Below are 57,173 nucleotides of genomic sequence, written 5' to 3'. Positions count from 1 at the left end.
CTACTCCGGCTCCGACACCGACGTGGTCGTCCGCGATGTGCGCCTGCCCCGCACCCTGCTCGGCCTGATCGTCGGCGCCGCCCTCGGCCTGGCCGGCACGGTCATGCAGGCGCTGACCCGGAATCCCCTGGCCGACCCCGGGGTTCTGGGCATCAACGCCGGAGCCTCGGCCGCCGTCGTCTCCGCCATCAGCTTTCTCGGCGTCACCTCACTGACCGGCTATGTGTGGTTCGCGTTCGCCGGCGCCGCGCTGGTCTCCGTCGCGGTGTACGTCCTCGGCGGCACCCGCGGCGCCACACCCGTACGCCTCGCCCTCGCCGGCACCGCGCTGACCGCGGTCCTCACCGGCTACCTCAACGCGGTCAACCTGATGGACACCGCGGCGCTGGACAAGATGCGCTTCTGGACGGTGGGTTCGCTGGCCGCCGCCACCCTGCCCACCGTCACCCAGATCGCGCCGTTCCTCGCGGCCGGCGGCGTCCTGGCACTGCTGATCGCCCGGCCGCTGAACGCGATCGCGCTCGGCGACGACCAGGCGCGGGCGCTCGGCTCCCGGCTGACCCGCACCCGGGTGCTGGCGATGCTCGCCGTCACCCTGCTGTGCGGCGGGGCGACCGCCGCCTGTGGCCCGATCGTCTATGTCGGCCTGATGGTTCCGCATGTCGTACGGGCCATCACCGGGCCCGACATGCGCTGGATCCTGCCGTACTCCGCGGTGCTCTCACCGGTGCTGCTGCTCGGCGCGGACGTCCTCGGGCGCATCGTGGCCCGGCCCGGAGAGCTGCAGGTCGGCATCGTCACGGCCGTCGTCGGCGGCCCGGTCTTCATCTATCTCGTACGGCGTCGGAGGATGGCCCAGCTGTGAGTACGACCGTCAAGCCCGGGCAGGGCCCCGGCAGGGAAAGCGGGACCGGGGCGGTCCGGACGGTGCGGGCCGTGCGTACGCCGGGCGGGCTCTCGCTGCGCCTGGACGTGCGCGCCGTCGTCGTCGGACTGCTGCTGCTGGCCCTCGCGCTGGCCGCCGGCATCGCGCTGATCGGCTCCGGCGACTACCCGATGACGCCGGCCGAGGTGGTCGCCACGCTGGCCGGCGGCGGCGACGCCGGCCAGCAGTTCATCGTCCAGGACCTGCGGCTGCCGCGGGTGCTGGTGGGGCTGCTGGTCGGCGCCGCGTTCGGGGTCGCCGGGGCGGTCTTCCAGACCGTCACACGCAACCCGCTGGGCAGCCCGGACGTCCTCGGCTTCGCCCAGGGCTCGTCCGTCGGCGCGCTGACCGCCATCGTCTACTTCCAGGCCGGGACCTTCGCGGTCGCCGCCGGTGCGGTCGCCGGCGGGGTGGCCACCGGACTCGCCATCTTCCTGCTCGCCTGGAAGGGCGGCATCCACGGCTACCGCTTCGTGCTCGTCGGCATCGGAGCCAGCGCCATGCTCTACGCGATGGTGCTCTACCTCATGACCAAGGCGAACATCGTCGAGGCGACCCAGGCCACCACCTGGATGACCGGTTCCCTCAGCGGCCGCGACTGGGACCAGGTCTGGCCGCTGGCCGCCGTCTGCGCCGTCTGCCTGCCGCTGGTGCTGTGCTACGGGCGGCCGCTGCGGATGCTGGAGATGGGCGACGACGCCGCCTACGCGCTGGGCGTACGGGTCGACCGGGTCCGCGTCGTGGTGCTGATGGCCGCGGTCGTGCTCGTCGCCTCCGCCACCGCGGCGGCCGGGCCGATCTCCTTCGTCGCGCTCACCGCGCCCCAACTGGCGCGGCGGCTCACCCGCTCGCCCGGCCCCAACCTGGTGCCCGCCGCCCTGATGGGCGCCGTCCTGCTGGTCGCGGCGGACTGGTCGTCACAGCAGCTCTTCGGCGCCGACCAGCTGCCGGTGGGCGTGCTGACCGGCGTCCTCGGCGGCGGCTATCTGCTGTGGCTGCTGGCCACGGAGCGCCGGGCGGGGCGGATATGACACGCGGCGGGGCGGGCAGGGCGCGCCCGAGGCGGTGCCCGCGGGCCGGTGCGCGTCCACCGGCACCGGACCGGCGGCAGCCGGGCAGCAGCAGCGACACGACAACCCCAGGAGTTTCGAAGTGAGCCGTCTCACGGCCGAGAACGTCACCCTCGCCTACGACCAGCGGGTCATCGCCGAGAACCTCTCGGTCGCCATCCCCGACCAGTCCTTCACGGTCATCGTCGGCCCGAACGCCTGCGGCAAGTCCACGCTGCTGCGCGCCCTGTCGCGGATGCTCAAGCCGGCCGCCGGATCGGTGCTGCTGGACGGCTCCGCGATCTCCTCGCTCCCGGCCAAGAAGGTCGCACGGACACTGGGGCTGCTGCCGCAGTCCTCGATCGCCCCGGACGGCATCACGGTCGCGGACCTGGTGGCGCGCGGCCGCTACCCGCACCAGGGACTGCTGCGGCAGTGGTCCGCCGACGACGAGCGGATCGTCCGGGAGTCGATGGCGGCGACCGGCGTCGGCGCGCTGGCCGACCGCTATGTCGACGAGCTGTCCGGCGGGCAGCGCCAGCGGGTGTGGATCGCGATGGCGCTCGCCCAGCAGACGCCGCTGTTCCTGCTGGACGAACCGACGACATACCTGGACATCCAGCACCAGATCGAGGTGCTGGACCTGTGCGCGGAGCTGCACGAGGAGCAGGGGCGGACGCTGGTCGCGGTGCTGCACGACCTCAACCACGCCGCCCGCTACGCCACCCACCTCATCGCCATGAAGGACGGTGCGGTCATCGCCCAGGGCGCGCCGGCCGACATCGTCACGGCGGAGCTGGTGGAGCGGGTCTTCGGACTGACCTGCCAGGTCATCGACGATCCGGAGACCGGCACGCCGCTGGTGGTGCCGGCGGCGCGGAGGCCGCGCACACCGCGTACCGGCGTCGCGGCGGCGACCGGCAGGAGCGCGGCGACTACAGCAGCGTCCTGAGGCGCAGCAGGTCGCGCAGGCCGGCCTCCAGCTTGACGCGGCCGCTGCCCCAGGCCCTGGCGAAGTTCAGCTGCCCGTCGACCAGCGCGACCAGATCGTCGCCCGCCATCGTCAGGCGGATCTCGGCCTTGCTCGGCGGCGGGCCGGGGACGCAGGTCACGTCCTGGATGGTGCCGCCGGCCAGCCGCCCGAGGAACGTCACATCGAGGTCCGTGATGCGGCAGCTGAGCGAACGGTCGAGTGCGGCGGCGCTGCGGACGCTGCCGTCAGCCGAGGACAGGTTCTGGGCCAGCCGGTCGAGCGCGGCACGGCACTGGTCGAGAGTTGCCATCGTGACCGACGATACGCCAGGTCGCGGGCGGCTCGTTCGTCCGTGACCCCGCCCGTCGAGGTAGCGTCGGGGGCATGGAAGAGCCGACGTCCGGCCCGGAGCCGGAGGTCCCCGCGGGGGCCGTGGGGAGCGAGCCAGCCAAGCCCGTAACGCCTGGGCCGGCGGAGCCCGTGTCGCCCGGGGAGCCCGAGACCCCGGCCGCGCCCGACGGGCCGCAGCCGCTGGGGGTGGGGGTGGTGCCCACCGGGCAGGCCGCGGTCGACGCCGGGCTGCGCCGACTCGCCGACGCCGACCACCTCCCGTCGAGCGGGCACCTCCAGGTGTACGAGGATGTCCACCGTGGGCTGCGCGATGTGCTGGCCGGTCTCGACCAGCACCCCGGGCCGCCCGCCCCTTCCTCGACGACGTACGACAACAGGAGCTGAACCACAGGTGGCAGGAGTGGCACGACGCCGACTCGACGCGGAGCTGGTGCGCCGCAAGCTGGCCCGTTCGCGCGAGCACGCGAGCCAGCTGATCGCCGCGGGCCGGGTGACCGTCGGCGGCGCGACCGCGACCAAGCCGGCCACCCAGGTGGAGACCAGCGCGGCCGTGGTCGTGCGCGCGGACGAGAGCGACCCCGACTACGTCTCGCGCGGTGGCCACAAGCTCGCGGGGGCGTTCGCCGCCTTCGTGCCGCTCGGCCTGAAGATCGAGGGCCGGCGGGCGCTGGACGCGGGCGCCTCGACCGGTGGCTTCACCGATGTGCTGCTGCGGGCCGGCGCGGGTCATGTCGTCGCCGTGGACGTCGGATACGGACAGCTCGCCTGGTCGCTGCAGAGCGATGAGCGGGTCACCGTGAAGGACCGCACCAACGTACGCGAGTTGACGCTCGAACAGATCGACTCCCGGCCCGTCGACCTGATCGTCGGCGATCTCTCCTTCATCCCGCTGGGGCTCGTACTGCCCGCGCTGGTGGGCTGCGCGGCACCGGACGCGGACCTGGTGATGATGGTCAAGCCGCAGTTCGAGGTCGGCAAGGAGCGGCTGGGCAGCGGCGGAGTCGTGCGCAGCGCACAGCTGCGGGCGGAGGCGGTGCGAGCCGTCGCGAACCGGGCGGCCGAACTGGGACTTGGCGTACTTGGAGTAGTTGCCAGCCCGCTGCCTGGACCTTCGGGGAATGTCGAGTACTTTCTGTGGCTGCGCGCCGGGGCGCCTGCACTCGACCCGGCGGATGTCGACCGTGCAGTGGCGGAGGGGCCTCGTTGACCACAACCCAGGCAGTTGAAGGCAGCGCAGCACACGAGAACACCGGAGCCGAGCGGACGGTGTTCCTGCTCGCACACACCGGCCGCCCCGCGGCCATCCGCAGCGCCGAACTCGTCGTCCAAGGGCTGCTGCGCAGCGGGATCGGCGTACGGGTGCTGGCGGAGGAGGCCGCGGACCTGCCGTTGCCGCCGGAGGTCCAGCGCGTCGACTCCGAGCAGTGCGCCGCCGAGGGCTGCGAACTGCTGGTGGTCCTGGGCGGCGACGGCACGCTGCTGCGCGGCGCGGACTTCGCCAGGACGTCCGGGGTGCCGATGCTCGGCGTCAACCTCGGCCGGGTCGGCTTCCTCGCGGAGGCCGAACGCGATGACCTCGACAAGGTCGTCGACCGGGTCGTCACCCGTGCCTACGAGGTCGAGGAGCGGATGACGCTCGACGTCCTGGTCCGCAACAACGGCAGTGTCGTGCACACCGACTGGGCCCTCAACGAGGCGTCGGTGGAGAAGGCCGCGCGCGAGCGGATGCTGGAGGTGGTGACGGAGGTCGACGGGCGGCCCGTCTCGCGCTTCGGCGGTGACGGCGTGGTCTGCGCGACCCCGACCGGTTCGACCGCGTACGCCTTCTCGGCCGGCGGTCCCGTGGTCTGGCCCGAGGTCGAGGCCCTGCTGATGGTCCCGATCAGCGCGCACGCCCTCTTCGCCAAGCCGCTGGTCACCTCGCCCCGTTCCGTCCTCGCGGTCGAGGTGCAGCCCAAGACCCCGCACGGTGTGCTGTGGTGCGACGGCCGGCGCAGCGTCGAACTCCCCGCCGGTGCCCGCGTCGAGGTCCGCCGCGGCGCCGTCCCCGTACGTCTGGCGCGGCTGCATCATGCCTCCTTCACAGATCGTCTGGTCGCCAAGTTCGCCCTCCCGGTGGCGGGGTGGCGGGGAGCGCCTCACTAGGGCCTGACCATCGGACGGGCTCCTGGGGCACCGGGGCCCGTCCGGCGCGGACCCCGCACGGGGCGCCTCAGTGGCGGTCCCGTGGAGCCGGGTGCGCGAGGAGCTCCCTGGCGCGGGTGAGGGCGGAGTCCTGCCGGGCGGAGAGTTCCTCCTCGGTGAAGACCGGGGTGGGGACGGCCGGGGGTATGCCCACGCCGTCGAAGGTGCGGCCGTCGGGCGTCAGGAACTCCTCGTTGGGCAGGGCGAAGGTCCAGCCGTTCGGGAGCCTGCGGTCCAGAATGTCGGAGAAGACGCCCTGGGTGTTCTCGCCGATGCGCGTGGGGGCCGGGGAGCGGCCCATCAGGGACTGGGTGAAGGTCTCACCCGCGCTGATGGTCAGCCGGCCGGTGAGGACCGCTATCGGGCCGGTGTAGACCGGGCCGTGATACGGGCGGATGCGGGCCGGCTGGGGCGTGGTGAACCTGCCCGGGTCGCGCGGGTCGTTCCGGGCCCGCTTGCGGTAGGCGGGATAGGGGCGGTCGGTCAGCCGTGAGGCGATGCGCAGGCCGAGGGGGTCGGCTCCGCCGCCGTTGAGCCGTACGTCGACGATCAGCCCGCGCAGGGCCGCCGGGCCCGTTGTGCGGGCTCTGGTGAACACCGAGTTCAGGGCGCGGTTGAGCTCGGCCACATCGCCGGCATAGTCGCCCTTGCCGGTGTAGCCGGCGAACTGGGTGACACGGAAGTAGCCGATGCGGCCGGGGAGATCGGCGTAGGTCAGCCTGCCCTGGGCCCAGCGCCGCTGGACGGTGCCCGCGCCGAGGTTCGCGGCGATCGCCTTGTCGATACGGGCGGTGGATTCGGGAGTGGGCAGGACGGTCCCGGGGCGTTTGCCCGCGAACCACTGGTCGGGGCCCGCCACGACCCGGGTGTGCGCGTCGTGCAGCGGCTCGATCATCTTCCGGAACACCGCGAGGAGTTCGCCGTCGGTGGTCCTTGCGGTGATGCGGGGGCGGTAGCGGTCGCGGACCGTCGCCCAGTCGATCTTCTTCGCGCGGAAGAAGGGGTAGTTCTCGGCATAGGTCTGCCACAGGACGTCGAAGGCCGCCCGGGGGTCGCGCGACGGGCGCTGCGCGCAGCGGGCCGGCAGCGCGTCGATGCGGTGCAGCGACCGATGGCCGACGTTGTCCTCCACGGTCAGCCGGGCGCGGCCGGCGCCCGCCGGGACCACGGTGATCGGGGCCGAGTCCGGGATCGCGAAGCGGGTTCGGCCGGCCGCGTCCGGGGCGCCGGTGCGGGTGCCCTTGACGGCCCCGGGAAGGCAGCTCACCGCGGTGGTCTCGTACGTCCGCAGTCCACGGCCCTTGAGCGTGACGAGGGTGCCGTAGCCGTCCATCCGCCAGACGCCCTCCAGCGATCCGGCCGAGGTGCGGGCGGACCGCTCCGCGGCGGGGTCTTGTGGGGCGGCGCCGGCGTCCGTGCCGGAGCGGTCCGCGCGGGCCGGGCCGGCACAGGCCGCGGTGGCGGTCAGAGCGGCGGCGACGGCCACCGCGGCGAGCGGCAGCAGCGGCGAGCGGCGGGGGAGGCGCGGGCGGGCGGGCCCGGATCGGCGGTGGGGTGGGGCGTGCCCGCCGGGCCGTTTGTCCGTGCCGATTTGGTCGTTCATAGTGCTTCGGTCCTCATGCTGGAGCGGTGAGTGGTGAGCGGTGAGCGGTGCTGGATCGGTGGTTCAGTGCTGGATCGGACGTTCACGGGGACGTGCCTCGTGGTGGGGGCCGGTCGAGGCCGCGTGCGTGCCGGCCTCAGGCCGAGGCCAGGGTTTCCGTGGCGCGGCGGCGCAGGCCGATGTGGACGGGCAGACCGGTCGCGAGCAGTGCGAGCAGCAGGGTGCCGCCGGCTATCGCGCCGGCCGTCGTCCAGGGCAGATGGGGCAGCGCGTCGCCGAACGCCTTCTGCAGCATCGGAGCGAGGGTGAACAGCGCGATGGCCGTGCCGAGAACGAGGGCGGTGCCCGCGACGACGGCCGCTTCCCAGGCGGCCATCGCCCGCACCTGGCGCGGATGCGAGCCGACCAGCCGCAGCAGCGCCAGATCGCGGCGGCGCTCGGCGGTGATCATGGCCAGGGTGTTGGCCGCGGCGATGGCGGCGAAGCCCGCGTACAGACCCGTACCGATGTAGTCCAGCCACACCTCGCCGGCCGGGCCGGCGGATCCGGTCCGGTGCTGGGCGGTGGTGTGCACCGCGATCTTCGTCGTGCCGAACGCCACCACCAGGACCAGCGGGACGACGGCGGCGGAGAAGCGGCGGGATTGCGTCGTGACGTTCTGCATCGCCAGCTCGGCGGCGCTGCCGAACCGGCCGATCAGCCGGGACACCAGCCAGGCGGCCGGACCGATGAGGCGCGGCCCCAGCAGCCCCGCACCCTTCCGCCGGCCCGCCGCCGCCTCCTCGAGCGCCCGCGCGGGGCGCAGCGCCGCGAACCGGCTCGCCGCGAGCACTCCGGCGATCGCGGAGGTCACCACCGCCACCGCCAGGCACACCGGCAGCGCGGCCCAGCCGAATCGGAAGGGAACCCCATGGGGAACGAGGCCATGGGCGACCATGCCGTCGAACCACCAGCGCGCCAGTGCCGCGCCCAGTGCCCAGCCGGCGAGCGCCGAAGGGACGGCGGCAGCCACCGCCTGCGCGGCGGTCGCCCGCCGGATCTGCCAGGGGCGGGCGCCGATCGCGCGCAGCATCGCGAACTCGCGATGCTGCTGGGCGACGGTCGTGCCCATCGTCGAGGCGACCACGAAAATCGACATATAGACCGAGCCGAGGAGGAGGACGAGAGCCATGTCCCCGACGCCGTGGGCCGCCATCGCCCGTCGCGCGGCGGGCGGGACGTCCTCCGCGCCCGTCGCGGTCAGCATCGTCATCGAGGCGCCGACCACGGTCGCGGCGAACAGCGTCGCCACCGCCGTCCCCGTGAATGCGGGCCGGTGACCCCGCAGCGCCGCCCGCGCCAATCCGCTGGACATGAGCACACCTTTCGTTTCGCACTGTGATCAGCGTGATGGCTGAGCGTGATCACGCACCATGAGGAATCCACCCGTCTTTCGGTGGGGTTTTCCGCAGTACGGGGCGAAGGAGGAAGGGGGAGGCCGTCGCGGGGCGGCCCCCGGACCTCGTAAGGTCTTATCCGTGTTGGAGGAGATGCGGATCCGGTCCCTGGGCGTCATTGACGACGCCGTTGTCGAGCTGTCCCCGGGCTTCACGGCGGTGACCGGCGAGACGGGCGCGGGCAAGACCATGGTCGTCACCAGCCTCGGCCTGCTGCTCGGCGGCCGCGCCGACCCCGCCCTGGTGCGGATCGGCGCCAAATCGGCGGTGGTGGAGGGCAGGATCAGCGTCGGCGCCCAAGCCCCCGCCGCGGTACGGGCCGAGGAGGCCGGCGCCGAGCTGGACGACGGAGCGCTGCTGATCAGCCGTACGCTCTCCGCCGAGGGCCGTTCACGTGCCCATGTGGGTGGCCGCTCCGTACCTGTCGGGCTCCTGGGGGAGCTGGCCGACGACCTGGTCGCCGTGCACGGCCAGACCGACCAGCAGGGCCTGCTGCGGCCGGCCCGCCAGCGCCAGGCCCTGGACCGCTACGCCGGGGACGCGGTCGCCGTCCCGCTCGCCAAGTACACCGCCGCCCACCGCCGGCTGCGCGCCGTCGCCACCGAGCTGGAGGAGCTGACCACCCGGGCCCGGGAACGCTCCCAGGAAGCCGATCTGCTGCGCTTCGGTCTCGACGAGATCGCGGCGGCCGAGCCGCAGCCCGGTGAGGACACCGACCTGGCCGCCGAGGCCGAGCGGCTCGGGCACGCCGAGGCGCTGGCCTCCGCCGCGACTGCCGCGCACGCCGCGCTGGCCGGCAACCCCGAGGACCCCGAGGGCGTCGACGCCACCACCCTGGTCGCCGGTGCGCACCGCGCGCTGGAGGCCGTACGAAGCCACGACCAGGAGCTCGCCGCGCTCGCCGAGCGGCTCGGCGAGATCGGGATCCTGATGGCGGACGTGGCGGGCGAGCTGGCCAGTTACGCCGACGGCCTGGACGCCGACCCGTTGCGGCTCGCCGCGGTCGAGGAGCGCCGCGCCGCTCTGAACCACCTGACCCGCAAATACGGCGAGTACGGCGAGTACGGCAAGGACATCGCGGCGGTTCTGGCGTGGTCGGAGCAGAGCGCCGCCCGGCTGGCCGAACTGGACGGCGACGACGACCGGATCGGCGAGCTGACCGCCGAGCGCGATGCGCTCCGGGCCGAACTGGGTGAGCTGGCCCAGGCGTTGACCGACGCCAGGACGGCGTCGGCGGAGCGCTTCGCGGCCGCGGTCACCGCCGAACTCGCCGAACTCGCGATGCCGCACGCCCGTGTGACCGTCGAGATCCGCCAGACCGAGGTCGCCGAGGACGCCGACGGGATCGAGGTGGGCGGCCGCACCGTGGCCTACGGGCCGGCCGGTGCCGACGAGGTCGAACTGCTCCTCGCCCCGCACCCGGGCGCACCGCCCCGGCCGATCGCCAAGGGGGCGTCCGGCGGTGAGCTGTCCCGGGTGATGCTCGCCGTCGAGGTGGTCTTCGCCGGCTCCGACCCCGTACCGACGTACCTCTTCGACGAGGTCGACGCGGGCGTCGGCGGCAAGGCGGCCGTCGAGGTCGGCAGGCGGCTGGCCAGGCTCGCGAAGTCGGCGCAGGTCGTGGTCGTCACACACCTTCCGCAGGTCGCGGCGTTCGCGGACCGGCAGCTGCTGGTTGCCAAGACGAACGACGGGTCGGTCACCAGGAGCGGTGTCACGGTCCTGGAGGGCGAGGAGCGGGTCCGCGAACTCTCCCGGATGCTGGCCGGCCAGGAGGACTCCGAAACGGCCCGCGCACATGCGGAGGAGCTACTCGAAACGGCACGCAAGGGCAGCTAGCGGACACGCCCTAGGGTGGCGGCAGTTGAGCGCGGCACGGTGCCGGGCGAGGGGAGCGACATGGCGGCGACGGCAGGCGGCAGGGTGCTGGGGCGGATCTCGGCGCTGCTCGGGGCGGCGGGGGCGACGCGGGCCGCATACGCGGCGCTCAGGAGCCGTCCGCCCGGTGGCGCCGTCCTGTGGGAGCGCAAGAACTACGCCGGTCGGACCGTGCACCTGCATGCGGGGCTCGCGACGACCGCCGGCACCGCGCTCGCCGCCGCCACCGCGCCGGGCCTGCCCGCCCGCGCCCGGACCACGACGGCACTGGCCGTGCTGGCCGCCGGGGGCTGCGGGGCGTACGACGACGTCTTCGGTGCGGACGACCCCCGGCGGGGCTTTCGGGCGCACCTCTCGGCGCTGCGGGAACGCGAGGTCACCAGCGGGGCGGTGAAGCTGTTCGGGATCGGTGCCGCCGGGCTCGCGGCCGGGGCTCTGCTGAAGGAACGCCCGGCCGACAAGCTGCTGGCGGGCGTGGTGATCGCGGGCTCGGCCCATCTGGTGAACCTCCTGGACGTCCGGCCGGGCCGGGCGGCCGGCGCCGTACTGGCCATCGGGGCGCCCGGGCTGCTGCGGTGCGGGCCCGCGGGAGCGCTGTCCGCCGCTCCCATGGGCGCCGCGGCCGCCGTCGCCGGCGACGACCTGGGTGAGCGCACCATGCTCGGGGACGCCGGAGCGCACGCGCTCGGCGCGGCCCTCGGGCTCGCCGTCGTGACGTCGAACGGCCGTCGTGGACTGGCCGCACACGCCGCCGGACTGATCGCCGCCGCGGCAGCCGGGGACCGCGTCAGCCGGGCGGCCGCGGCGCTCTGACGCCTCGCGTCCCTCCACCGGACCGTCGAGGCCGTCGGCCCCCGACCGTCCATACGGACCGGGTTCGGGCGCGCCCCGGGGAACGGCGTGCGCGCCCCGTATCGCCCCGGCGGGCGCACTCCGGAGGGGCGGCTCACCCGAAGGGACCGTTGACCCGCGCGGGCGGTTTGTCGCCCATGTGGGTGATCCGGTGAGCGCTGGGGTGAGACTTCCCACCGGAACGGCGGGCGGACGGTGCCGAATTGACGGCGCCGGGCTGGCATCCTGGGGCGCGGTGCGCAGTTCCGCGTGCGTGCGCCGTGCCGCTGCCCGTCTGTCCGGGCGGGCCGGTGGTCGCCCGGCCGTGTGCCGGAGCGTCCCGCAGCAGGGGGCCGACCTGCCGGTACGGTCCCTCCCGTCCCCGACCCGACCCAGGAGCCCCGACCACGTGATCAGCACCCCGACCTCGACGCACGGGCTGTCGCCGCTGCGCACGGTCCAGGTGCTGGGGCACGGCAGCGCAGGCAGCGCGGCACATGTCCGCTCGCTGGCCGAAGGGCTGGTCGCGCGCGGCGTACGGGTGACCGTGTGCGCCACACCGGAAGCCGAGGCGGCCTACGACTTCACCGGCGCCGGGGCGCGGTTCGTGCACGTTCCCCCGCGGACGGATCCCGCGAGTGTGGCGTTGCTGCGCAGCGCGTGCTGGGATGCCGACCTGGTCCATGCGCACGGCCTGCGGGCCGGTCTGCGCGCCTCGATGGCACTGCGCGGACTGCGCAGCCCCAGGGGAGGGCGACGGGTTCCCCTGGTCATCACCTGGCACACCAAGGCGCACACCGAGGGCGCGCGGGCCGGGCTGGTGCATCTGATGGAACGGCGGGTGGCGCGGGCCGCCGCCGTGGTCCTGGGCGCCTGCTCCGATCTCGTGGACCGGGCGCGCGAGCGGGGCGCCCGCGACGCACGGCTCGCGCCGGTCGCGATTCCGCGCCCCCGGTCCGGTGACGCGCCGCCCGAACCGGAGGACCAGGACCGCACGCGCCACAAGGAGCGCGCCGAACTGGGCGCGGTGGACCGCCCGTTGCTGCTCGCGGTCGGCCGCCTCGACCGCAGCCAGGGCCATGACCTGCTGCTGGACGCGGCGCACGCGTGGTGCGCGCTCGATCCGCAGCCGCTGGTGGCCATCGCGGGGGAGGGCGACCAACGGGCCGCGCTGCAACGGCGGATCGACACCGAGCAGCTGCCGGTCCAGCTGCTGGGCCGCCGCGACGACGTGCCCGGACTGCTCGCCGCCGCCGACCTGGTGGTGCTGCCCAGCAGGTGGGAGGCGCGCTCGCTGATCGCCCAGGAGGCGCTGCGCGCCGGGGTGCCACTGGTCGCCACCGACACCGGCGGCACCCGTGAACTGGTCGGCCGGGCCGCGGAACTGGTCCGATACGGGGACGCCACCGCCATGGGCCACTCCGTTCTCGCGCTGCTCGGCGATCCCGCACGCCGGGACGCGCTCGCGGCCGCGGGCCGTCTCCAGGCGGCCGGCTGGCCGAGCGAGAACGACACCGTCGCCCAGGTACTCAGCGTCTACGACGAGTTGACGCAGCCGCCCCAGCCACTCTAGGTGCGCTTTCCAAGACGTCGGTGACAGGCCGGCGCACCTCGGTGGCCTCAGGCCTTGTCCGTATGGCGCCGGGCGCGCAGGGCCAGCCGCAGGCCCAGGACCGTCTGCGGGTCGTCCAGGTCGGTGCCCAGTAGTTGGGCGATGCGGGCCAGTCGGTCGTACAGGGTCTGGCGGTTGACGTTCAGGTCGCGGGCGGTCTCCGCCTTGCGGCCGGCGCTGGCCAGATAGGCCTCCAGCGTGGGCAGCAGCGGCTGGCGGGCACCGCGGTCGTGGGCGAGCAGGGGGCCGATGGCGCGCTCCACGAAGTCGGTGAGCACACCCTGTTCGCCTTGTTCGCGCATCCGCCACAGCAGCAGCTCGATGTCGAGCCGGCGCGCGTCGTACCAGGGCTGCTCCGGCAGTCCCTGGGCCGCGGCCGCGGCCTGTGCCGCATGACGCAGGCCGGGACCCGCCGCCGCCCAGTCGCCCGCCGTGCCGACGACGACCACCGGGCGGTGCGCGGTCGGCCGGTCCAGACCCGCGCGGACGACGCCGGCCCGCAGCGCCTCGGCGATCCGGTCGGCGAGCGCCTCGCGGTCCTGGCCGGCGCGCAGCGCCACGAGCACCGGGACCCTGCCCTCCACGGGGCGTACCCCGAGGAGCACCGGCGCCCCCGGGGCGGCGAGCTCCTCACGCAGGGCCTGGGCGAGCAGCGCCCAGCTGCCGGGAGTGGGCAGGCCGGCGGGCAGCCGCATGACGACCGGGAGGACGGGGTCCGAGCCGGGGCGGAAACCCAGCAGGCGGGCCTGCGCGGGCGCCTCGGCCGCGGAGATCCGGCCCTCCGCCAGGTCGGCGAGGAAGTCGCCGCGTCCCCGGGCGGCGAGCACCTCCTCCTGGCGGGACTGGAGCATGACGACGGCGAGCAGGTCGGCGGCGCGCTCGGCGGCGATCCGGTGCACCGGCGCCACGGGGGCGTTGACCGGCAGCAGGACGAGACGTGCGCGGACCGCGTCGGGGCCGTGGCCGCCGCCGGGCACATCGATGCGTACGCCGCGCTCGCGCAGCCCCTCCCAGGCCAGCAGGGGGTCGGCGTCCGCGGGCCCGCCGCCCTCGGCGCCGGTTTCCGGGCCCGCCGCGTACAGCGGGCTGCCGTCGGGGGCCTCCAGGCAGAGCGGGTTGCCGGTGAAGACGGCCAGCAACCGCAGCACCTCCGGGGCACCGCCCCCGCGCAGCAGGACGTCCGTACAGCGGCGCAGGATCTCGTCGGCGCGCCGCAGCAGCGCGTAGTGGCTGTTGATGATCTCGGTGTGGATCGCCTCGGTCACCGTGACGTACGGGACCTCGCGGTGCAGCTGGATCAGCGGCAGGCCGCAGTCCCGGGCGGCGTCGACCAGCGCCGAGGGCAGTGACTCGAAACGCGAGCCCAGCTCGACGACGAGAGCGGCGATCTCGCGGTCCGCGAGCTTGCGGATGAAGGCCCGCTGCTCGGAGGGCCGGGAACCCAGCCCCAGGCCGGTGGTCAGCAGCAGCTCGCCGCCCTTGAGCAGCGAGGCGATATGCGGGACCTCGCCCGCGTGCACCCATCGCACCGCGCGGTCCAGGCGGTCCCCGCCGGCCAGCACCTCCGGCAGCCCGCGCCGCAGTGCGGGCAGCTCCAGCGCCCTGCGTACCGTGATCTCGGCTTCGATCTGTGCTTCCGGCCCCATGGCGAGGAACGGTACCCGTAGTCCGCTATCCGGAGTCGCACGGTACGGCGCGTGGGCGGGCGCCCGGGGCGTTCGTCGACCCGGCCGGGGGTGATCCGGCCGCCGCGCCCCACCATTCACCTGCGCCCCATTCACCCCCGCCCCACCATTCACCCCCGCCCCGTCACGTCGACTCCCGCACCACCAGCCGCGCCTGCGTGATCACCGGCGCCAGCTCCGCCATGCCCGCCTCCTCGGCCCCACCCGCCCGGCGCGGATCCAGCAGCCGCAGCAGCAACCGGGCCATCAGCCGCCCCATCTCCTCCACGTCCTGGCGGACCGTGGTCAGCGGGGGATCCGCCCAGGCCGCCGGCTCAAGGTCGTCGTAGCCGACCACGGCCACATCGTCGGGGACCCGCCGCCCGCGCGCCCGCAGCGTGCGCAGGGCGCCGTTCGCCATCAGGTCGGAGCAGGCGAAGACGGCGTCCAGGTCCGGTGCCGCGTCGAGCAGCCGGGCCATGGCGCGTTCGCCGCCCTGCGCGGTGAAGGCGCCGTCCGCGATCAGCCGGGGGTCCGGCTCCGCCGCGCCCAGCGCCTCCCGGTAGCCGTCGAGCCGGTCCAGCGCCGAGGTCTGGTCGAGCGGTCCGGTGATCACCGCGATCCGGCGGCGGCCGCGGTCGAGCAGATGGCGTACGGCCTGGCGGGCCCCGTCGCGGTTGTCGGTGTCGACGTACAGCGGCCGTGGTGCCCGGTCGGCGCCCGCCCAGCCGGGCCGGCCGCCGTAGACGGTGGGCAGTCCGGCGCGCTCGGCCATGGCGGGCAGCGGGTCGTCGTGGTGCAGCGAGAACATCAGCGCGCCGTCGACATGGCCGGCCGACAGATAGCGCCCGATGCGGTCGTAGTCGGCGCGGTGCTCGACGAACATCAGCAGGAGCTGGGTGTCGGCGGCGGCCAGCGCGCGGCTGATGCCGCGAAGCTGGCGGCCGAAGAAGGGGTCGGTGAAGACCCGGGTCTCCGGCTCCGCGATGACCACGGCGACCGCTCCGGTGCGGCGGGTGACCAGCGTGCGGGCCGCGCTGTTCGGCACATAGCCCAGCTCGCGCACCGCCTGCTGGACCCGCTCCTGGACCACCGCCCGTACGCCCGCCCCGCCGTTGACGACGCGGGACACCGTCGCGCGGGAGACCCCGGCGCGCGCCGCGACCGCCTCCAGCGTCGGCCGTGGGCCGTTCGGCTCAGACACCATCGAACTCCTTTTTCCACGCGGTGACTTGACGGTGTGCCGTCGAGTCGGCAGGGTTCACAGCACACGATATGAGAGCGCTCTCACGCCGGGTACCCCCACGGAACTCCTCACGACCCCCCACTGTGCCGAGGAGAGAATGTCATGAGCATGAGAAAGCGGTCCGCCATACGGGCCGGATACCTCACCAGAGCGGTGCTCCTCACCGCGAGCGCCGCACTCGCCACCACCTGTGCCCTCACTCTCCCGACGGCCTCCGCGGCGTCGGACCTGCCGCCCCGAGCCGGGGCCGAGGGCGCCCCCGCCCGCTTCGAGGAAGTCTGGCGTACGGACTTCGACGGCGCCGCCGGATCGCGCCCCTCCGCCGACGACTGGATCACCGACACCGGTACCGGCTACCCGGGCGGCCCGGCCAACTGGGGCACCGGTGAGCGCCAGACCTACACCGACCGGCCCGAGAACCTTCAGCTCGACGGCGCCGGCCACCTCAAGATCACCGCGCTGAAGGACGGCGCCACCTGGACCTCGGGCCGTATCGAGTCCCGGCGCAGCGACTTCGCCGCCCCGGCCGGCGGCAAGCTGCGGATCGAGGCGAGCATCCGGATGCCCGACGTCTCCGGTGCCGACGCGCTCGGCTACTGGCCGGCCTTCTGGACGCTGGGCGCCGACTACCGGGGCAACTACTGGAACTGGCCGGGCATCGGCGAGTTCGACATCATGGAGAACGTCAACGGGATCAACAAGGTCTGGGGCGTGCTGCACTGCGGCGTCAACCCCGGCGGGCCGTGCGACGAGACCCAGGGCAAGGGCGACTCCCGTGCCTGCCCGGACAGCGCCTGCCAGGCCGGATTCCACACCTACGCGCTGGAGCTCGACCGCACCGACAGCGCCGCGGAGTCGCTGAACTGGTACGTCGACGGTCAGCGGTTCCACACCGTCGGCGCCTCCGAGCTGGACGCCGACACCTGGGCCAAGGCCACCCACCACGGCCACTTCCTGCTGCTCAACCTCGCGATGGGCGGGGCGTTCCCGGACGGCGTCGCCGGCTCCGCCACCCCCACCGACGCCACCCGGCCCGGCGGCTCGCTCCTCGTCGACCATGTCGCCGTCTCCGTACAGCCGCCCGCGAAGGCCCGTACGGGCGACGGGACCGCCGCCGCCCCCGCCCCCACCGACCGGCGCACCACCCCGCAAGGAGTCAGCTCGTGATCACTCGCCGCAGCCTGCTCGGCTCTCTCGCCGCCGGCGCCGCGACCGCCTCCGGATTCGCCCTGGCCGGCCGTGCGATCGGCGCCCCCGCCCCCACCGCGGCCCCGGCCCGCCGGTCCGCCGCCGCGATGCCGCTGCACATCGTCAACGACTCCGGTGAGTACGCCAATTCCTCGGTCTGGATCTATGTCGTGGGCAACGACGGGACCCAGCAGGTGCATGTCACCCCGGACGGCGAGCTCAAGCCCGTCGCGCTGGCCGACAACGGTCCGGACGGCTTCACCGACTACGCCATACCGCTCGCCGCCGGCGGCACCACGACCCTCCAGCTGCCCCAGATGTCCGGCCGGATCTACACCGCGCTCGGCGGCAAGCTGAAGTTCAAGGCCGTCGAGGACGGCAACGGCAAGGCCGCGCTCGCCTATCCGGCGGGCTGGGTCTTGGGCGACCCCAACTACGACGTGCTGCACGACTGCGCGGAGTTCACGTACAACGCCGGTGGGATGTACTGCAACACCACCATGGTCGACATGTTCAGCGTCCCGCTGGCGATCAAGCTCTCCGGAGCCAAGGAGCAGACCACCGGCACCCTCAAGGACGGCGCCCGCGCCAAGATCTTCGCCGACGTCCGGGCCGCCGAGGGCTTCGACCGCCTGGTCGTCGGCGACCGGCGGGTGATCGCCCCCGGCCACGGCCTGGACAGCGGGCTGTTCGCCGAGGACTACCTCGCCCCGGCCGTCGACGAGGCCTGGTCCGCCTACGCGACCAAGGACCTGACCGTCACCACGAACGCGGGCGCCTTCACCGGCCGGGTCAGCGGCGGCAGGCTCACCTTCAAGGTCCCCCAAGGCCTTGAGGGCCAGGGAGGTGCCCCCACCGGCACGGTCTCCTTCGACAAGCCGTCCACCCGCGACGTCCTCTTCTGCGACGGCACCCTCGCCGCCCCCAACGACGGCACCACCGGCCCGGTGGCCGCCGTCCTGGGCGCCGCCCTCAACCGCTCCACCCTGACCTCGCACGCCGGCCAGCCCACCACCGACCCGGCCGCCTTCTACCAGCAGCGGCTGACCAACCACTACGCCAAGGCCATGCACGCCGCGACCCGGGACGGCAAGGCCTACGGCTTCGCCTTCGACGACGTCGCCGGCTTCGCCTCGTACATCGAGGACGGCGCCCCGAAGGAGATCACCCTCACGCTGACCCCCTTCTGACCCACACGCCACGGCCGCCCCCGGAACCGGCCGGGGGCGGCCGCGAGGTGTCACATCGCCGGGCTACCCCCCGTAGGCCCCGCTGGCCGTCAGCCGCAGCGCGGTGTCGATCAGCGGAACGTGGCTGAACGCCTGCGGGAAGTTGCCCACCTGGCGCTTGGCCCTGGGGTCCCACTCCTCCGCCAGCAGGCCCAGGTCGTTGCGGAGCGAGAGCAGCTTCTCGAAGAGCTTGCGGGCCTCGTCCACCCGGCCGATCATCGCCAGGTCGTCGGCGAGCCAGAACGAGCAGGCCAGGAACGCCCCCTCGTCGCCCTCCAGGCCGTCCACGCCGACGCCCTCGCCGGCCGTCGGATAGCGCAGCACGAAGCCGTCCTCGGTTCCCAGCTCCCGCTGGATCGCCTCGATCGTGCCGATGACGCGCTTGTCGTCCGGGGGCAGGAAGCCCATCTGCGGGATCAGCAGCAGCGAGGCGTCCAGCTCCTGCGAGCCGTAGGACTGGGTGAAGGTGTTGCGCTCCTTGTCGTAACCCTTCTCGCAGACGTCCCGGTGGATCGTCTCGCGCAGGTCCTTCCAGCGCTCCAGCGGGCCGTCGACGTCCCCGGACTCGATCAGCTTGACCGTGCGGTCGACCGCGACCCAGGTCATGACCTTGGAGTGCACGAAGTGCCGGCGCGGGCCGCGGACCTCCCAGATGCCCTCGTCCGGCTCGTCCCAGTGCTTCTCCACCCACTGGATCAGCTTGATCTGGAGCAGCGAGGCGTAGTCGTTGCGCGCCAGACCCGTCATGTGTGCCAGGTGCAGCGCCTCGGTGACCTCGCCGTAGACATCGAGCTGGAGCTGGCCGGCGGCGCCGTTGCCGACCCGCACCGGACGTGAATTCTCGTACCCGGGAAGCCAGTTGAGCTCGTTCTCGCCCAACTCCCGCTCGCCGGCGATGCCGTACATGATCTGCAGGTTGTCCGGGTCGCCGGCCACCGCCCGCAGCAGCCACTCCCGCCAGGCCCGCGCCTCTTCGCGGTAGCCGGTGCGCAGCAGGGAGGACAGGGTGATCGCCGCGTCCCTCAGCCAGGTGAAGCGGTAGTCCCAGTTGCGGACGCCGCCCAGGCACTCCGGCAGCGAGGTCGTCGGCGCCGCCACGATCCCGCCGGTCGGCGCGTACGTCAGCGCCTTGAGCGTGATCAGCGAGCGCACCACCGCGTCACGGTAGGGACCGTGGTACGTGCAGTGCTCGACCCACTCGCGCCAGAACTCCTCGGTGGCCTCCAGCGACCCCTCGGGGTCCGCCACGGCCGGCTGCGGGTGGTGCGAGGGCTGCCAGCTGATCGTGAACGCGATCCGCTCGCCCGGCGAGACGGTGAAGTCGGAGAAGGTCGTCAGGTCCTTGCCGTAGGTCTCCGCCTCGGTGTCCAGCCACACCGAGTCCGGGCCGGCGACCGCGACCGTACGGCCGTCGACCTTGTGCACCCACGGCACCACCCAGCCGTACGCGAACCGCATCCGCAGCTCCGAGCGCATCGGGACGCGTCCGCTGACGCCCTCCACGATGCGGATCACCTGCGGTGCGCCGTCGCGCGGCGGCATGAAGTCGATCACCCGGACGGTACCGCGCGGAGTGTCCCACTCGGATTCCAGTACGAGTGAATCGCCGCGATAGCGCCGGCGGTCCGCCGGCCGCGGTTCGGCACCGTTGACCGGCCCGATCCGCCAGAAACCGTGCTCCTCTGTGCCCAGCAGTCCTGCGAAGACCGCCGGCGAGTCGAAGCGGGGCAGGCACAGCCAGTCGACCGTCCCGTCCCTGCACACTAGAGCGGCGGTCTGCATATCGCCGATAAGTGCGTAGTCCTCGATGCGCCCGGCCACGTGCATCTCCCGTCGAACTGGAGTCACGCCCCCCATGGGACGTTGTGAATCGGTCCGTCCTGCCCATGAAACGTCGCCGAGCAGCGGGACCGGAAATCGGGCGGGGGTGGTGCCTTCCCGGACGGCTCGTTGCGAGTGTCCGAGCAGGATACGACGCACGCGGGTGATCCGCGCGACGCTCGCGACGAGTGAGGTGCTCCGATCGGGTGGCCTCCGTCACGTGACACGGTCAAGTAGGCCCCGCGCACGATTGCCGCTGCGTGGCCGGGAGCGACCATGGCCGGTCGCTGATAGCCTGGTACCCCGTGGACCGGTGGGCACGAGAACCCCCGAACCGCAGCGACGGCACCCCTGAAAACTCCGGACGGCGCCGCCTCGCACCTCTCCACCTCGCGACCACGGGAGCTCCCTCTTGGCCATGCCGCCCAAATCCTCGACGACCAAGCACCTCTTCGTCACCGGGGGCGTCGCCTCCTCGCTGGGCAAGGGGCTCACGGCCTCCAGCCTGGGTGCCCTCCTGAAGGCGCGGGGCCTGCGGGTCACGATGCAGAAGCTCGACCCGTACCTCAACGTCGACCCCGGCACGATGAACCCGTTCCAGCACGGCGAGGTCTTCGTCACCAACGACGGGGCCGAGACCGACCTGGACATCGGCCACTACGAGCGGTTCCTCGACGTCGACCTCGACGGCTCGGCGAACGTGACCACCGGCCAGGTCTACAACACCGTGATCGCCAAGGAGCGCCGCGGTGAGTACCTCGGCGACACCGTGCAGGTCATCCCGCACATCACCAACGAGATCAAGCACCGCATCCGGCGGATGGCGACCGAGGACGTCGACGTCGTGATCACCGAGGTCGGCGGCACGGTCGGCGACATCGAGTCGCTGCCGTTCCTGGAGACCGTCCGCCAGGTCCGCCACGAGGTCGGCCGGGACAACGTCTTCGTCGTGCACATCTCGCTGCTCCCCTACATCGGCCCGTCCGGTGAGCTGAAGACCAAGCCGACCCAGCACTCGGTCGCGGCGCTGCGCAACATCGGTATCCAGCCCGACGCGATCGTGCTGCGCGCCGACCGCGAGGTGCCCACCGCCATCAAGCGCAAGATCTCGCTGATGTGCGACGTGGACGAGGCCGCGGTGGTCGCCGCCATCGACGCCCCGTCGATCTACGACATCCCCAAGGTGCTGCACGCCGAGGGACTGGACGCCTACGTCGTGCGCAAGCTGGACCTGCCGTTCCGCGATGTGGACTGGACCCAGTGGGCGGACCTGCTCGACCGCGTCCACAACCCCGACCACGAGGTCAAGGTCGCGCTGGTCGGCAAGTACATCGACCTGCCCGACGCCTACCTCTCGGTCACCGAGGCGCTGCGGGCCGGCGGCTTCGCGAACAAGGCCCGGGTCAAGGTCAAGTGGGTCGCCTCGGACGACTGCAAGACCCCGGGCGGCGCCGCGGCCCAGCTCTCCGACTGCGACGCGATCTGCATCCCCGGCGGCTTCGGCGACCGCGGTGTGGACGGCAAGGTCGGCGCGATCACCTACGCCCGTGAGAACCGCGTCCCGCTGCTGGGCCTGTGCCTGGGCCTGCAGTGCGTGGTCATCGAGGCGGCCCGCAACCTGGCCGGTATCGAGGGTGCCAACTCCACCGAGTTCGACCCGGCCGCCGCCCACCCGGTGATCTCCACGATGGCCGAGCAGATGGACATCGTCGCAGGTGAGGGCGATATGGGCGGCACGATGCGGCTCGGTATGTACCCGGCCAAGCTGGCCGAGGGCTCGATCGTCCGCGAGGTCTACGGCGACCAGCCGTACGTCGAGGAGCGCCACCGCCACCGCTACGAGGTCAACAACGCCTACCGCGGTGAGCTGGAGAAGAAGGCCGGGCTGCAGTTCTCCGGCACGTCGCCGGACAACAAGCTCGTCGAGTACGTCGAGTACCCGCGCGAGACGCACCCCTACCTCGTCGCCACCCAGGCGCACCCGGAGCTGCGCTCCCGCCCGACCCGCCCGCACCCGCTCTTCGCCGGGCTGGTGAAGGCCGCGGTCGCGCGGAAGACGGGCGCCGCGAAGTAAGCGGAACAGCGGCCGATACGGTTGCCGGGGTACGGCCTCCTTCTGGAGGTCGTGCCCCGGTTTCTGCGTTGGTCGAGCTTGTGCACATACAGAGAGGACGTCGCGCCATGGCGATCAAGGACACCCCGGAGGAGTGGACGGTCACCGCTACCACGACGCCGTTCACCGGGAACAAGACCAGCGTGCGCACCGACGAGGTGGTCATGCCGGACGGCACCACGGTCACCCGCGACTACCAGGTCCACCCCGGTTCCGTGGCCGTACTCGCCCTCGACGGCGAGGGCCGGGTGCTGGTGCTGCGCCAGTACCGCCACCCCGTACGCCACAGGCTCTGGGAGATCCCCGCCGGGCTGCTCGACGTTCCCGGTGAGAACCCGCTGCACGCCGCGCAGCGCGAGCTGTACGAGGAGGCGCACGTCAAGGCCGAGGACTGGCGGGTGCTGACCGACGTCTACACCACGCCCGGCGGCTGCGACGAGGCGGTGCGGATCTTCCTGGCCCGCGATCTGTCCGAGGCCGAGGGGGAGCGGTTCGAGGTCTCCGAGGAGGAGGCCGACATGGAGCTGGCGCGGGTGCCGCGCGAGGAGCTGGTGCGTGGCGTGCTCGCCGGTGAGCTGCACAACAACTGCCTCGTGGTGGGGGTGCTGGCGCTGATCGCCGCCGAGGGCGGTGCGGGGCTCGACGCGCTGCGGCCGGCCGACGCGCCGTGGCCGGCCCGTCCCTTCGAGGCCTGAGCGCCGGCCGCCCGACCCGGCCGCGTACCGGTCGGATGATCCGCCGATCCGATCGGGTGACCCAACCGACGTGCTCCGCACGGGACGTGACGGGGCGTGAACTACGCTCGACGGCGACCCCGTCCGCGCTCGCGGGCGGGCTCGTACGCGCAGGTGGACGGAGCGTGACCGGTGACGGATCAGGCGGTGGGCGGGGAGCACCTCCCGCCGGAGGCGGCGGGTGTGCCCTGCGCGGCGGTACCGGGCCGGCCGGATGCCGGGCCCCGTCGGAACGATGCCCCCGCCCGCCCCGCCGTCCCGGCACCGCTCCCCAAGCCCGCCACCCCCTTCGAGCAGGGCGGACCCGGGGCCGCGCGGCCGGCCACGGGGTTCGCAGGCCGCCGCCGTGAGCTCAAGGAGCTGCGCGCCGACATCGCCCGGGCCGGTCTGGACACCCTCTCCGGGCGCAAGGGCGCGCGCAGCCGGGTGCTGCTGATCGCCGGCCGCCCCGGCTCCGGCCGTACGGCGCTCGCCGAGGAACTGCTGCGCGAGCTGGCCGGCGGCTACCCCGACGGGGTGCTGCGGGCGACGCTGACCGGGCCGGGCGCGCGGCCGGCCGACACCGGGCGCACCGCCCGCGACCTGCTGACCGACCTCGGCGAGGACGCGCCGCCGGGCGCCGCGGACGACGAGCTGACCGAGCGGCTGCGCGGTGCGCTCGCCGGGCGCCGGGCACTGCTGTTCCTCGACGACGCCCCGGGCGCCGACGAGGTCGAGCCGTTGCTGCCGGACGCCCCGGACTGCCTGGTGCTGGTGGTCTCGCAGGGGCCGCTGACCGGCATTCCGGACGTCCGGCCGTGCGCCCTGGGGGGCCTGGACAGCGCGGCCTGCGTCGAGGTCCTCGCCCGCTACGCCGGACCGACCCGGATCACCGTCGACCCGCGGACCGCCGAGAGCGTCGCCGAGTTGTGCGGGGGCCAGCCCGCCGCGCTGGTCCTGGCCGGTGCCTGGCTCGCCGCCCGCCCCAAGTCCTCGGTCGCCGATCTGCGGCAGGCGCTGGACGCCGTCCCGCTGCCCGCGGACCTGCCCAGCGGCGGCCGCCCGCTGTTCCGCGCCTTCCACCTCGCCCACGCGGCGCTGTCGCCGACCGCCGCGCGGATACTGCGGCTGATCACCCTGGCACCGGACGGCCTCGTGGACGCGCAGATCGCCTCCGCGCTGGCCGGCTGCTCGGTGGCCGCGGCGGCCACGGCGCTGGGCGACTTCGCCGCGCTCGGCCTGCTGCGGCCGGTCGCCGCCGGGGACGACGCGGACCCCGGCACCCGTACGCCTGACGCCGCGCTGCTCCCGCGGTACCGCCTCCCCGGCTGCCTCGACGCGCTGGTGCGCGAACTGCTCCGGGAGCACGAACGGCCGGCCGAGGTCCAGCTGGCCCGTGCCCGGATGCTGGAGCGGACCGTACGGCTGCTGCAGTCGTGCCGGGCGATGGGCGAGCCGGACGGTTCCCCCGCCCGCCAGCAGGTCGCCGGGCTGCCCCGCTCGCTCCGCTTCAGCTCCCCGGGCGCCGCCGCGCAGTGGCTGCGCAGCCGCCGCGGCGCGCTGCTCGAAGCCGCCCGGATCGCCGCCGCGGACGGTGAACTGGACACCCTGGACCGGCGGTTGATGGCCGCGCTGACCCGGACGCTGCTCGCGCACCGGGGGGCGAAGGCCGCGGCGCCCGACCTCTATGTGCTGCACGGGCTCGTCCTGCAGGTCGCCGAGCGGCGCGGGCTGGCGCGCGAGAAGGCCGCCGCGCTGCTGAACCTCGCCGATCTGGACGGCCAGGCGGGCCGGACCGCTCAGGCGGCCGCCCGCTACCGGAGCGCGCTGGAGGCGGCCCGTTCGGTGAAGGACCCGGTGGCCACCGTGCGGGCGCTGGAGTCGCTGGGGGAGACGTACACCGAACTGGGCGACTGGCAGCGGGCCGCCGACTGGTTCGGGCGGGCGCTGGAGCTGCGGCTCGCCCGCGGCGAGGCTGGTGCGGCGGCGCGGCTGCACGGCCGGATCGGCGGGGTGTACGTCTCCGCGGGGCGGTGGGGCGAGGCGCTCAAGGAGTGGCGGGCGGCCGCCAGGACGCATCGCCGGCTCGGCGAGACGGCCGGCCAGGCGCGGGCGATGGGGGAGGTGGCCCGGGTCCAGGAGTGCGCGGGACGGCCCGAGGAGGCGTTGCGGACCTGCCAGGAGGCCCTCGAAACCGCCCGGAAAGCGGACGACGGACGGCTTCAGGCGACGCTCCAGCTACGGATTGCGGACACCCTCGAACGGCTCGGCGACCCGGCAGCGGCAGGGGTCCATCGCGCCGTGGGGGAGCGTCTCCTCGAAGATCACCCGGAGTGACCTGCGAAATCGGTAGTGCCTCTGGCAGAAATTAATGCTTTGCAAGGCTAGACAAGAGCAGGTCCTTCAATAGACTGGCTGGGCCGCGTACGGCGCGGTCAGTTCCGTCATGCATCGCATGAGGGGATAATTCCTCCTGCACCCTCTCATTCAAGGACCGTGATCGACGTGAAGGTCGGCATCCCCCGCGAGGTTAAGAACAACGAGTTCCGCGTGGCCATCACGCCCGCCGGAGTCAACGAACTCGTCCGCCACGGCCACCAGGTCTTCATCGAGAAGGACGCCGGCCTCGGCTCGTCCATCACGAATGAGGAGTACGTCTCCGCCGGTGCCACCATCCTCGGCACCGCCGACGAGGTCTGGGGCACCGCCGACCTGCTGCTGAAGGTCAAGGAGCCGATCGCGGAGGAGTACCACCGCCTCCGCAAGGACCAGACGCTCTTCACCTACCTGCACCTGGCCGCGTCCAAGGAGTGCACGGACGCGCTGCTGGAGTCCGGCACCACCGCCATCGCCTACGAGACCGTCGAGACGGCCGGCCGCGCGCTGCCGCTGCTCGCCCCGATGTCCGAGGTCGCGGGCCGGATCGCCCCGCAGGTCGGCGCGTACCACCTGATGCGCCAGGCCGGCGGCCGCGGTGTGCTGCCCGGTGGTGTGCCCGGTGTCGCCGCCGGCAAGGCCGTCGTCATCGGCGGTGGCGTCTCCGGCTGGAACGCGGTGCAGATCGCCGTGGGTCTCGGCTTCCACGTCACCCTGCTCGACAAGGACATCAACAAGCTCCGCGAGGCCGACAAGATCTTCGGCACCAAGGTGCAGACGATCGTCTCCAACGCCTACGAGCTGGAGAAGGCCGTCGTCGAGGCCGACCTCGTCGTCGGTGCCGTCCTGATCCCCGGCGCCAAGGCCCCCAAGCTGGTCACCAACGAGCTCGTCGCCAAGATGAAGCCCGGAAGTGTCCTTGTCGACATCGCGATCGACCAGGGCGGTTGCTTCGAGGACTCGCGTCCCACCACGCACGCCGAGCCGACCTTCGAGGTCCACAACTCGGTCTTCTACTGCGTCGCCAACATGCCCGGCGCGGTGCCGAACACCTCCACCTACGCCCTCACCAACGCCACGCTGCCCTACATCGTGGAGCTGGCGAACCGCGGCTGGGTCGAGGCGCTGCGCCGTGACCCGGCGCTGGCCAAGGGCCTGAACACGCACGACGGCAAGGTGGTCTACCAGTCCGTCGCCGAGGCCCACGGTCTCGAGCACGTCGAGCTGCGCACCCTCCTCGGCTGAGGTCGCGTCAACGAAGCGTGTCAACGCTGCACATCCGGCCGGGCCTTGGCGACAGGGCCCGGCCGGTCGCATGTGCGCCGCGCGAGGTGCGCCGTTCCGGAACGTCGTCTCTCAACTCGCCGCGAACGTAACCCTTTAACCGATTCGCGTACCCCCGAAACATCGGTCCGATACTGCTTGCGCCCTTGACATCGGGGGGTCCGGTTACCGACACATCGTGCCGGGTCCGGTGGATTGTGTTGCTGCGGACGCCCGACACGCCATAGAGTCGCCAACCGTCGGCATGGTGCCACGCTGACCTATCGATAAAGTTTCCTGGTCACGTCCAAGGAGGTAAGACGACTTGTGAATGAGTCGACATTTACTCCCGGAGGTGGTCACCCAGGAGCGGTTGCACGGGGCCAGGGTCCCTCGGGGCTCGAGGCTGTCGGCTCCGTAGCGGTCCACACCTTCGCAACGCACCAGAGCATTTCCACGACAGCCCACCAGAGTATGGACGGCCATCACGTGAACGCCATGGCCGGCGACCGGGGCAGTGGAGAACCCGCCCGTCTCGCCGACTACGACGACCTGCCCGAGGGGCACTTCTACGATCCGGACGCGGAGTACGAGCCGGACCCCGAATACGCCGCGACGCTTGCGCCGGACGCCGCGCGCCAGCGCCGTGAACGCGTCGGCCCGACCGGACGCCCGCTCCCCTACTTCCCCATCCCCGGCCCGCTCTCGGAGCACGGCCCGGCGAAAATCATCGCGATGTGCAACCAGAAGGGCGGGGTCGGCAAGACCACCTCGACCATCAACCTGGGTGCCGCACTCGCCGAATACGGACGACGGGTGCTGCTCGTCGACTTCGACCCGCAGGGTGCCCTGTCGGTCGGACTCGGCGTCAACCCGATGGAGCTCGACCTGACGGTCTACAACCTGCTCATGGAGCGGGGCATGTCGGCCGACGAGGTGCTCCTGAAGACCGCGGTCCCCAACATGGACCTGCTGCCCAGCAATATCGATTTGTCAGCGGCAGAGGTGCAGTTGGTCAGCGAGGTCGCCCGCGAGTCGACCCTGCAGCGCGCCCTGAAGCCGCTGCTGGCCGACTACGACTACATCGTGATCGACTGTCAGCCCTCCCTCGGCCTGCTCACCGTCAACGCGCTGACGGCGGCTCACAAGGTCATCGTGCCGCTGGAGTGCGAGTTCTTCGCGCTGCGCGGTGTCGCGCTGCTCACCGAGACGATCGAGAAGGTCCAGGAGCGGCTCAACCCCGACCTGGAGTTGGACGGCATCCTGGCGACGATGTACGACTCCCGTACGGTGCACAGCCGCGAGGTGCTGGCGCGCGTCGTCGAGGCCTTCGACGACCACGTCTACCACACCGTCATCGGCCGTACGGTCCGCTTCCCCGAGACCACGGTCGCGGGCGAGCCGATCACCACGTACGCCTCCAACTCCGTCGGTGCCGCCGCCTATCGCCAGCTCGCCAGGGAGGTGCTCGCCCGGTGTCACGCCGAGTGAGTTTGCCGGGAGCCGACGAACTGTTCCGTACCACCGGGGGAGTGGGGCTGCAGCCCTCCAGCCCCCGTCGCACCACGAACGGTCCGGCGGCCGCGGCCAACGGCGAGGCGACCCGCGTGCCCGCGCCGGCCGGCGAGCCCGAACCGGCGTCGGAGACGCCGGAGGCGGCCACCGCCGTCCGGCAGCGGCGCTCCGGCAGCGGCGGCCAGGACACCCCGGCGACGGCCGGCGACGGCGGACCGGCCACCCCGCCCCGGGTGCCCGCGGTCGCGCCCCCGGCCGAGCACAGCGGCCGCGAGGCGGACGGTGACGGCGCCAAGGGCCACCGGGCCCAGGCGGGCCAGTCCGGCCCGTCGGGTCCGGACGCCGCCGCGGCCGCCGTGCAGGCCGGTGGCCAGGGCCGCCGTCGCGGAGGCGGCCGCGGCGCCAACCGCCGCCCCAGCGGCCGGGAACGGCACGACGAGAAGATCACCGTCTATGTCTCCGCCGAGGAGCTCATGGACCTGGAACACGCCCGCCTGGTGCTGCGCGGCGAGCACGGCCTGGCCGTCGACCGCGGCCGGATCGTCCGCGAGGCGGTCGCCGTCGTCCTCGCCGACCTGGAGTCGCGGGGCGACGCCAGCATCCTGGTACGGCGGCTCCGCGGCCGCTGAGGCGCCACCCGGGCGGTGCCGCCGCGGTGCAAAAACGTCTCGTCGGGTGGGGCTCGGCCGCGTCGGGGCCGGTCGACGGCCCCCGCGCGGGCGACGCGGGATAGCCTGCCTTCTTCGCGGGTCATCCCGCGCGTGACCAGCCCGTCGCCCCCGGCACGGGACCGCAGCACCATGGACCGCGATGCCGACGACCAACGACGACACCCCCGCGCCCCGCGCCCGCAGACCTCTCGGGCGCGGGCCGGGTGCGGGGCCGGTGGCGGACGAAGCGCCTGTCGTCCACGAGGCGCCGGTTGCGGACGAGGCGCCCGTGGCGCCGGAGGCATCGGAGCCGGCGGCTGCGCCGGAGCCGGTGGACGAGACCGAGGCCGGGCGTGAGCCCCCGGTGGCGGCCGCTTCCGAGGAGGCTCCCCCCGAGGGCGGCGACACGACCTTCACCCTGCGTCTCGACAACTTCGAGGGCCCCTTCGATCTCCTGCTGCAGCTGATCTCCCGGCACAAGCTGGATGTCACCGAGGTCGCGCTGTCCAAGGTGACCGACGAATTCATGGCGCACATCCGGGCCATGGGGCCGGACTGGGACCTGGACCAGACCACCGAGTTCCTCGTCGTCGCGGCGACGCTGCTGGATCTCAAGGCCGCCCGGCTGCTGCCCGCGGCCGAGGTGGAGGACGAGGCGGACCTCGCGCTCCTGGAGGCCCGTGATCTGCTCTTCGCCCGGCTGCTGCAGTACCGCGCCTACAAGCGGATCGCGGACATCTTCAGCGGCCGGCTGGCGGACGAGGCGCGCCGCCACCCCCGTACGGTCGGACTGGAGCCGCACCACGCCGAGCTGCTGCCCGAGGTCGTCATCAGCATCGGGGCCGAGGGCTTCGCCGGGCTCGCGGTCAAGGCGATGCAGCCCAAGGCCAAGCCACAGGTCTACGTCGATCACATCCACGCCCCGTTGGTGAGCGTGCGCGAGCAGGCCGAGGTGGTGACGGCGCGGCTGCGGGAGGCGGGCGAGACCACCTTCCAGGAGCTGGTCGCGGACGCGCCGGACACCCTGACCGTCGTGGCGCGCTTCCTGGCCCTGCTGGAGCTCTACCGGGAGCGGGTGGTGGTGCTGGACCAGGAGGAGGCCCTGGGGGCGCTGACGGTGCGCTGGACGGGCGCGGAGGGGGCCGAGCCGGTGGTCACCGACGAGTTCGACCAGGAACCGTCGCAGCGCGCCCTGGAGGCGGAGCGGGGCGGGCAAAGAGCGGAAGAGGAGCGGGCATGAGCGGCACGGCCGGTGGCGAGGCGTACGACATCACCGAGGCCGGTGCGGACGGCGGCGGCCGCGAGACGGACTCCGAGGCGCCGGCGGGGGCGCTGGGCGTCGCCGAGCTGGCGCTGAAGCCCGCCCTGGAGGCCGTCTTGATGGTCGTCGACGAGCCGGCGACCGAGGAGCACCTGGCCAGGGTGCTGCAGCGGACCCGGCGCGCGGTCGCGGTCGCGCTGCGCGAGCTGTCCGACGACTACGCCCGCGAGGGCCGCGGATTCGACCTCCGCCTGGTGGCCGGCGGTTGGCGCTTCTACTCCCGTGCCGAGTACGCGGACGCGGTGGAGAGCTTCGTCCTGGACGGCCAGCAGGCCCGGCTCACGCAGGCCGCATTGGAGACTCTGGCCGTGGTCGCGTACCGTCAGCCGGTCAGCCGTTCCCGTGTCTCGGCCGTTCGCGGGGTCAACTGTGACGGTGTGATGCGCACGCTCCTCCAGCGCGGCCTGGTGGAGGAGGCGGGGACGGAACCTGAAACAGGTGCGATCCTGTACAGGACGACGAATTACTTTCTGGAGCGGATGGGCCTGCGCGGCCTGGACGAGCTCCCTGAGCTCGCACCGTTCCTCCCGGAGGCGGACGCGGTCGAGGGTGACTCCGCGGAAGGTATCCCGTCGTTCGACGTAGACGACAGCGGCGACTCTCAGACGGATCATTGATGCGAAGCAGCGGCAGGAACAACAGGGACAGCGGGCGCGGCAACTACCGCGGCGCGGGCAACAAGAAGGACGAGAAGCAGCAGCGCTCCGGCCGCCCCCGCCCTGAGGAGCGCCGCTACGACGTGGGCGGCACCGGTGGCACCGGCGGGGCCGGCGGCTCCTCGGAGCGGAAGGACGAGCGCCGGGGCGGCGGCAGCCGGGGCGCGGCGGCCCGCGGCGGCGCCAAGGGCGGCCCCCGTACGGGCGCCGCCTCCAAGGGAGCCCGTCCGGGCGGCAAGGGCGGCGGTCCCCAGCGCGGCCGCGGCCAGGCGCCCGCGCGTCCGCGCGAGTACGACGCCCAGGTCGAGGAGCGCAACCGCGCCCGGCACAACAAGCCGCAGGTCAAGACCCCCAAGACCTTCGGGGACCAGGAGGGCGAGCGGCTGCAGAAGGTGCTGGCCAGGGCCGGTATGGGCTCGCGGCGGGCCTGCGAGGAGCTGATCGATCAGGCGCGGGTCGAGGTCAACGGCCGCATCGTCACGGAGCAGGGCGTCCGGGTCGACCCGGAGAAGGACGAGATCAAGGTCGACGGCCTGACGGTCGCCACCCAGTCGTACCTCTTCTTCGCGCTGAACAAGCCGGCCGGTGTCGTCTCCACGATGGAGGACCCGGACGGCCGCCAGTGCCTGGGCGACTACGTCACCAACCGCGAGACGCGGCTGTTCCACGTCGGCCGGCTGGACACCGAGACCGAGGGCATCATCCTGCTCACCAACCACGGTGAGCTGGCGCACCGCCTGACGCACCCGCGCTACGGCGTCAAGAAGACCTACCTGGCCGCCATCCAGGGCCCGCTCCCGCGCGACCTGGGCAAGCAGCTCAAGGACGGCATCCAGCTGGAGGACGGCTACGCCCGCGCCGACCACTTCCGCGTCGTGGAGAACACCGGCAAGAACTACCTCGTCGAGGTGAGCCTCCACGAGGGACGCAAGCACATCGTGCGCCGGATGCTCGCCGAGGCCGGCTTCCCCGTCGACAAGCTGGTGCGGACGGCCTTCGGCCCGATCGCGCTGGGCGACCAGAAGTCGGGCTGGCTGCGCCGGATGACCAACACCGAGGTCGGCATGCTGATGCGCGAGGTGGAGCTGTAGGGGTCTTTCGCCGCCGGGGTCCGCCATCGGGCCCCGCGGGCGACTCCCGGCGTGCCGGGGCCGCCCTTGCGCCTCCGCCCCACCACCCCTTAACGTCACCATGACGATTAAGGGGTGGTTTTTCATGCGGTACACGGGGGCGGCCCGGTCCACGGGCGGCGCGGGGTCCAAGTCGGCGGCGACCGGCACGCTGATCGGGCTGGCGCTCGGTGACGCGCTCGGCTTTCCCACCGAGTTCAACGACGTGCCGGCCATCCTGGCCAAGTGCGGACCGTGGCGGCGGATGGCGCTGCCCGACCCCGCGTTCGTCACCGACGACACCCAGATGACGCTGGCGCTGGGGCGCGGGCTGCGTACGGCCATGGCGGGCGGCGAGCCGGCTGCGGAGCGCCTCGTACGCCCGGTGCGCGAGGAGTACGTCGCCTGGTGGCGCTCGCCCGACAACAACCGGGCGCCGGGCGGCACCTGCCTGCGCGCCTGCGAGCTGCTCAGCGACCCGGACCGGCCATGGGCCGAGGCCAGCCAGATCGGGTCGAAGGGCTGCGGCGCCAACATGCGGGTCGCGCCCGTCGCCCTCGCGCCGGGGCTGACCCCGCAGCAGCGCTCCGGCGCCGCCCAACTGCAGTCCGCGCTGACCCACGGCCACCCCACCGCGCTGGCCGCGAGCGATCTGACCGCCCGCGCGGTGCGCGCCCTCGCGGACGGCGCCCGGCCCGCCGAGCTGCCCGGCCTGCTGCGCGCGTACGCCCACGGGCGGCGCACCGTCTACCGGGAGGACTGGCTCGGCGATCTGTGGCGGCGCGGCCAGGACCCGTCGCCCACCGCGTTCACCGCCCGCGGCTGGGACGAGTGCCTGGGCGTCCTGGACCGGCTGGAGGCGGCGCTCGCCGCACCGGACACCGAGGCCGATCCCTGCCTGGCCACCGGCGCCGGCTGGATCGCGGAGGAGGCGCTGGCCACCGGACTGCTGTGCTTCCTGCTCTTCCCCGACGAGCCGCTCACCGCGCTGCGCCGGGCCGCCTGCACCTCCGGCGACTCCGATTCGATCGCCTGCCTCACCGGGGCCTTCGCCGGTGCCCACCTCGGTGCCGGCGCCTGGCCCGAGGAGTGGGCCGCCCGTATCGAGTACCGCGACGAGCTGCTGGCACTCGGGGCGGCCTGGGACGCCTGAGACCCCGGGCCCGTCAGGCGGCCCCGGACGCCGAGGACCCCCCTTGGCCAAGGGCCGAGGCCCGCCGGGCCCGGAACAGGAAATCCGCGACCCGGGCCCGGTCCGGCTCGGCCGGCAGCGGTGAGCCGGACACCGCCGCCTCGGCCTCCTCGGACAGCCGCGCCATCCGCCGCTCGACCACGTCCCAGGCCACCTCGCCGCGCCGGACCGCCAGCAGCTCCTCCCGGTCGCCGCCGACGTCCAGCGTCAGCGACCCCGTACGGAGCAGATCCCGCGAGCAGGCCAGCAGACGCAGCAGGTGCATGGCGGGCTTCCAGCGGGGCGCGCCGTGCCGTCGCAGATCGGCCCGCAGCTGTTTGAGCTGCCCGGTGGCGTAGCCGGCGAAGGTGCGGTGGACCTGGCGGGACAGGAACGCCCCGCGCAGCGCGAGCAGCTCCCGTCCGGTGCCGTCGAGGCGCTCCACGAGGGGGGAGTGCAGGCACTCCAGGACGGTGGGGTTGGCGTGCAGCGCCAGCTGGCAGAAGCGTTCCAGCTCCCAGGAGAACTCCTCCTCGCGGGGCCCCTCCACATGGGTCGGCGGCTTCTCGAAGCCCCAGAAGAGCCTGGTCGGGGCGAGGTACACCCCGCGCCGGTCGGTGTCGCTGCTCGCGGTGGCCAGCCCGAAGGCGCGCGAGCCCATCACGCACGCGTAGATGGTGTGCTCGGCGACCAGTGAGTGGCCCGATTGGCCGGTGGCTGCGGACATGGCGGCGATTGTGACCGGGGGAGGGGCGATGTGTCACCAGGTTTGCGCGCCGGGTGCGGGGCCGGTGCCCCGACCGGCCACCGCCGGTGCACGGACGGTCGCCGCACTCGTGCACCGCCCTCCCGGCCCGCTGTACGGTCACCCGTCGTGTACGGAATGTCAGTGCGGCTGGTTACGCTGATCAGTGCGTGCACAGGTGCGTGAACGCGGCACACGACGCAAGGGGAGCAGTGACGTGGCGGTACGAGCGGTCCGCGGGGCCGTCCAGCTGGAGCGGGACGACGCCGAGCATATGCAGGAGCAGGTCGGCGAGCTGCTCACCGCCATTCTGGAGCGCAACGGGCTGCTCGCGGACGACCTGATCAGCGTGTGGTTCACCGCCACCCCGGATCTGCGCAGCGACTTCCCGGCGGCCGCCGCGCGCGCCCTGGGCATCACCGACGTCCCGCTGATCTGCGCCCAGGAGCTGGCCGTCACCGGCGCCATGGAGCGGGTGGTGCGGGTGCTCGCCCATGTCGAGACCGACCTGTCCAAGGCCGGGATCGCCCACGTCTACCTCGGCGCGGCCAGGGCGCTGCGAAAGGACGTCGCGCAGTGAGGACCGCACTCGTCATCGGAACGGGCCTGATCGGCACGTCGGCCGCCCTCGCGCTCAACGCACGGGGCGTGCAGGTCTTCCTGGAGGACCACGACCAGGCCCAGGCCCTGACGGCCGCCGCGCTCGGCGCGGGCGTCGCCGAGGCGCCCCCGGGGCCGGTCGACCTGGCCATCGTGGCCGTGCCGCCGGCCCATGTCGCGGCGGCGCTGGCCGACGCCATACGGCGCGGCGTGGCCCGCGCGTACATCGACGTCGCCAGCGTCAAGGGCGGCCCGCGCCGCGACCTGGAGTCGATGGGCTGCGATCTGACCGGCTACCTCGGCACGCACCCCATGGCCGGAAAGGAGCGCTCCGGCCCGCTGGCCGCCACCGCCGACCTCTTCGAGGGCCGCCCCTGGGTGCTCACCCCCACCCGCGACGGCGACACCGAGGTGCTCAACCTCGGCCTGGAGCTGGTCGCGCTGTGCCGGGCCGTCCCCGTGGTGATGGACGCGGACGCCCACGACCGCGCCGTGGCCCTGGTCTCGCACACCCCGCAGCTGCTGTCCAGCCTCGTCGCCGCCCGCCTCAAGGGCGCCGACGAGACCGCCGTCCGGCTGTGCGGCCAGGGCATCCGGGATGTGACGAGGATCGCGGCCTCCGATCCGGCGATGTGGATCGACATCCTGTCCGCCAACCCCGGCCCGGTCGCCGACGTGCTCGCCGAGATCGCCGCCGATCTGGACGAGACCGTACGGTCCCTGCGTGCCCTGGAGTCCGCCGACGAGGACAAGCGCGGCAGCGGTGCCGGCGGTATCGAGGACGTGCTGCGGCGCGGCAACGCCGGGCGCGAGCGGGTCCCCGGCAAGCACGGCGCCGCCCCGGCCGCGTACGAGATCGTCGCGGTCTACATCGGCGACCAGCCCGGCGAGCTGGCCCGGATCTTCGCCGATGCCGGCCGCGCCGGGGTCAACATCGAGGACGTCCGCATCGAGCACGCCACCGGTCAGCAGGCGGGCTTCATCCAGCTCATGGTCGAGCCGCAGGCGGTGCCGGGGCTGACCGCGGAGCTGCGGGAGCGGGGCTGGTCCATCCGGCAATGAGACCGTGGACGGCGCCGTGCGGGTGAGCCAGTAACCTTGTGCGAGGCCCTCATGGCCTTGGACCCCCGCCCCGTGTAACAAGAAAGGTGTTCGTCACCGTGGAAACCGCCGCTCGGACCGCCCCGGCTGCAGTGATTGTCGCCATCGACGGCCCCGCAGGCACGGGCAAGTCCAGCACGTCCAAGGCCGTCGCCGCCAAGCTGGGATTCGGCTACCTCGACACCGGTGCCCAGTACCGCGCGATCACCTGGTGGATGCTGAGCAACGGCATCGACGTCCAGGACGCGACCGCGGTGGCCGACGCCGCCGCCAAGCCCGTGATCGTCTCCGGCACCGACCCGGCCGCCCCGACCATCACGGTCGACGGTCTGGACGCGGCGGGCCCGATCCGCACCCAGGAGGTCACCGCCGCGGTCAGCGCCGTCAGCGCGGTCCCCGAGGTGCGGGCCCTGATCACCGACCTGCAGCGCTCCATCGCCGCCGCGGCGCCGCGCGGCATCGTCGTCGAGGGCCGGGACATCGGCATCACGGTCCTGCCGGACGCCGACCTCAAGATCTTCCTGACCGCCTCCCCGGAGGCCCGGGCGGCCCGCCGCAGCGGCGAGCTCAAGGGCAAGGAGGCCACCGACCTGGCCGCCACCCGCGAGGCGCTGATCAAGCGGGACGCCGCCGACTCCTCCCGCAAGACCTCCCCGCTGGCGAAGGCCGACGACGCGGTCGAGGTGGACACCACCGAGCTGACGCTGGAGCAGGTCATCGAGTGCGTGGTCACCCTCATCGAGGGCGTCAGCGCCGAAAAGGCGGGACTCGCGCGGTGACCGACCGGGGCGGGGCGCCGAGCGCGGCCGGCGCCGGGGCCGGGCAGCGGTCCGGCATCCCGAGCGCCGCGGGTGCCGCGGTCGGCCGGCGGATCGGCATCGGCCTGATGTACGGCCTGTGGCGACCGCGGGTGCTGGGCGCCTGGCGGGTGCCGTCGTCCGGCCCGGTGATCCTCGCCGTCAACCACTCGCACGGCATCGACGGCCCGATGCTGATGGGCACCGCGCCCCGGCCGGTGCACTTCCTGATCAAGAAGGAAGCCTTCGTCGGCCCGCTGGACCCGTTCCTGCGGGGCATCGGGCAGCTGAAGGTGGACCGCTCCGCCGCCGACCGCAAGGCGATCACCGACGCGCTCGGGGTGCTGGAGCGCGGCGGGGTGCTGGGGATCTTCCCGGAGGGCACTCGCGGCGAGGGCGACTTCGCCTCCCTGCGGGCGGGCCTGGCGTACTTCGCGGTGCGCTCCGGGGCGCCGGTGGTGCCGGTGGCGGTGCTCGGCGGCAAGGACCGCCACAGCCGGCTGACGTCGGCCGTGCCGCCGCTGCGGGCCCGTGTCGACGTCGTCTTCGGCGATGCCTTCGAAGCGGGCGACGGCACGGGGCGGCGCACCCGCAAGGCACTCGACGAGGCGACGGTGCGCATCCAGGAGCGGCTCACCGCCCACCTGGCCGAGGCACGGCGCCTGACCGGGCGCTGACCCACACTTGAGTAGTGGACCGCGGACGAGCGGCCCACTACTCACGAAGACCACGCGGCGGCAGCCGCACATTGAATGCGTGAGGAACGGACTTCATGAACGACCAGATCCCCACCGGCGACGAGCACGGTGCGCTTGGCGACGCCGAGTACGCGGAGTTCATGGAGCTCGCCGCGCAGGAGGGCTTCGACCTCGAGGAGGTCGAGGGCGACATCGCCGCGGCCGGCCACGGCCCGCTGCCCGTCCTCGCCGTCATCGGCCGCCCCAACGTCGGCAAGTCGACACTGGTGAACCGCATCATCGGCCGCCGCGAGGCGGTCGTCGAGGACAAGCCGGGCGTCACCCGCGACCGCGTCACCTACGAGGCCGACTGGAACGGCCGCCGCTTCAAGGTCGTCGACACCGGTGGCTGGGAGCAGGACGTGCTCGGCATCGACGCATCGGTCGCGCTGCAGGCCGAGTTCGCCATCGAGGCCGCGGACGCGGTGGTCTTCGTCGTCGACGCCAAGGTCGGTGCCACCGACACCGACGAGGCCGTCGTCAAGCTGCTGCGCCGCGCCGGCAAGCCGGTGGTCCTGGTCGCCAACAAGGTCGACGGCCCGTCCGGCGAGGCCGACGCCGCCATGCTGTGGTCGCTGGGCCTCGGCGAGCCGCACCCGATCTCGGCGCTGCACGGCCGGGGCACCGGCGACATGCTCGACGCCGCGCTGGAGGCGCTGCCCGAGGCGCCCGCGCAGACCTTCGGCGCCACCGTCGGCGGCCCCCGCCGGATCGCGCTCATCGGCCGTCCGAACGTCGGCAAGTCCTCGCTGCTGAACAAGGTCGCCGGTGAGGAGCGGGTGGTCGTCAACGAGCTGGCCGGCACCACCCGCGACCCGGTCGACGAGATGATCGAACTGGGCGGCAAGACCTGGAAGTTCGTGGACACCGCCGGTATCCGCCGCCGGGTGCACCTCCAGGAGGGCGCCGACTACTACGCCTCGCTGCGCACCGCGGCGGCCGTGGAGAAGGCCGAGGTCGCGGTCGTCCTGATCGACGCGGGGGAGTCCATCAGCGTCCAGGACCAGCGGATCATCACCATGGCCGTGGAGGCCGGACGCGCCCTGGTCATCGCCTACAACAAGTGGGACACCCTCGACGAGGAGCGCCGCTTCTACCTGGAGCGCGAGATCGAGCGGGACCTCGTCCAGGTCCCGTGGGCGATGCGGGTGAACGTCTCCGCGCGCACCGGCCGCCACATGGAGAAGCTGGTCCCGGCGATCGAGACCGCGCTGGCCGGATGGGAGACCCGCATCCCCACCGGGCGGCTGAACGCCTTCCTCGGCGAGATCGTGGCCTCCCACCCGCACCCGATCCGCGGCGGCAAGCAGCCCCGCATCCTCTTCGGCACCCAGGCCGGCACCAAGCCCCCGCGCTTCGTCCTGTTCGCCTCCGGCTTCCTGGAGGCCGGCTACCGCCGCTTCATCGAGCGCCGCCTGCGCGAGGAGTTCGGTTTCGACGGGACGCCGATCCACATCTCGGTGCGGGTGCGCGAGAAGCGCACCAAGAAGAAGTAGCGAGCGGGGCGTCCCGGCCGACCGGGACGCCCCGGGCGCCGGAGCGGCCGCCTGGCGGGACGCCGGCCCGGGAGGGGCTCAGCGGCCGTGCTGGCGGCCGTCGCGCTGTCCGGGGGGCAGCGCCGGGACGTGCCCGCGCGGGGGGTGGTACGGCTGTCGGCCCACGACCTCCCAGTGGCCCGTGGAGGCCGTCGTACGGCCCCAGTTTCCCGTGCCGCGCAGCGTCTCCGAGGTCTCCGGCTCGTCCGAACGGTCCCCGGGCAGGGCCCGGAAGGAGCGGCGGTACTCGGCGTACAGCGCGTCATAGATCGGCGTGGCCGAGCCGCGGTCAGTCGTGTGCGTCGGCCCGTGGTCGTGCGACGGGCGCATGCCGGGGATCTGGTGGGAGTACGGGGCGCGGGAGGAGGGGTCGTATGCGTGCACGTATGTGCCAACGACCCCGATGGCCGCGGGATGCGGCTTTCCTGTGGAAATGGCTGATCGCGAGGGCGGACCGGCCGAATCGGCGGTCCTGCCCCCGCGATCGGGTGGCACGGGAAGGTCAGGTGCCCGCCAGCGGCATCGCCGCGGCGACCAGGGCGTCCTGCGCGGCGGCCTCCTCCAGCGCCTGCCGCATCAGGTCCTCACGGGGCTGATGGCCGATGGTGCCCGCCGGTGCGGCGTACATCAGGACCGTCCGGGCCTTGTTGGCGGCGGTGCGCCAGCCGTCGGAGACCGCCAGCGGCTGATGGGCCTGCCACCAGGCGGCCTGGCTGCCGGCGCTGCCGGGCTGCAGGACGGCGTGCAGCTTGCCCATGGCCAGCAGCGCGGACCAGCCAGGGTTGAGGGTGGGGAGCCGGTTCATGTCCTTCACCGGCTGGAAGCCCTGCTCCATCAGGAGCGGAAGGAAGTCGTCGCTCAGGCCGGCGGATCCGGGGCGGGCGATCGGGCCGTCCGGCTCGACCACCAGGGCGGGGCGCAGATCGTTCTCGATCAGCACCAGACCGCAGGTGATCCCGAGGGTCGCCTGGCGCTCGTTGGTGGGGGCCGGTCCGGTCGGCGCGGTGTCCGGTCCGGGGGTACGGGGGGCGGGGTCCTCGCCGGTGATGGAGCGCACGGCCCCCTGGAGCTGCTCCTCCGACACCGGGACGACCTGCGAGGGGATGCATGTGGCGTGGGCGAACGCGAGCACCGCGGTCTCCTCGCCCACGAACAGGACGGTGCTGGTGCGCTCCTGCTCGCTGTCGCCCGGGGTGCGGCAGGAGGTGCAGTCGTAGCTGCCGGGGGCGTCGCCACCGGCCAGCAGGCGGTCGGCTTCTTCGTCGCCGATCTCGGCGCGAACGTCGTCGCTGACGTCGAGCATGCGCGGCACGGGTGGCTCCTCGATCTCTGTGCGTCTGCCGGGCGGTCTCCCGGCTCGTACAAGGACAACGGGTGACCTGCGGCAGGAGTCACGCGACGACGGGAACAGAATCGAACCAATCCCCGCACAGCGGAAAACCAAGGAAAGGCGCCCAGGAACCGGTCACTTACCGCCAGCTTTCGTGTAGAACGTGGCGCAGTTGGCGGCGTTTTGTACACCGGAGCGGGTGGGACCGGGGCGTGGAGGGCGCGGCGCGACGGTCGGCGGCGGACGGCTGCTTAGCGTCACCGGCTATGTCGGACAACTCTTCGGCGCCGCGGCGCCGCATGGGATCCGCGGGGCTGCTCACCGCGGTGGCCGCGGCCGTGCTCCTGTGCCTCCCAGGTGGCGCCGTCGCCGGCGCGGGGCCGGACGGCGGTGGCGGTGGCGACGGTGGCGGCGGTGGCGGCGCGAAGAAACGTCACGCCTGCGCCGACGACCAGTGGCCCTGGGGCTGCCTCGCCGAGTGCGAGAGCAGCGGCGACTGGCGCACCAACACCGGCAACGGCTACTACGGCGGCCTGCAGTTCTGGCAGCCCACCTGGGAGGCGTTCGGCGGACTGCGCTACGCGCGGCGGGCCGACCTCGCCACCCGCGACGAGCAGATCCACATCGCCAAGAAGGTGCAGGCCGCCCAGGGCTGGGGCGCCTGGCCCGTGTGCGCCAGGCGCTACGGCCTGCTCGCCAAGGCCCGTACCTACGTCGTGCGGCGCGGGGACACGCTCGGCGAGATCGCCCGCACCCACCACGTCAAGGGCGGCTGGCGGGCGCTCTACAAGGCCAACAGGGCGCTCGTGGGCGGCAACCCGAACCGGCTGCGGGTCGGCACCAGGCTGGTGCTTCCCGGACCGGCCGCCCACGGGCACAAGGGGCAGCACCAGCATGCGGCCTCGGAGGAGGGATGGGAATTGTGGCCCGAAGGTTCCCTGCTGTCGCTACCGATGCCCTAACTCTTTTGGAACATCTTGGCGAAAGCCCCCAACCTGGAACCCCGTTTCGCGGTCTTCCTCTGCAGTGAACAGGACGCGTCGTGCCATCGGGAGGGGAGTGCGACGTCGTCCGCGGGCAGCGCGGGAACGACCGGAAGACCAGGGGACGCGGGGACGGATGCACATCTCATTCCTGATTCACAACGCATACGGGATAGGGGGGACGATCCGCACGACGTTCAATCTGGCCCGCACGCTCGCCGAGCGGCACGACGTCGAGATCGTCTCCGTGCTGCGCCACCGCGACGCCCCGGTCTTCGACCTCGGTCCCCGCGTCGCGCTGCGGCACCTCGTGGACGTCCGGGAGTCCGGCCCGGACGGCGCAGACCCCGCGCACGCCCGTCCCGCCAGGGTCTTCCCCGCCGCCGAGGGCCGCTTCGCCCAGTACAGCGAGCTCACCGACCGCCGGATCGCCCAGCATCTGCGGCGCACCGAGGCGGACGTGGTGGTCGGGACCCGGCCCGGACTCAATGTGCACATCGCCCGGCAGACGCGCCGCGGGCCGGTCCGCATCGGCCAGGAGCACCTGACCCTGGACACCCACAGCCGGGCGCTCAAGCTGGCGCTGCGCGGTGCCTATCCGCGCCTGGACGCGGTCACCACCGTCACCGAGGCCGACGCCCGGGCCTACCGCGGCGGGCTGCGACTGCCCGGAGTGCGCATCGAGGCGGTGCCCAACAGCGTGCCCGCGCCCGCCCTCGCGCCCTGCGACGGCAGCGGCAAGTGGGTGGTCGCGGCCGGCCGGCTCGCCCGGGTCAAGCGCTACGACGTCCTCATCCGGGCCTTCGCGCAGGTCGCCGCGGAGCGCCCCGACTGGCGGCTGCGGATATACGGCGGCGGGGCCGAGAAGGCCGCGCTGCGGGCTCTGATAGACGAACTCGGCCTGTACAACCACGTCTTCCTGATGGGCCCGGCCAACCCTTTGGAGCCCGAGTGGGCCAAGGGCTCGATCGCCGCGGTCTCCTCCAGCCTGGAGTCCTTCGGGATGACGATCGTCGAGGCGATGCGGTGCGGTCTGCCGGTCGTGGCCACGGACTGCCCGCACGGGCCCGGCGAGATCATCGCCGACGGGGTGGACGGCAGGCTGGTGCCGGTCGGCGACCCGCAGGCGATGGCCGGCTCGCTGCTCTCGCTGATCAACGACGACGACGCCCGCAAGCGCATGGGCCGCGCCGCGCTGGCCGCGTCCGCCCGTTTCGACCCCGACCGGGTCGCCGGGCGCTATGAGGCCCTCTTCGACGAGCTGCTGGCGCGCCGACGGGCCAACCGGCTGCGTGGCGGGCTGCATCGCGCCCGGGGCGCGCTGCTCAGCGGTGCCTACGCCACCAAGGACGCGGCCCGCACCGTGCTGGGAGGGGTGCGGACGGCATGACCGGGTCGAGCCAGTTGACCGCGACCGGAGACGAGACGAAGGAGTCGGCCGCCATCGATCAGGAACCCACGGCCGCGGGCGCGGGCGGCGACGGCGGCGAGCGGCGGTCCGCCGCGCCGCGGGGACGGGCCGGCGGGGCGAGTGCGCCCGGCGAACTGCGGGCGGACTGCATCGCCGACTCCGCGGGCGGTCTCACCTTCGATCTGACCGCCCCCGAGGGCACTCCGACCGCCTGGAGCGCGGCGCTGGTGCTGCGGCTGCGCGGCGGCGACGGCGCGGACGACGAGGTGCGGCTGCCGCTCGGCCCGAACGGCGCCGGCCGGCTGCGCGCCGTGCTGCCCAGTACCGTCGCGCTCGCCGAGGGCCGCTGGAACGCCTACGCGGACCTTGGCGACGGCCAGGACCCCCGGCGCCTGCTGCCGGGCGTCAACGATCTGCGCTCGCTGGTGGACCGCCGTCCGCTCGCGGGTATCGGACGGCTCGGCGTACGGATCCCGTACGCGACCAAGTTCGGCAATCTCGCGCTGCGCAGCTGGCTGCGCGGACCGCACGCCGAGGCCGGTGACATCCTCGTGGGGCCCGACGGCATGACGGTCTCCGGCCGGCTCTACGGTGCCGTCCCGGCCGCCGGCGCCCGGGCCGAGGCCCGCGCCCGGCGCATACCCGGGCGGACGGGCGACGTCCCGGCCGCCGTCACCGTCCCGCTGACCGTGGACGGCCCGGAGTTCGGCTTCACGCTGCCCTACGCGGAACTGGCCGCCCACTGGGAGCGGGGCAGCGAACCCTGGGACCTGTGGCTGCGCCCCGCCGACGGTGCCCGGCCGGTCCGGATCGCCCGCCTGCTGGACGACGTCGCGGACAAGAAGCAGGTCTTCAGCTACCCGGCGCTGCCGGTGCCGTGCGCGGCCGGCCAGGTCAGGGTCGGCCCGTACTACACACTCGACAACGACCTGGCCGTACGGGTCGCCGGACCGGACGGGAGCTGACGGGGCGTCCGCTGCGGGGCCCCGGACCGGACGGTCCCCGCAGCGGCATCGCGGACCGCGGCTGTCCGCGAACACTGCGAGACTCCGGGCATGTTGGAGACCTCGGCACGTCTGCTCCGCCTGCTCTCGCTGCTGCAGGCCCACCGGGAGTGGTCCGGCCCCGACCTCGCCGCCCGGCTCGACGTCACCCCGCGCACGGTGCGCCGGGACATCGACCGGCTGCGCGAGCTGGGCTACCCCGTCCACTCCGCGCCCGGTACGGCCGGCGGCTACCGGCTCGGCGCCGGCGCCGAACTCCCCCCGCTGCTGCTGGACGACGAGGAGGCGGTGGCGGTCGCCGTCGGGCTGCGCACGGCGGCCGCCGGCGGCGTCGAGGGCATCGAGGAGACCTCCGTACGGGCGCTGGCGAAGCTGGAACAGGTACTGCCGCACCGGCTGCGGCGCCGGGTCGGCGCGCTGAACGCCTTCACCGTCCCGATGCTCGGCGGCCGCGGCCCCCGGGTGGACCCGGGCCTCCTCACCGAGCTCGCACACGCCTGCCGCGACTCCCAGTGCCTGCACTTCGCGTACGAGGCGCACGACGGCACGGTCACCCGCCGCACCGTCGAACCGCACCGCCTGGTCTGCGCCCAGCGCCGCTGGTACCTCGTCGCCTGGGACGCCGACCGCGCGGACTGGCGCACCTACCGTGCCGACCGGATCACCCTCACGCCGCCGCACGGCCCTCGTGTGCCGCCCCGCACCCCACCGGCCGAGGACCTGGCCGGGTATGTCTCGCAGGGCGTCTCCACCCGCGTGTACGCCGAGCGGGCCACCGTGCTGCTGCATGCCCCGGCCGAGGAGGCCGCGGCGCGCATCAGCCCGTCCGCCGGGGTGCTGGAGGCGGTCGACGAGCAGCACTGCCTGCTGCGCACCGGCGCGCACAGCCTCGAGGCGATGGTGGTCCACCTCGTGCTGACCGGCTTCGACTTCGAGGTCCGTGAGCCGCCGGAGCTGCTGGCCGGCATCCGGGAGATCAGGGACCGGCTCTCCCGGGCGCTGTCGCCGGCGCCGCCCGCCGCCCGGCCGCGGGGCGGCGCGGATCCGGAGCCCGAGGGCCGGTAGCCGGAGGGGTGGGCCGACGGACGGACGCCGGGGGAGGGGCGGTGCGCGGCGCCCTGGGCGATGTGCGGGAAATGTGTGCGGAGTGTGTCTCGTTGGCCAATTTTCGTCCGGTCGATAAACGGCGTCCGGTAAAGGGAATCCGTCGTTGCCGGCGGGTTGATTTCCGAACCGGTGTGCGTCGCGTCGCCCGGTGCGGAGGCGCTCGTTCCGTATTTGATCAAGGCGGAATTGGGGCGGTTTTATATTCCACCCGGTTGCCCCATCGCACGGCGCGTACGGGTGACGGAAGTTCCGGCAAACGCCCGAACGTATGCTGTGACACAAGTGTGACCATCGGCGGACCGGAAAGACACCGAGGTGTGCGACCGACGGGCCTTCCGCGGGCCGGAACGGGCGCCTACGGTGGCTGACATGTCTGATGTACCGAACCTTCCGAACAACCCGCAGGACGACATCGGGGCGTATGTCGGCCTCGACCGGCAGGACGCCGAGGAGCGGGCCAGGGCGCGCGGCTGGACCACCGTCCGCTCGTTGCCGCCGGGCGCGATCATCACCATGGAGTACCTCGCCGGCCGGCTCAACTTCGAGGTCGAGGACGGTGCGGTGCACCGCAGCTGGCAGGGCTGAGCGCCCCGCGCGGACGACCAAGGCCCCGGCCGCTCCAGAGGGGAGCGGCCGGGGCCTTGGCTTGCGGGGTGGGGGTGTGCGTACCGGCCCCGCGGTCGGGGGGGGCGGTCAGCCGCCTGAGTTGCGGCCGCGCCCGGACGTCGGGCTCAGCGGCGTGGTGCGCGGGACGCGGTCCGCGTGCGGCGGCCGCCGGCTGCCGCCCGCCGGGGTGACCGGGGTGCGCTCCGAGCGGATGGTGTACGGGCGCGACGGGTGGTGCGGCCAGCTCTCCGGGGCGTGGCCGGCGGAGCGGCCGCCGGTGCCGGCGCCGATCGTCTCGCGTACGAGCACCTCGCCGTCGGGGGCGATGCGCTGGCGGGAGACCCCCGGGGCCAGCGAACCGGCCGGCAGCGGGCCGCGCAGCGAATCGGGGCGCAACCGCAGCCACAGCCGCAGCAGGATGCCCATGAGGCGGTCCTCCACCCAGGTGACGCCGGGCTCCAGCCAGGGCATCGCCAGCAGCACCAGCAGCCCCGCGGCCCAGCCCAGCAGCACATCGCTGACCCAGTGCGTACCGAGGTAGACGGTCGTCATGCCGACGCCCAGCGCGCCCAGCGCGGCGATCACCGACAGCGTGCGGCGGCGCAGCGGGGTGGTCGCCAGATAGGCGAGCACGCCCCAGGTGACCACGGCGTTCGCGGTGTGGCCCGAGGGGAATATGTCGCCGCCCAGCCACATCTCGTTGGCGCCGACGGTCGTCGCGTAGTGCGGGCCGAGCCGGCTCATGCCGAGCTTGGCGGCTCCCACGGTGATGTTGAGCAGCAGCAGCGAGGCGCCGAGCACCAGCAGGGGGTGGAGGTTGCGCTGGCGCCAGCAGCGCCAGCCGAGCCAGGCCGCCACCGCCACCGCGGTCGGGCCGCGCTGGCCCAGCACCACGAAGTAGTCGAGGAAGGCATGGATCTCCGGCCACTGCTTGTACGGCCGGAAGAACATGACTTGCCAGTCGAAGGCGACCAGCCACGAAGTGGTCAGCACTCCGACCACGATCGCCGCGTACACCGCCAGCGTGCCGCCGAACAGCCATTGGCGGGTCCGGGTCATCTGCGGTGGCCGGGCGCGATCGGTCGGGCGCTCCTCCATCTGGTCGAGCTTCTCATCGGTACGCACTCAATCGACGTTACCGCGTGTGATGTAGGTGCTTGGTCAAACTGTGCGCTTTGTAATGACGATGTGATGTGGAATGCGTCTCAAACGAGGCTTCGTCTCAGGGATTTGGATGTGAATTCACAGCGATACTCAATCCCTTCCGGACACTCTCGTGTCGGCGCGCTCAGCGCCTTATCTGCTTTTCTCCCGCGGAGTTTATCCGTCATTTGCCCGGGCGCCGTGTGATGTTTCCCCCGGGGCGCGGACCACGGAGCGGGATCTTCCGCTCGGCGTGACCGGAAGATGATCACGGGGGTCCCGATCCGTTCAGCCAGAACGCCCCGTAGACCGCGGAGCCCGCGGCCACCAGCCCGATGAGCAGCCGGCGCGGCCCCGGGCGCCAGTCCGCGAGCCCCGCCGCCAGCGGCAGCAGCAGCGGATAGGCCGGCATCATCAGCCGCGGCTTGGAGCCGAAGTAGCCCTTGGCGGTCAGCGCGAGCAGCAGTACCAGCCCGCCGTAGACCGCCAGCGGCAGCGGCTGGCCCCGTCGTACGCCGCGCACATACAGCCAGACCACCAGGCCGACGCCGGCGAGCAGGGCGAGGCCGGCCGCGAGGGCGGGGCCCGACAGCAGGTCCGCCACGAAGGCGCCGAACGCGACACCGCCGTCGAAGCCGTTGCCCCAGCCGCCCTGGACGTCCAGATAGCCGGTGGGCGAGCCCTGCCGCACGCCCACCCACAGGAAGTAGCCGCACCAGCCGAGCGGCGCCAGCAGCACGCCCGTCAGCATTCCCCGGTGCCGGCGCAGTGCCGTGCGCAGCCGCATACCGCCGGCCCGCTCCTGGCGCAGGATGACCACCGCGGTGATCCACACGGCCGCCACCACGGCCGCACCCACCGGCCGGGTCAGCCCGGCCAGCGACGTCAGCACCCCCGCGCTCACCCAGCGCCCGGTCAGTACGCAGTACAGGCTCCAGGCGGCGAGCGCGGTGAACAGCGACTCGGAGTACGCCATCGACTGCACGACGCCGACCGGCAGCGCGGCCCACAGCGCCGCCAGCGCGACCCCGGCCCGCGGCCCGTGCAGCCGTTCACCGGTCGCGTACAGCGCCCAGGCCGCGCCCAGCGACGCCAGCCAGGCCACCGCCATCCCGGCGTCGGCCGGCGACAGCGGCGAGATCGCCGACAGGCCCCGCTCCAGCCACGGCAGCAGCGGGAAGAACGCCAGGTTGGAGTGGACGTCGCCGCCGGGCAGCTGGACGGCGTAGCCGTAGCCCTGCTCGGCGACGCGGGTGTACCAGAGGGAGTCCCAGCGGGCGGTCAGCAGGGTGTGCCAGTTCTTGCCGTCGGCGGCCGACCAGAGGGCGAGCACGGCCAGGCCGAGCAGCCGGATCGCCGCGTAGGCGGCCAGCGCGGGCGCGGCTCGGCGCAGCGCGGCCCGTACGGCGGGGCCCTCGCGCAGTATCCGGCCGGGAACCCCGACCGAGGCAAGGTCGTTCATCCGGACGATTATCCAGGTGGCCGAAGAACGTACACCGACCGCGGGTGGGGGAACGGACGGCGCTGCGATGAGCGTCTCATCGTGAGGTGAGCCACGCGGCACGTTCGGTGACTCGCGTAGTCTGACGTCTCAACTCGCCCGTGCCGCCGGTTCCACCGGGGCGTTTTTCGCGCCCTGATCCATGGCCGCGAGAGCATGACTGGAGGTGCTATGTCCGGGACGACCGCGTCCGGCAGTGGACGGACGGCTGGTGTTCCCCGGCTTTCAGGCGGCGGTGTGAACCGCTGGACCGTGCTGATCGTGCTGTGCGTCAGCCTGCTCTTCGTCGCACTGGACACCACGATCCTCTACGTCGCCGTGCCCTCCGTCACCGAGGACCTGCGGCCGGGACCGGTCGAGCTGCTCTGGATCGTGGATGTCTATCCGCTGATCGCGGCCTCGCTGCTGATCCTCTTCGGCACCCTCGGTGATCGCGTCGGCCGCCGTCGCATCCTCCTGCTCGGCTACGGCCTCTTCGGCCTGGCCTCCGCTGCCGCGGCGCTCGCGCCCAACCCCCAGATCCTCATGGTGGCCCGCGCCCTGCTCGGCATCGGCGGCGCGATGATCATGCCCGCGACGCTGTCGATCCTGCGGCAGGTCTTCCCCGACCGACGCGAGCGCGCGGTGGCCATCGGCGTGTGGAGCGCGGTGGCCGCGGTCGGCGCCGCGGTCGGCCCGGTCCTGGGCGGCTTCCTCGTCGAGAACTTCTGGTGGGGCTCGGTCTTCCTCATCAACATCCCGATGATGGCCGCGATGCTGCTGATAGGCCGGTGGCTGCTGCCGGAGTCGCGCGGTGAGCGCAACGGCCCCTGGGACGTGATCGGCGCGGTGGTCGCGGCGCTCGGCGTGCTGGGCATCGTCCTCGGCGTCAAGCGGATCGGCAGCGGTATGGCCGTGGTGGGCCCGACCACGCTGCTGCCCATCGTCCTCGGCGCCCTGCTGCTGATCCTCTTCGTACGACGCCAGCGCCGGCGCGCGCACCCGCTGATCGACATGCGGCTGTTCTCCCGGCCCGCGTTCGGCACCTCCGTCGGCTGCATCGTGCTGGCCATGCTCGCGCTGGTGGGCCTGCAGCTGATCGCCGTCCAGTACCTCCAGCTGGTGCTCGGCCTCAGCCCTCTGGAGACCGGGCTGCGGATGCTGCCGCTGGTCTTCGCGGCGATGGCCGCCGGCCTGACCGGCTCGAAGATGCTGCAGGCCCTCGGCCCGCGTGCGATGGTCTCGCTCGGCTTCGTGCTGACCGCCGTCGCCGTGCTGTGTCTGACCGCGATGAGCAGCCAGGACCGCCCCTGGCTGCTGGCCTGCGGCTTCGTCCTGCTCGGCTTCGGTTTCCAGTCCACGCTGTTCGGGGCGTACGAATCGATGCTCAGCGAGGCCCCCGCGGAGCAGTCCGGCGGCGCCGCCGCCATCGGTGAGACCTCCTACCAGCTCGGCGCCGGCATCGGTGTCGCCCTGCTCGGCAGCGTGATGAACGCCGCCTACGCCCCGGGCCTGGCGGATGTCGACGGCGTCCCCGGCAAGGCCTCCGCCTCGGCCGCGCACTCCCTGGGCGAGGCCTACAAGGTGGCCGCGGGCCTGGACGGAGCCGCCCGGGAGGCGCTGCGGGAGGCCGCACGCGACTCCTTCGTCCGCGGGCTGCACGTCACCCTCGTCGCCAGCGCGCTGCTGCTGCTGGTTGGCGCCGCGATCGCGCTGCGGCTGCCGCGCCGGGCCGCGGATTCCACGGAGCGGGCGGAGACCGAGGGCGACAGTGCCCAGGGCGAGGGCGCGGTGTCGGGCGCCGGCGAGCCCGCCCCGGCGAGGTCCGGCAGCTGAACCGCACCGCGCGGCGGTGACCCTTGCCGCGCGGCACCCCGGGCCGTACCGTCGGACGCGCTATAACTACCACTGCTAGTTTTTCGCGCGAGCGCTGAACCCCGCCGGAGGCCCGCCATGTCCGCACAGCCGTCCGCACAGTCCTCGACGGTCCCGCCATTCGACCCCGGCGACCCCCTGGGCATCGACGATCTGCTCACCGACGAGGACCGTGCGGTCCGCGACACCGTCCGCCGGTGGGCCGCCGACCGCGTCCTGCCGCACATCGCCCAGTGGTACGAGGCGGGCGAGCTGCCCGGTATCCGCGAACTGGCCCGCGAGCTCGGCTCGATCGGCGCGCTGGGGATGTCCCTGAAGGGCTACGGCTGCGCCGGCGCCTCCGCCGTCCAGTACGGACTGGCCTGCCTGGAGCTGGAGGCCGCCGACTCCGGCATCCGTTCGCTGGTCTCCGTCCAGGGCTCGCTCGCCATGTACGCCATCTGGCGCTTCGGCTCCGAGGAGCAGAAGCAGCAGTGGCTGCCCCGGATGGCGTCCGGCGAGGTGATCGGCTGCTTCGGCCTGACCGAACCGGACCACGGCTCCGACCCCGCGGGGATGCGCACACACGCCAAGCGCGCGGGCACGGACTGGGTGCTCAACGGGCGCAAGATGTGGATCACCAACGGCTCGGTGGCCGGTGTCGCGGTGGTCTGGGCCGGGACCGACGAGGGCATCCGGGGCTTCGTGGTCCCGGCCGGCACCCCGGGCTTGTCCACCCCGGAGATCAAGCACAAGTGGTCCCTGCGCGCCTCGGTGACCAGCGAACTCGTGCTGGAGGACGTACGGCTGCCGGCCGATGCGGTGCTCCCCGAGGTCACCGGCCTGCGCGGCCCGCTCGGCTGCCTCAGCCACGCCCGCTACGGCATCGTGTGGGGCTCCATGGGCGCCGCACGCGCCAGTTTCGAGGCGGCGCTGGACTATGCGAAGGTCCGGGAGCAGTTCGGCAAGCCGATCGGCGGCTTCCAGCTCACCCAGGCCAAGCTCGCCGACATGGCCGTCGAACTGCACAAGGGGATCCTGCTGGCCCACCATCTGGGGCTGCGGATGGACGCGGGGCGGCTGCGCCCCGAGCAGATCAGCTTCGGCAAGCTGAACAACGTGCGGGAGGCGATCGAGATCTGCCGCACGGCGCGCACGATCCTCGGCGCCAACGGCATCTCGCTGGAGTACCCCGTCATGCGGCACGCGACCAACCTCGAATCGGTGCTCACCTACGAGGGCACCGTCGAGATGCACCAGCTGGTGCTGGGCAAGGCGCTCACCGGCCTGGACGCCTTCCGGTGAGCGGCCCCGCCCCTAACTCTGGTTGAAGAATCCGCCGTTGCGGTGGTCGTGGGTCTCTCCGCTGAGCACCTTGTAGTCGGCGGGGGTGAGCAGGAAGACCCGGGTGGCCACCCGCTCGATCGATCCGCGCAGGCCGAAGGTCAGGCCGGCCGCGAAGTCCACCACGCGCTTGGCGTCGGCGGGCTCCATGGACGTCAGATTGACGATCACCGGGACGCCGTCCCGGAAGAGCTCGCCGATGCCGCGGGCGTCCCGGAAGCTCTCCGGGGTGACCGTGGCGATGCGGGTCCCCTGGTCCTGGGCGGTCGCGTCGGCCACCCGGACCCGGGGGTCGGTCACCCAGGGGCTGCTGCCGCCCGAGTCACCGGCATGGGGTCCCTCGGCGTAGTCGTCGTCGTAGTAGCGCTCGTCATCACTGTCGTCGACGAGGCCAAGCCAGGCACTCGCCTTGCGCACCGATCCCATTGACGCCTCCTCTCACCCGCGGTGTCTGCGTGTCCGCCCCTATCGTCGTCCATGAGGCGGAGGGTGTGCCAAGTGGATAGCCGCCGCACGGGGGGTTCGTGACACATCTGGTGCAAAGAGGGTGGCGCGCCATCAGCTTCCGCGCCCTGTAAGGGAACTGACAGTATGAAGAACATCACGGTCGGTACCCGATCGAGTGATGTCGAGTGATGTCGGCAATTGGCTGATGCGCGAGGGGCGTGCGGCTCACTTGATCTCCGGTGGGCTGATCTGCGACGTCGTGATCGCCGAGGCGCCGGTGCCCCACTTCTTCAGGATCCGGTCGTAGGTGCCGTCCTTGCGCAGCCGGTTGACCGCGGCCTGGAAGGCCGGCGCCGGCGGGGTGCCCTTCTTGAACGCGAAGCCCACGTCGAGCCGTTTGAACTCGTTGAGGAACCGCAGGCCCGGCTGCCGGCCGACGGCGTAGCGCAGCCCGTTGACGGTGCTCATCACCACGTCGCTGCGACCCTGCTGCAGCGAGATCCACGGCGCGCCCTGCTCGGCGTAGGTCTTGACGTCGTACGGCCGTTCGCCGGCCTTGGCGCACTGCTGCTTGTTCGCCTCCAGTGTCGCCTCGAAGGTGGTGCCGGCGCCGGTGGCGACCGTCAGCCCGCACAGCTGCCGCAGCGAGGTGACCTTCTTCAGCGGGCTGTCCTCGCGGGCCGCGAAGCCCTGGCCGTCGTTGACGTAGGTGACGAAGTCGATGGTCCGGCGGCGCTCGTCGGTGACGCCGAAGTTGCCGGTGCCCACGTCGTACTTGCCGCTGCCCAGGGCCGGCAGGATCGCCTCGAAGCTCGCCACCTCGCGGTCGATGCGCAGGCCGAGGACCTTGCCGACCGCGTCGGCGAAGTCGATGTCCTGACCGGCCGGCGTCCTGCCGTCGGGCAGGTACGTGGCGCCGGGCGGGGTGCCCACGCTCCCGTACGGCGGACCGCGATGGTCGAGGTCCGTTCGGTCCGCAAGCGCTTCGGTGCGCTCGACGTCATCAAGGACCTGGCGCACCAGGGAACCACCATGATCGTCGTCACCCATGAGATCGGCTTCGCCCGCGAGGTCGCCGACACCGTCGTCTTCATGGACGACGGACGGATCGTCGAGCAGGGCCCGCCCACCGAGGTCCTCGACCACCCGCGCATGAGCGCACCAAGTCCTTTCTCGCCAAGGTCCTTTGAGGATGAGGAGCACTTCGATGCACCGCCGCCGCCCGGGAGCCCCGCAGGTCGCCCCGCCCTGGCACCGCCGGCCGGCCGGCGCCCGGTGCGCTCGCCGGGCGCCCGGCGTATGCAAGGGTGGACGGCCATGAGCACCCACGCACCCCAGGAGTGGCGGGACTGGCACGCCCGGCGCGTCGCCGCCGTCTCCGGCCCCTACGGCCCGCTCGCCCTGACCGGGGCGCACTGGCTGGCCGACCACCCCGACGGCCGGATCGAGGGTCTGCCGGGCATCTGGACCGAGCAGGGCGACGGGGTCGTGCTGCGGGCCGCGGCCGGGGACGGTCTCACCGTCGACGGCGAGCCGGCGGACGGTGAGTTCCACCTCGGACAGGACGGCGACCCCACCGCCACCCGGGTGGCGGTGGGCGAGCGCCATCTGCTGGTGCTGCGGCGCGAGGACCGGTGGGCGGTGCGCGACTACGATCCGGACGCGGCCGCCCGCCGCGCCTTCGCCGGGATCGAGGTCTACGAGTACGACGAGCGCTGGGTGCGGCCGGGACTGTTCCGCCCGTACGCGCAGGGCCGCACGGTCCGTGTCCCGCACGCCGACGGACAGCGGCGCGGCCTCGGGCTCGCCGGTGAACTCGCCTTCACCGTGGCGGGGGACGAGCACACCCTCCAGGTCGCGGTCGAGGGCGACGGCTCCCTGTGGGCGGTGCTCGCCGACGACACCAGCGGCACCGACAGCTACCGCTTCCGCTTTCTGCGGCCGCCCGCCCCCGCCGAGGACGGCACCGTCACCGTCGACTTCAACCGCACCCTGCTGCCGCCGTGCGCGTTCGCCGACCACTTCCTGTGCCCCTTCCCGCCGCCCGGCAACACCCTGCCGATCGCGCTGCGCGCGGGGGAGCGGAACCGAATCGTCCACTGATTCGTCCCATCGCCCGACCGAGGGGGTCAGCACCGCCCCGGCAGCCGTCAACGAGGCTGCCGGGGCGGCGTGTTGGGGGCGGTGGCGCGGCGGGTGCCGGGACGAAACATTCGTGACGCCCTCTTGCGCGGCGGGGGCGGGGCGCCCGAAACTCCGCTCAGCGCTTGTCAGGGGCACGCTGAAACGAACGTGCGGATTCCCGCGTGCCCTTCGGCTGCGCCTCACCGGGCCGCTCACCCGCGGCCCCCCGATCCCCCTCGGAGGAATCAGTGAGGAACGAGCGCACCACCCCCCGCAGCGGCGTAGCGAGACGCACCCGGCTGATCGCCGTGGCGTCCGGACTGGTGGCCGTCGGGGCCATCGCCATCCCGACCGCCAACGCCCAGAACCCCGCCCCCGCCAAGACGTTCAGCGCCGCCCAGCTCACGGCCGCCGGCAACGCGGTACGCGCCGCGGACATCGCCGGCACCGCCTGGCGGGTCGACAGTGCGACCCGCACCCTGGTCGTCACCGCCGACCGCACCGTCTCCCAGGCCGAGATCGCCAAGATCGAGCGGGCCGCGGGCGGCAACGCCGCGGCGGTCCGCATCGACCGGATCGCGGGCACCTTCCGCAAGTTCGTCTCCGGCGGCGACGCCATCTACGCCCCCAGCTGGCGCTGCTCGCTGGGCTTCAACGTCCGCAGCGGCAGCACCTACTACCTGCTGACGGCCGGTCACTGCACCGACGGCAATCCGCCGTGGTACACCAACTCCTCGCACACCACGAGCATCGGCCCGACCGCGGGATCCAGCTTCCCGGGCAACGACTACGGCATCGTGAAGTACACCAACACCTCCGTGGCCCACCCCGGGACGGTCGGCAGCCAGGACATCACCAGCGCCGGCACCCCGAGCGTCGGCCAGACGGTCACCCGCCGCGGCTCGACCACCGGCACCCACAGCGGCAAGGTCACCGCGCTGAACGCCACCGTCAACTACGGCGGCGGCGACATCGTCTCCGGACTCATCCAGACCACCGTCTGCGCCGAACCCGGCGACAGCGGCGGCCCCCTCTACTCCGGGACCAAGGCGCTCGGCCTCACCTCCGGCGGCAGCGGCGACTGCACGTCCGGCGGCACCACCTTCTTCCAGCCCGTCACCGAGGCGCTCAGCGCGTACGGCGTGAGCGTCTACTGACGCCGACCGGCTGATCTCCGTTCCTGCGCACCGCCGGAACCCAGGCCTGGGTTCCGGCGGTGCGTGGCCCCCGTCCGCGTTGGGGTCTCCCCTGCTCGAGCGAAGTCGAGAGCTTGGGGAAGGACGGGGCCCGACCGCGTCCGCCGCGCGCCTCGACCCCCCTCCGGGCCGGGCATACCATGGAAAGCAAGCCCGAATCGGACGGCATACGGCACACATCAGGGAGCCGTGATGGTCGAAGAACTGGTGACGGCGGGGGTGGGGCTGGCCTGCGCCGGTGCGGTGTACTTCATCGCCGCGGCGCGAGTGGTCAAGCAGTACGAACGCGGGGTGGTGCTCCGGCTGGGGCGGCTGGCGTCCGCGGTGCGGGAACCGGGCTTCACCATGATCATTCCGGGCATCGACCGGATGCGTAAGGTCAACATGCAGATCGTCACGATGCCGGTGCCCGCCCAGGAGGGCATCACCCGCGACAACGTCACGGTCCGGGTCGACGCGGTGGTCTACTTCAAGGTCGTGGACGCCGCCGACGCGGTCGTCCGGGTCGAGGACTACCGCTTCGCGGTCTCCCAGATGGCCCAGACCTCGCTGCGGTCGATCATCGGCAAGAGCGAACTGGACGATCTGCTGTCGAACCGCGAGAAGCTCAACCAGGGGCTGGAGCTGATGATGGACAGCCCGGCCATCGGCTGGGGAGTCACCGTCGACCGGGTGGAGATCAAGGACGTCTCGCTGCCGGAGACGATGAAGCGCTCGATGGCCCGCCAGGCGGAGGCGACCCGGGACCGGCGCGCCCGGGTGATCAACGCCGACGCCGAGCTGCAGGCCTCCAGGAAGCTGGCCGAGGCCGCCGCGGCGATGTCCGACCAGCCCGCCGCCCTGCAACTGCGGCTGCTGCAGACCGTGGTGGCGGTCGCCGCCGAGAAGAACTCCACCCTGGTCCTGCCCTTCCCCGTGGAGCTGCTGCGGTTCCTGGAGCGCTCCGGGCTGCAGGCCCAGGCGCAGACCGCGCAGGCCGAGGCGGCGGCCGGGCGGGAGAGCGCGCGGCAGCCGGCCACCGGGGCCGCCCCGAAGGAGCCGCGCCCGCCCGCCGAGGAGTCGCGCCCGCCCGTCGCGGGCGGCCTCGACGCCGAGGCCGACCGTGTGCTGTCGGCGCGGCTGGAGGAGCTCCCGGAGGCGGAGGAGCTGCCGTGAGCGGTAGCGCGCGCCCGTAGTCACGCTCCCGTCGGACGGGCGGCGCCCAGGCCCCCTCTCCTCGTCGGAGGGGGCTCTTTTCCGGCCAGACGCGGTCCTCACACTTCGCGCACCGCCGCGATCCCCGCATGCCCGCTGATGTCCGCACTCAGGATCGGAGTGCGCGGATATCGGTGTGGCGGCGATGTGATGAAAACGTGAACTCCCGGACGTGAGACCGGAACTCGGTCTTGTGCACGAGTGAGACGGATGGGAATACTCGGCTCCGCACGTTGGCATGGACGCGACTCCCCCGAGGCGCTGCTCCGCGGGGCGGATCCATCCGTGTCCCGAACCTCACTCTCCGGGCCCGTGCCACTCCCCACAGTCCGGGCCCGTCCCCCCACGGGAGGCTCTGAGTTGAAGCACCGACGCATACCCAACCGGCGCGCCGTAGTGGCGGCCGCGGGAGCGCTCGCGCTCGCCGCCACCGCCACCGTCACCCTGGCCAACGCCAACGCGGCCCCCGCCCCCACGGTGGCCAAGCTGAGCTCCGCCGCGGCGACCACCCTGGCGTCCCAGCTCAAGACCGGCACGGCCGGGGCGTTCTACGACGCCAAGGCCGAGAAGCTGGTGGTCAACGTCGTCAGCCAGGCGGCGGCCGAGACCGTACGGTCCAAGGGCGCAGAGGCCAGACTCGTCAAGCACACGCTGGCCCAGCTCGACTCGGCCCGGCAGACGCTGAAGTCCAAGGCGACCATCCCCGGGACCTCCTGGGGCATCGATCCGCGGAGCAACAAGGTCGTGGTGACCGCCGACCGCACGGTCAAGGGCGCCGAGCTGGACCGCCTCGCACAGGTGGCCAAGTCCCTCGGCGACAAGGTCGAACTCCGCCGCAGCAAGGGCGAGTTCACCCCCTTCATCGGCGGTGGCGACGCGATCTGGGGCAGCGGCGCCCGCTGCTCGCTCGGCTTCAACGTCGTCAAGGACGGCCAGCCCTACTTCCTGACGGCCGGCCACTGCGGCAACGCCGTCCAGAGCTGGTCGGACAAGCAGGGCGGCTCGGAGATCGCGACCACCGAGAAGTCCAGCTTCCCCGGTGACGACTACTCCATCGCCAAGTACACGGGTGACACCGCGCACCCCAGCGAGGTCGACCTCTACAACGGCAGCACGCAGAAGATCACCAAGGCCGCGGAGGCCACCGTCGGCGAGAAGGTGCAGCGCAGTGGCAGCACCACCCAGGTGCACGACGGCACCGTCAAGGCGCTGAACGCCACCGTCAACTACCAGGAGGGCACCGTCGAGGGCCTGATCCAGACCGACGTCTGCGCCGAGCCCGGCGACAGCGGCGGCGCGCTCTTCGACGGCGAGTCCGCGCTCGGCCTCACCTCCGGCGGCAGCGGCGACTGCTCCGGTGGCGGCGAGACCTTCTTCCAGCCGGTGCCGGAGGCCCTGGAGGCCTACGGCGCGCAGATCGGCTGACAGGTACGGCGCGCCGTGCCCACGGCATGGCAGCGGGGGGGGGGGGGGGGGGGGGGGGGGGGGGGGGGGGGGGGGCGCGGGGGGGGGGGGGGGGGGGGGGGGGGGGGGGGGGGAGGGGGGTTGGCGGGGGGGG

The 57,173-nt window shown here is 73.1% G+C and carries 50 protein-coding genes (1 of these 50 running past the window's edge); 37 read left to right on the top strand and 13 right to left on the bottom strand.

Going from position 1 to position 57,173, the window contains the following annotated elements:
- From AC0680_RS25740 to AC0680_RS25730, 3 genes are all read left to right on the top strand, one after another.
- Positions 1-865: the 3' portion of a FecCD family ABC transporter permease gene (locus AC0680_RS25740; RefSeq protein ID WP_478632923.1), read on the top strand. Its footprint begins 116 nt before the window's first position; the window shows 865 of its 981 coding nt (coding positions 117-981); the start codon falls outside the window, past its left edge; it ends in the stop codon at positions 863-865.
- Complete coding sequence (locus tag AC0680_RS25735; RefSeq protein WP_478632920.1) at positions 862-1,956, top strand: FecCD family ABC transporter permease; 1,095 nt, start codon at positions 862-864, stop codon at positions 1,954-1,956. Before AC0680_RS25740 ends, AC0680_RS25735 begins: the two co-directional genes overlap by 4 nt.
- A gap of 121 nt (positions 1,957-2,077) precedes the next feature.
- Positions 2,078-2,926 (top strand): ABC transporter ATP-binding protein, encoded by an 849-nt coding sequence (locus tag AC0680_RS25730; RefSeq protein ID WP_478632918.1) that lies wholly within the window; start codon positions 2,078-2,080, stop codon positions 2,924-2,926.
- Here the strand turns inward: AC0680_RS25730 and AC0680_RS25725 are convergent.
- Entirely contained in the window at positions 2,910-3,257 is a 348-nt protein-coding gene (locus AC0680_RS25725; protein WP_478632915.1) for a sterol-binding protein, read from the bottom strand. The two genes, AC0680_RS25730 and AC0680_RS25725, sit on opposite strands and share 17 nt — an antisense overlap.
- Before the next feature lie 74 nt (positions 3,258-3,331).
- On the opposite strand from AC0680_RS25725, the gene AC0680_RS25720 reads away from it, so the two are divergent.
- The 3 genes from AC0680_RS25720 to AC0680_RS25710 are packed head-to-tail and all read left to right on the top strand — an operon-like array spanning position 3,332 to position 5,443.
- The gene (locus tag AC0680_RS25720) at positions 3,332-3,682 is read left to right on the top strand and encodes a hypothetical protein (protein ID WP_478632912.1); all 351 of its coding nucleotides are present in this window, start codon (positions 3,332-3,334) and stop codon (positions 3,680-3,682) included.
- Between the two features lie 7 nt (positions 3,683-3,689).
- Complete coding sequence (locus tag AC0680_RS25715; protein ID WP_384439597.1) at positions 3,690-4,505, top strand: TlyA family RNA methyltransferase; 816 nt, start codon at positions 3,690-3,692, stop codon at positions 4,503-4,505.
- On the top strand, positions 4,502-5,443 hold the full coding sequence (locus tag AC0680_RS25710; RefSeq protein WP_399144493.1) for an NAD kinase: 942 nt from the start codon (positions 4,502-4,504) through the stop codon (positions 5,441-5,443). The genes AC0680_RS25715 and AC0680_RS25710 overlap by 4 nt, the downstream gene beginning before the upstream one ends.
- A gap of 67 nt (positions 5,444-5,510) precedes the next feature.
- Here AC0680_RS25710 and AC0680_RS25705 read toward each other — a convergent pair whose 3' ends face one another.
- Entirely contained in the window at positions 5,511-7,085 is a 1,575-nt protein-coding gene (locus AC0680_RS25705; RefSeq protein ID WP_478632908.1) for a S41 family peptidase, read from the bottom strand.
- Positions 7,086-7,221: 136 nt separating this feature from the next.
- Positions 7,222-8,439 carry an FtsX-like permease family protein gene (locus AC0680_RS25700; protein ID WP_478632906.1) on the bottom strand — a complete coding sequence of 406 codons (1,218 nt, stop codon included), beginning with the start codon at positions 8,437-8,439 and terminating at the stop codon, positions 7,222-7,224.
- A gap of 175 nt (positions 8,440-8,614) precedes the next feature.
- On the opposite strand from AC0680_RS25700, the gene recN reads away from it, so the two are divergent.
- The 3 genes from recN to AC0680_RS25685 all read left to right on the top strand — a co-directional run bounded on the left by recN (position 8,615) and on the right by AC0680_RS25685 (position 12,803).
- Positions 8,615-10,360 carry a DNA repair protein RecN gene (gene recN / locus AC0680_RS25695; RefSeq protein WP_478632952.1) on the top strand — a complete coding sequence of 582 codons (1,746 nt, stop codon included), beginning with the start codon at positions 8,615-8,617 and terminating at the stop codon, positions 10,358-10,360.
- 60 nt (positions 10,361-10,420) lie between these two features.
- On the top strand, positions 10,421-11,212 hold the full coding sequence (locus AC0680_RS25690; RefSeq protein ID WP_478632904.1) for a hypothetical protein: 792 nt from the start codon (positions 10,421-10,423) through the stop codon (positions 11,210-11,212).
- 427 nt (positions 11,213-11,639) lie between these two features.
- A complete protein-coding gene (locus tag AC0680_RS25685; RefSeq protein ID WP_478632901.1) occupies positions 11,640-12,803 on the top strand; it encodes a glycosyltransferase family 4 protein in 1,164 nt (387 codons plus the stop codon).
- A gap of 47 nt (positions 12,804-12,850) precedes the next feature.
- Here the strand turns inward: AC0680_RS25685 and AC0680_RS25680 are convergent, their stop codons facing one another.
- Positions 12,851-14,488: a PucR family transcriptional regulator gene (locus AC0680_RS25680; protein WP_478632900.1), complete on the bottom strand. Its 1,638-nt coding sequence runs from the start codon at positions 14,486-14,488 to the stop codon at positions 12,851-12,853.
- Between the two features lie 163 nt (positions 14,489-14,651).
- Positions 14,652-15,713, bottom strand: a complete 1,062-nt coding sequence (locus tag AC0680_RS25675; RefSeq protein ID WP_478632897.1) for a LacI family DNA-binding transcriptional regulator — start codon at positions 15,711-15,713, stop codon at positions 14,652-14,654.
- Positions 15,714-15,854: 141 nt separating this feature from the next.
- Here AC0680_RS25675 and AC0680_RS25670 point away from each other — a divergent pair, with 141 nt between their 5' ends.
- Together AC0680_RS25670 and AC0680_RS25665 are read left to right on the top strand one after the other, a co-directional pair.
- Complete coding sequence (locus AC0680_RS25670; RefSeq protein WP_478632894.1) at positions 15,855-16,919, top strand: glycoside hydrolase family 16 protein; 1,065 nt, start codon at positions 15,855-15,857, stop codon at positions 16,917-16,919.
- Positions 16,916-18,130, top strand: a complete 1,215-nt coding sequence (locus tag AC0680_RS25665; protein ID WP_478632891.1) for a beta-1,3-glucanase family protein — start codon at positions 16,916-16,918, stop codon at positions 18,128-18,130. Before AC0680_RS25670 ends, AC0680_RS25665 begins: the two co-directional genes overlap by 4 nt.
- 63 nt (positions 18,131-18,193) lie before the next feature.
- Here AC0680_RS25665 and AC0680_RS25660 read toward each other — a convergent pair whose 3' ends face one another.
- A complete protein-coding gene (locus AC0680_RS25660; protein ID WP_478632949.1) occupies positions 18,194-19,996 on the bottom strand; it encodes a glycoside hydrolase family 15 protein in 1,803 nt (600 codons plus the stop codon).
- Between the two features lie 412 nt (positions 19,997-20,408).
- On the opposite strand from AC0680_RS25660, the gene AC0680_RS25655 reads away from it, so the two are divergent.
- The 10 genes from AC0680_RS25655 (at position 20,409) to AC0680_RS25610 (ending at position 32,859) form a co-directional block, all read left to right on the top strand.
- Entirely contained in the window at positions 20,409-22,064 is a 1,656-nt protein-coding gene (locus tag AC0680_RS25655) for a CTP synthase (protein ID WP_384439624.1), read from the top strand.
- A 107-nt stretch (positions 22,065-22,171) separates the two neighbouring features.
- Positions 22,172-22,798: an NUDIX domain-containing protein gene (locus AC0680_RS25650; protein ID WP_478632887.1), complete on the top strand. Its 627-nt coding sequence runs from the start codon at positions 22,172-22,174 to the stop codon at positions 22,796-22,798.
- A 171-nt stretch (positions 22,799-22,969) separates the two neighbouring features.
- Entirely contained in the window at positions 22,970-25,153 is a 2,184-nt protein-coding gene (locus AC0680_RS25645) for a tetratricopeptide repeat protein (RefSeq protein ID WP_478632884.1), read from the top strand.
- A 168-nt stretch (positions 25,154-25,321) separates the two neighbouring features.
- Positions 25,322-26,437, top strand: a complete 1,116-nt coding sequence (gene ald / locus AC0680_RS25640) for an alanine dehydrogenase (RefSeq protein WP_384439701.1) — start codon at positions 25,322-25,324, stop codon at positions 26,435-26,437.
- Between the two features lie 492 nt (positions 26,438-26,929).
- Entirely contained in the window at positions 26,930-27,946 is a 1,017-nt protein-coding gene (locus tag AC0680_RS25635; RefSeq protein ID WP_478632881.1) for a ParA family protein, read from the top strand.
- Positions 27,943-28,599, top strand: a complete 657-nt coding sequence (locus AC0680_RS25630) for a hypothetical protein (RefSeq protein WP_478632878.1) — start codon at positions 27,943-27,945, stop codon at positions 28,597-28,599. The genes AC0680_RS25635 and AC0680_RS25630 overlap by 4 nt, the downstream gene beginning before the upstream one ends.
- 181 nt (positions 28,600-28,780) lie before the next feature.
- The gene (locus AC0680_RS25625) at positions 28,781-29,860 is read left to right on the top strand and encodes a segregation and condensation protein A (protein WP_478632876.1); all 1,080 of its coding nucleotides are present in this window, start codon (positions 28,781-28,783) and stop codon (positions 29,858-29,860) included.
- Positions 29,857-30,558, top strand: a complete 702-nt coding sequence (gene scpB / locus AC0680_RS25620) for an SMC-Scp complex subunit ScpB (protein ID WP_478632874.1) — start codon at positions 29,857-29,859, stop codon at positions 30,556-30,558. Before AC0680_RS25625 ends, scpB begins: the two co-directional genes overlap by 4 nt.
- Positions 30,558-31,688: a pseudouridine synthase gene (locus tag AC0680_RS25615; RefSeq protein ID WP_478632872.1), complete on the top strand. Its 1,131-nt coding sequence runs from the start codon at positions 30,558-30,560 to the stop codon at positions 31,686-31,688. Before scpB ends, AC0680_RS25615 begins: the two co-directional genes overlap by 1 nt.
- A 124-nt stretch (positions 31,689-31,812) precedes the next feature.
- Positions 31,813-32,859 carry an ADP-ribosylglycohydrolase family protein gene (locus tag AC0680_RS25610; RefSeq protein ID WP_478632870.1) on the top strand — a complete coding sequence of 349 codons (1,047 nt, stop codon included), beginning with the start codon at positions 31,813-31,815 and terminating at the stop codon, positions 32,857-32,859.
- A 13-nt stretch (positions 32,860-32,872) separates the two neighbouring features.
- Here the strand turns inward: AC0680_RS25610 and AC0680_RS25605 are convergent, their stop codons facing one another.
- Positions 32,873-33,604, bottom strand: coding sequence for a nucleotidyltransferase domain-containing protein (locus AC0680_RS25605; protein ID WP_478632867.1), 732 nt, complete (start codon positions 33,602-33,604; stop codon positions 32,873-32,875).
- Between the two features lie 235 nt (positions 33,605-33,839).
- Between AC0680_RS25605 and aroH the strand changes: the two genes are divergently transcribed.
- From aroH to der, 5 genes are all read left to right on the top strand, one after another.
- On the top strand, positions 33,840-34,202 hold the full coding sequence (gene aroH, locus AC0680_RS25600) for a chorismate mutase (protein ID WP_478632865.1): 363 nt from the start codon (positions 33,840-33,842) through the stop codon (positions 34,200-34,202).
- Positions 34,199-35,284, top strand: a complete 1,086-nt coding sequence (locus AC0680_RS25595; RefSeq protein ID WP_478632863.1) for a prephenate dehydrogenase — start codon at positions 34,199-34,201, stop codon at positions 35,282-35,284. The genes aroH and AC0680_RS25595 overlap by 4 nt, the downstream gene beginning before the upstream one ends.
- Positions 35,285-35,370: 86 nt before the next feature.
- Positions 35,371-36,102 (top strand): (d)CMP kinase, encoded by a 732-nt coding sequence (gene cmk, locus AC0680_RS25590; RefSeq protein ID WP_468980110.1) that lies wholly within the window; start codon positions 35,371-35,373, stop codon positions 36,100-36,102.
- Positions 36,103-36,209: 107 nt separating this feature from the next.
- Positions 36,210-36,797 carry a lysophospholipid acyltransferase family protein gene (locus AC0680_RS25585; protein WP_478632947.1) on the top strand — a complete coding sequence of 196 codons (588 nt, stop codon included), beginning with the start codon at positions 36,210-36,212 and terminating at the stop codon, positions 36,795-36,797.
- A 95-nt stretch (positions 36,798-36,892) separates the two neighbouring features.
- Positions 36,893-38,353 carry a ribosome biogenesis GTPase Der gene (gene der, locus AC0680_RS25580; RefSeq protein ID WP_478632860.1) on the top strand — a complete coding sequence of 487 codons (1,461 nt, stop codon included), beginning with the start codon at positions 36,893-36,895 and terminating at the stop codon, positions 38,351-38,353.
- A 78-nt stretch (positions 38,354-38,431) separates the two neighbouring features.
- Here der and AC0680_RS25575 read toward each other — a convergent pair whose 3' ends face one another.
- A complete protein-coding gene (locus tag AC0680_RS25575; protein ID WP_478632858.1) occupies positions 38,432-38,776 on the bottom strand; it encodes a hypothetical protein in 345 nt (114 codons plus the stop codon).
- Positions 38,777-38,894: 118 nt separating this feature from the next.
- Positions 38,895-39,704: a hypothetical protein gene (locus AC0680_RS25570; protein WP_478632855.1), complete on the bottom strand. Its 810-nt coding sequence runs from the start codon at positions 39,702-39,704 to the stop codon at positions 38,895-38,897.
- Positions 39,705-39,988: 284 nt separating this feature from the next.
- On the opposite strand from AC0680_RS25570, the gene AC0680_RS25565 reads away from it, so the two are divergent.
- The 5 genes from AC0680_RS25565 (at position 39,989) to AC0680_RS25545 (ending at position 44,812) form a co-directional block, all read left to right on the top strand.
- On the top strand, positions 39,989-40,684 hold the full coding sequence (locus AC0680_RS25565; protein ID WP_478632853.1) for a transglycosylase family protein: 696 nt from the start codon (positions 39,989-39,991) through the stop codon (positions 40,682-40,684).
- 157 nt (positions 40,685-40,841) lie between these two features.
- The gene (locus AC0680_RS25560) at positions 40,842-42,095 is read left to right on the top strand and encodes a glycosyltransferase family 4 protein (RefSeq protein ID WP_478632851.1); all 1,254 of its coding nucleotides are present in this window, start codon (positions 40,842-40,844) and stop codon (positions 42,093-42,095) included.
- Complete coding sequence (locus AC0680_RS25555; RefSeq protein WP_478632848.1) at positions 42,092-43,081, top strand: hypothetical protein; 990 nt, start codon at positions 42,092-42,094, stop codon at positions 43,079-43,081. Before AC0680_RS25560 ends, AC0680_RS25555 begins: the two co-directional genes overlap by 4 nt.
- A gap of 90 nt (positions 43,082-43,171) precedes the next feature.
- Positions 43,172-44,185, top strand: a complete 1,014-nt coding sequence (locus tag AC0680_RS25550; RefSeq protein WP_478632846.1) for a helix-turn-helix transcriptional regulator — start codon at positions 43,172-43,174, stop codon at positions 44,183-44,185.
- 411 nt (positions 44,186-44,596) lie between these two features.
- The gene (locus AC0680_RS25545; RefSeq protein ID WP_384439686.1) at positions 44,597-44,812 is read left to right on the top strand and encodes an I78 family peptidase inhibitor; all 216 of its coding nucleotides are present in this window, start codon (positions 44,597-44,599) and stop codon (positions 44,810-44,812) included.
- 108 nt (positions 44,813-44,920) lie between these two features.
- Here the strand turns inward: AC0680_RS25545 and AC0680_RS25540 are convergent, their stop codons facing one another.
- Together AC0680_RS25540 and AC0680_RS25535 are read right to left on the bottom strand one after the other, a co-directional pair.
- Entirely contained in the window at positions 44,921-45,958 is a 1,038-nt protein-coding gene (locus AC0680_RS25540) for a phosphatase PAP2 family protein (protein ID WP_478632843.1), read from the bottom strand.
- A gap of 286 nt (positions 45,959-46,244) precedes the next feature.
- Positions 46,245-47,438, bottom strand: coding sequence for a hypothetical protein (locus AC0680_RS25535; protein ID WP_478632841.1), 1,194 nt, complete (start codon positions 47,436-47,438; stop codon positions 46,245-46,247).
- A 210-nt stretch (positions 47,439-47,648) separates the two neighbouring features.
- Between AC0680_RS25535 and AC0680_RS25530 the strand changes: the two genes are divergently transcribed.
- Complete coding sequence (locus tag AC0680_RS25530; RefSeq protein WP_478632839.1) at positions 47,649-49,292, top strand: MFS transporter; 1,644 nt, start codon at positions 47,649-47,651, stop codon at positions 49,290-49,292.
- Positions 49,293-49,409: 117 nt separating this feature from the next.
- A complete protein-coding gene (locus AC0680_RS25525; RefSeq protein ID WP_478632836.1) occupies positions 49,410-50,615 on the top strand; it encodes an acyl-CoA dehydrogenase family protein in 1,206 nt (401 codons plus the stop codon).
- 12 nt (positions 50,616-50,627) lie between these two features.
- Here AC0680_RS25525 and AC0680_RS25520 read toward each other — a convergent pair whose 3' ends face one another.
- Together AC0680_RS25520 and AC0680_RS25515 are read right to left on the bottom strand one after the other, a co-directional pair.
- The gene (locus AC0680_RS25520) at positions 50,628-51,080 is read right to left on the bottom strand and encodes a cell division protein SepF (protein WP_384435803.1); all 453 of its coding nucleotides are present in this window, start codon (positions 51,078-51,080) and stop codon (positions 50,628-50,630) included.
- Between the two features lie 246 nt (positions 51,081-51,326).
- Positions 51,327-52,151 (bottom strand): ABC transporter substrate-binding protein, encoded by an 825-nt coding sequence (locus AC0680_RS25515; protein ID WP_478632944.1) that lies wholly within the window; start codon positions 52,149-52,151, stop codon positions 51,327-51,329.
- Positions 52,152-52,418: 267 nt separating this feature from the next.
- On the opposite strand from AC0680_RS25515, the gene AC0680_RS25510 reads away from it, so the two are divergent.
- From AC0680_RS25510 to AC0680_RS25495, 4 genes are all read left to right on the top strand, one after another.
- A complete protein-coding gene (locus AC0680_RS25510) occupies positions 52,419-53,204 on the top strand; it encodes a DUF1684 domain-containing protein (RefSeq protein ID WP_478632833.1) in 786 nt (261 codons plus the stop codon).
- A gap of 269 nt (positions 53,205-53,473) precedes the next feature.
- Complete coding sequence (locus AC0680_RS25505; protein ID WP_478632830.1) at positions 53,474-54,382, top strand: S1 family peptidase; 909 nt, start codon at positions 53,474-53,476, stop codon at positions 54,380-54,382.
- A 231-nt stretch (positions 54,383-54,613) separates the two neighbouring features.
- Positions 54,614-55,576: a slipin family protein gene (locus tag AC0680_RS25500; RefSeq protein ID WP_478632827.1), complete on the top strand. Its 963-nt coding sequence runs from the start codon at positions 54,614-54,616 to the stop codon at positions 55,574-55,576.
- Positions 55,577-55,975: 399 nt separating this feature from the next.
- Complete coding sequence (locus AC0680_RS25495; protein ID WP_478632824.1) at positions 55,976-57,040, top strand: S1 family peptidase; 1,065 nt, start codon at positions 55,976-55,978, stop codon at positions 57,038-57,040.
- Positions 57,041-57,173: the final 133 nt, after the last annotated feature.

It is taken from the genome of Streptomyces sp. NPDC043738, from assembly GCF_056436545.1.
Note: the sequence above shows the minus strand (reverse complement) of the source record. Positions and strands in the feature narration are given on the sequence as shown.

Excerpts from the sequence above, each read along its gene's own strand:
- AC0680_RS25635 (WP_478632881.1), top strand. The coding sequence starts at position 26,930 with ATGGACGGCCATCACGTGAACGCCATGGCCGGCGACCGGGGCAGTGGA.
- AC0680_RS25525 (WP_478632836.1), top strand. The coding sequence starts at position 49,410 with ATGTCCGCACAGCCGTCCGCACAGTCCTCGACGGTCCCGCCATTCGAC.
- AC0680_RS25605 (WP_478632867.1), bottom strand. The coding sequence starts at position 33,604 with ATGTCCGCAGCCACCGGCCAATCGGGCCACTCACTGGTCGCCGAGCAC.
- AC0680_RS25650 (WP_478632887.1), top strand. The coding sequence starts at position 22,172 with ATGGCGATCAAGGACACCCCGGAGGAGTGGACGGTCACCGCTACCACG.
- scpB (WP_478632874.1), top strand. The coding sequence starts at position 29,857 with ATGAGCGGCACGGCCGGTGGCGAGGCGTACGACATCACCGAGGCCGGT.
- AC0680_RS25690 (WP_478632904.1), top strand. The coding sequence starts at position 10,421 with ATGGCGGCGACGGCAGGCGGCAGGGTGCTGGGGCGGATCTCGGCGCTG.
- AC0680_RS25660 (WP_478632949.1), bottom strand. The coding sequence starts at position 19,996 with ATGCACGTGGCCGGGCGCATCGAGGACTACGCACTTATCGGCGATATG.
- AC0680_RS25535 (WP_478632841.1), bottom strand. The coding sequence starts at position 47,438 with ATGAACGACCTTGCCTCGGTCGGGGTTCCCGGCCGGATACTGCGCGAG.
- AC0680_RS25530 (WP_478632839.1), top strand. The coding sequence starts at position 47,649 with ATGTCCGGGACGACCGCGTCCGGCAGTGGACGGACGGCTGGTGTTCCC.
- AC0680_RS25500 (WP_478632827.1), top strand. The coding sequence starts at position 54,614 with ATGGTCGAAGAACTGGTGACGGCGGGGGTGGGGCTGGCCTGCGCCGGT.
- AC0680_RS25555 (WP_478632848.1), top strand. The coding sequence starts at position 42,092 with ATGACCGGGTCGAGCCAGTTGACCGCGACCGGAGACGAGACGAAGGAG.
- AC0680_RS25615 (WP_478632872.1), top strand. The coding sequence starts at position 30,558 with ATGCGAAGCAGCGGCAGGAACAACAGGGACAGCGGGCGCGGCAACTAC.
- AC0680_RS25545 (WP_384439686.1), top strand. The coding sequence starts at position 44,597 with ATGTCTGATGTACCGAACCTTCCGAACAACCCGCAGGACGACATCGGG.
- AC0680_RS25550 (WP_478632846.1), top strand. The coding sequence starts at position 43,172 with ATGTTGGAGACCTCGGCACGTCTGCTCCGCCTGCTCTCGCTGCTGCAG.
- AC0680_RS25720 (WP_478632912.1), top strand. The coding sequence starts at position 3,332 with ATGGAAGAGCCGACGTCCGGCCCGGAGCCGGAGGTCCCCGCGGGGGCC.
- recN (WP_478632952.1), top strand. The coding sequence starts at position 8,615 with ATGCGGATCCGGTCCCTGGGCGTCATTGACGACGCCGTTGTCGAGCTG.
- AC0680_RS25655 (WP_384439624.1), top strand. The coding sequence starts at position 20,409 with ATGCCGCCCAAATCCTCGACGACCAAGCACCTCTTCGTCACCGGGGGC.
- AC0680_RS25515 (WP_478632944.1), bottom strand. The coding sequence starts at position 52,151 with ATGGGTGACGACGATCATGGTGGTTCCCTGGTGCGCCAGGTCCTTGAT.
- AC0680_RS25610 (WP_478632870.1), top strand. The coding sequence starts at position 31,813 with ATGCGGTACACGGGGGCGGCCCGGTCCACGGGCGGCGCGGGGTCCAAG.
- AC0680_RS25725 (WP_478632915.1), bottom strand. The coding sequence starts at position 3,257 with ATGGCAACTCTCGACCAGTGCCGTGCCGCGCTCGACCGGCTGGCCCAG.
- AC0680_RS25675 (WP_478632897.1), bottom strand. The coding sequence starts at position 15,713 with ATGGTGTCTGAGCCGAACGGCCCACGGCCGACGCTGGAGGCGGTCGCG.
- AC0680_RS25625 (WP_478632876.1), top strand. The coding sequence starts at position 28,781 with ATGCCGACGACCAACGACGACACCCCCGCGCCCCGCGCCCGCAGACCT.
- AC0680_RS25700 (WP_478632906.1), bottom strand. The coding sequence starts at position 8,439 with ATGTCCAGCGGATTGGCGCGGGCGGCGCTGCGGGGTCACCGGCCCGCA.
- AC0680_RS25560 (WP_478632851.1), top strand. The coding sequence starts at position 40,842 with ATGCACATCTCATTCCTGATTCACAACGCATACGGGATAGGGGGGACG.
- AC0680_RS25565 (WP_478632853.1), top strand. The coding sequence starts at position 39,989 with ATGTCGGACAACTCTTCGGCGCCGCGGCGCCGCATGGGATCCGCGGGG.
- der (WP_478632860.1), top strand. The coding sequence starts at position 36,893 with ATGAACGACCAGATCCCCACCGGCGACGAGCACGGTGCGCTTGGCGAC.
- AC0680_RS25510 (WP_478632833.1), top strand. The coding sequence starts at position 52,419 with ATGAGCACCCACGCACCCCAGGAGTGGCGGGACTGGCACGCCCGGCGC.
- AC0680_RS25705 (WP_478632908.1), bottom strand. The coding sequence starts at position 7,085 with ATGAACGACCAAATCGGCACGGACAAACGGCCCGGCGGGCACGCCCCA.
- AC0680_RS25520 (WP_384435803.1), bottom strand. The coding sequence starts at position 51,080 with ATGGGATCGGTGCGCAAGGCGAGTGCCTGGCTTGGCCTCGTCGACGAC.
- AC0680_RS25680 (WP_478632900.1), bottom strand. The coding sequence starts at position 14,488 with ATGGGGCCGGAAGCACAGATCGAAGCCGAGATCACGGTACGCAGGGCG.
- AC0680_RS25585 (WP_478632947.1), top strand. The coding sequence starts at position 36,210 with ATGTACGGCCTGTGGCGACCGCGGGTGCTGGGCGCCTGGCGGGTGCCG.
- AC0680_RS25670 (WP_478632894.1), top strand. The coding sequence starts at position 15,855 with ATGAGCATGAGAAAGCGGTCCGCCATACGGGCCGGATACCTCACCAGA.